The sequence below is a fragment of the Collimonas sp. genome, assembly GCF_039923675.1.
In the GTDB taxonomy this organism is placed as follows: Bacteria; Pseudomonadota; Gammaproteobacteria; order Burkholderiales; family Burkholderiaceae_D; genus Collimonas.
Window position 1 is genome coordinate 1 of the sequence record NZ_JBDTCG010000090.1, and the last position, 57,671, is coordinate 57,671.

General features: G+C 55.9%; 52 protein-coding genes (1 of these 52 running past the window's edge). 36 read left to right on the top strand and 16 right to left on the bottom strand.

The annotated features are described in order from the left end of the window. Positions 1-901, bottom strand: a 901-nt coding sequence (locus ABI171_RS19460; protein WP_348094191.1) for a type VI secretion system Vgr family protein, incomplete at its 3' end; no start/stop codon positions are given. A 633-nt stretch (positions 902-1,534) separates the two neighbouring features. Here ABI171_RS19460 and ABI171_RS19465 point away from each other — a divergent pair. Together ABI171_RS19465 and ABI171_RS19470 are read left to right on the top strand one after the other, a co-directional pair. Next, positions 1,535-3,853: an ABC transporter ATP-binding protein gene (locus tag ABI171_RS19465; RefSeq protein WP_348094192.1), complete on the top strand. Its 2,319-nt coding sequence runs from the start codon at positions 1,535-1,537 to the stop codon at positions 3,851-3,853. 3 nt (positions 3,854-3,856) lie between these two features. Beyond that, positions 3,857-4,327, top strand: coding sequence for a DUF1854 domain-containing protein (locus tag ABI171_RS19470; protein ID WP_348094193.1), 471 nt, complete (start codon positions 3,857-3,859; stop codon positions 4,325-4,327). Between the two features lie 48 nt (positions 4,328-4,375). On the opposite strand, the gene ABI171_RS19475 is transcribed toward ABI171_RS19470, so the two are convergent. The 3 genes from ABI171_RS19475 to map all read right to left on the bottom strand — a co-directional run bounded on the left by ABI171_RS19475 (position 4,376) and on the right by map (position 8,658). Further along, positions 4,376-5,122 (bottom strand): pseudouridine synthase, encoded by a 747-nt coding sequence (locus ABI171_RS19475; protein ID WP_348094194.1) that lies wholly within the window; start codon positions 5,120-5,122, stop codon positions 4,376-4,378. A gap of 132 nt (positions 5,123-5,254) precedes the next feature. Then, a complete protein-coding gene (locus ABI171_RS19480; RefSeq protein ID WP_348094195.1) occupies positions 5,255-7,807 on the bottom strand; it encodes a [protein-PII] uridylyltransferase in 2,553 nt (850 codons plus the stop codon). Between the two features lie 29 nt (positions 7,808-7,836). Continuing rightward, a complete protein-coding gene (gene map, locus ABI171_RS19485; RefSeq protein ID WP_348094196.1) occupies positions 7,837-8,658 on the bottom strand; it encodes a type I methionyl aminopeptidase in 822 nt (273 codons plus the stop codon). Between the two features lie 347 nt (positions 8,659-9,005). Here map and rpsB point away from each other — a divergent pair, with 347 nt between their 5' ends. The 16 genes from rpsB (at position 9,006) to ABI171_RS19565 (ending at position 24,921) form a co-directional block, all read left to right on the top strand. Continuing rightward, the gene (rpsB, locus tag ABI171_RS19490) at positions 9,006-9,758 is read left to right on the top strand and encodes a 30S ribosomal protein S2 (RefSeq protein WP_348094197.1); all 753 of its coding nucleotides are present in this window, start codon (positions 9,006-9,008) and stop codon (positions 9,756-9,758) included. Positions 9,759-9,957: 199 nt separating this feature from the next. Next, a complete protein-coding gene (gene tsf / locus ABI171_RS19495; RefSeq protein ID WP_348094198.1) occupies positions 9,958-10,839 on the top strand; it encodes a translation elongation factor Ts in 882 nt (293 codons plus the stop codon). A gap of 250 nt (positions 10,840-11,089) precedes the next feature. Next, positions 11,090-11,806 carry a UMP kinase gene (gene pyrH / locus ABI171_RS19500; protein ID WP_348094199.1) on the top strand — a complete coding sequence of 239 codons (717 nt, stop codon included), beginning with the start codon at positions 11,090-11,092 and terminating at the stop codon, positions 11,804-11,806. A 109-nt stretch (positions 11,807-11,915) separates the two neighbouring features. Then, positions 11,916-12,476 carry a ribosome recycling factor gene (frr, locus tag ABI171_RS19505; RefSeq protein ID WP_348094200.1) on the top strand — a complete coding sequence of 187 codons (561 nt, stop codon included), beginning with the start codon at positions 11,916-11,918 and terminating at the stop codon, positions 12,474-12,476. 126 nt (positions 12,477-12,602) lie between these two features. After that, complete coding sequence (gene uppS / locus ABI171_RS19510; protein ID WP_348094201.1) at positions 12,603-13,385, top strand: polyprenyl diphosphate synthase; 783 nt, start codon at positions 12,603-12,605, stop codon at positions 13,383-13,385. Next, positions 13,385-14,209 (top strand): phosphatidate cytidylyltransferase, encoded by an 825-nt coding sequence (locus ABI171_RS19515; RefSeq protein WP_348094202.1) that lies wholly within the window; start codon positions 13,385-13,387, stop codon positions 14,207-14,209. The genes uppS and ABI171_RS19515 overlap by 1 nt, the downstream gene beginning before the upstream one ends. 7 nt (positions 14,210-14,216) lie before the next feature. Next, positions 14,217-15,386 carry a 1-deoxy-D-xylulose-5-phosphate reductoisomerase gene (gene ispC / locus ABI171_RS19520; RefSeq protein ID WP_348094203.1) on the top strand — a complete coding sequence of 390 codons (1,170 nt, stop codon included), beginning with the start codon at positions 14,217-14,219 and terminating at the stop codon, positions 15,384-15,386. A gap of 47 nt (positions 15,387-15,433) precedes the next feature. Next, on the top strand, positions 15,434-16,801 hold the full coding sequence (rseP, locus tag ABI171_RS19525) for an RIP metalloprotease RseP (RefSeq protein ID WP_348094204.1): 1,368 nt from the start codon (positions 15,434-15,436) through the stop codon (positions 16,799-16,801). A 70-nt stretch (positions 16,802-16,871) separates the two neighbouring features. Beyond that, positions 16,872-19,268 (top strand): outer membrane protein assembly factor BamA, encoded by a 2,397-nt coding sequence (bamA, locus tag ABI171_RS19530; protein ID WP_348094205.1) that lies wholly within the window; start codon positions 16,872-16,874, stop codon positions 19,266-19,268. An 83-nt stretch (positions 19,269-19,351) separates the two neighbouring features. Beyond that, positions 19,352-19,885 (top strand): OmpH family outer membrane protein, encoded by a 534-nt coding sequence (locus ABI171_RS19535; protein ID WP_348094206.1) that lies wholly within the window; start codon positions 19,352-19,354, stop codon positions 19,883-19,885. A 21-nt stretch (positions 19,886-19,906) separates the two neighbouring features. Beyond that, on the top strand, positions 19,907-20,974 hold the full coding sequence (lpxD, locus tag ABI171_RS19540) for a UDP-3-O-(3-hydroxymyristoyl)glucosamine N-acyltransferase (RefSeq protein WP_348094207.1): 1,068 nt from the start codon (positions 19,907-19,909) through the stop codon (positions 20,972-20,974). Then, entirely contained in the window at positions 20,967-21,482 is a 516-nt protein-coding gene (fabZ, locus tag ABI171_RS19545) for a 3-hydroxyacyl-ACP dehydratase FabZ (protein WP_348094208.1), read from the top strand. The genes lpxD and fabZ overlap by 8 nt, the downstream gene beginning before the upstream one ends. 4 nt (positions 21,483-21,486) lie before the next feature. Next, entirely contained in the window at positions 21,487-22,275 is a 789-nt protein-coding gene (gene lpxA, locus ABI171_RS19550; protein WP_348094306.1) for an acyl-ACP--UDP-N-acetylglucosamine O-acyltransferase, read from the top strand. 1 nt (position 22,276) lies between these two features. Next, entirely contained in the window at positions 22,277-23,464 is a 1,188-nt protein-coding gene (gene lpxB, locus ABI171_RS19555; RefSeq protein ID WP_348094307.1) for a lipid-A-disaccharide synthase, read from the top strand. A gap of 36 nt (positions 23,465-23,500) precedes the next feature. Continuing rightward, the gene (gene rnhB / locus ABI171_RS19560; RefSeq protein WP_348094209.1) at positions 23,501-24,130 is read left to right on the top strand and encodes a ribonuclease HII; all 630 of its coding nucleotides are present in this window, start codon (positions 23,501-23,503) and stop codon (positions 24,128-24,130) included. A 5-nt stretch (positions 24,131-24,135) separates the two neighbouring features. Continuing rightward, positions 24,136-24,921 carry an RNA methyltransferase gene (locus ABI171_RS19565; RefSeq protein ID WP_348094308.1) on the top strand — a complete coding sequence of 262 codons (786 nt, stop codon included), beginning with the start codon at positions 24,136-24,138 and terminating at the stop codon, positions 24,919-24,921. 30 nt (positions 24,922-24,951) lie between these two features. Here the strand turns inward: ABI171_RS19565 and ABI171_RS19570 are convergent, their stop codons facing one another. Beyond that, complete coding sequence (locus tag ABI171_RS19570; protein ID WP_348094210.1) at positions 24,952-25,800, bottom strand: pyruvate, water dikinase regulatory protein; 849 nt, start codon at positions 25,798-25,800, stop codon at positions 24,952-24,954. Between the two features lie 355 nt (positions 25,801-26,155). Here ABI171_RS19570 and ppsA point away from each other — a divergent pair, with 355 nt between their 5' ends. Continuing rightward, positions 26,156-28,513 carry a phosphoenolpyruvate synthase gene (ppsA, locus tag ABI171_RS19575; RefSeq protein ID WP_348094309.1) on the top strand — a complete coding sequence of 786 codons (2,358 nt, stop codon included), beginning with the start codon at positions 26,156-26,158 and terminating at the stop codon, positions 28,511-28,513. A 195-nt stretch (positions 28,514-28,708) separates the two neighbouring features. Here the strand turns inward: ppsA and ABI171_RS19580 are convergent, their stop codons facing one another. The 3 genes from ABI171_RS19580 to ABI171_RS19590 form a co-directional block, all read right to left on the bottom strand. After that, complete coding sequence (locus ABI171_RS19580; RefSeq protein ID WP_348094211.1) at positions 28,709-28,936, bottom strand: addiction module antidote protein; 228 nt, start codon at positions 28,934-28,936, stop codon at positions 28,709-28,711. A 3-nt stretch (positions 28,937-28,939) separates the two neighbouring features. Then, positions 28,940-29,236: a type II toxin-antitoxin system RelE/ParE family toxin gene (locus ABI171_RS19585; RefSeq protein WP_348094212.1), complete on the bottom strand. Its 297-nt coding sequence runs from the start codon at positions 29,234-29,236 to the stop codon at positions 28,940-28,942. An 86-nt stretch (positions 29,237-29,322) separates the two neighbouring features. After that, the gene (locus tag ABI171_RS19590; RefSeq protein ID WP_348094213.1) at positions 29,323-31,098 is read right to left on the bottom strand and encodes a tetratricopeptide repeat protein; all 1,776 of its coding nucleotides are present in this window, start codon (positions 31,096-31,098) and stop codon (positions 29,323-29,325) included. A 182-nt stretch (positions 31,099-31,280) separates the two neighbouring features. On the opposite strand from ABI171_RS19590, the gene ABI171_RS19595 reads away from it, so the two are divergent. Then, a complete protein-coding gene (locus ABI171_RS19595) occupies positions 31,281-31,745 on the top strand; it encodes an NfeD family protein (protein WP_348094214.1) in 465 nt (154 codons plus the stop codon). A 53-nt stretch (positions 31,746-31,798) separates the two neighbouring features. Next, positions 31,799-32,716 carry an SPFH domain-containing protein gene (locus ABI171_RS19600; protein ID WP_348094215.1) on the top strand — a complete coding sequence of 306 codons (918 nt, stop codon included), beginning with the start codon at positions 31,799-31,801 and terminating at the stop codon, positions 32,714-32,716. A 95-nt stretch (positions 32,717-32,811) separates the two neighbouring features. Here ABI171_RS19600 and smpB read toward each other — a convergent pair whose 3' ends face one another. Next, positions 32,812-33,261, bottom strand: a complete 450-nt coding sequence (smpB, locus tag ABI171_RS19605; protein WP_348094216.1) for an SsrA-binding protein SmpB — start codon at positions 33,259-33,261, stop codon at positions 32,812-32,814. 67 nt (positions 33,262-33,328) lie between these two features. On the opposite strand from smpB, the gene ABI171_RS19610 reads away from it, so the two are divergent. Beyond that, positions 33,329-33,769, top strand: coding sequence for a type II toxin-antitoxin system RatA family toxin (locus tag ABI171_RS19610; RefSeq protein WP_348094217.1), 441 nt, complete (start codon positions 33,329-33,331; stop codon positions 33,767-33,769). Next, positions 33,762-34,082, top strand: a complete 321-nt coding sequence (locus ABI171_RS19615; protein ID WP_348094218.1) for an RnfH family protein — start codon at positions 33,762-33,764, stop codon at positions 34,080-34,082. Before ABI171_RS19610 ends, ABI171_RS19615 begins: the two co-directional genes overlap by 8 nt. A 31-nt stretch (positions 34,083-34,113) precedes the next feature. Here ABI171_RS19615 and ABI171_RS19620 read toward each other — a convergent pair whose 3' ends face one another. Then, the gene (locus ABI171_RS19620) at positions 34,114-34,635 is read right to left on the bottom strand and encodes a DUF4124 domain-containing protein (RefSeq protein ID WP_348094219.1); all 522 of its coding nucleotides are present in this window, start codon (positions 34,633-34,635) and stop codon (positions 34,114-34,116) included. A 196-nt stretch (positions 34,636-34,831) separates the two neighbouring features. Between ABI171_RS19620 and guaB the strand changes: the two genes are divergently transcribed. The 3 genes from guaB to ABI171_RS19635 all read left to right on the top strand — a co-directional run bounded on the left by guaB (position 34,832) and on the right by ABI171_RS19635 (position 38,800). Then, complete coding sequence (gene guaB / locus ABI171_RS19625) at positions 34,832-36,292, top strand: IMP dehydrogenase (RefSeq protein WP_348094220.1); 1,461 nt, start codon at positions 34,832-34,834, stop codon at positions 36,290-36,292. A gap of 108 nt (positions 36,293-36,400) precedes the next feature. Next, positions 36,401-37,981, top strand: coding sequence for a glutamine-hydrolyzing GMP synthase (gene guaA, locus ABI171_RS19630; RefSeq protein ID WP_348094221.1), 1,581 nt, complete (start codon positions 36,401-36,403; stop codon positions 37,979-37,981). A 318-nt stretch (positions 37,982-38,299) separates the two neighbouring features. Beyond that, positions 38,300-38,800 carry a hypothetical protein gene (locus ABI171_RS19635; RefSeq protein WP_348094222.1) on the top strand — a complete coding sequence of 167 codons (501 nt, stop codon included), beginning with the start codon at positions 38,300-38,302 and terminating at the stop codon, positions 38,798-38,800. 651 nt (positions 38,801-39,451) lie between these two features. Here the strand turns inward: ABI171_RS19635 and msrB are convergent. Both msrB and ABI171_RS19645 read right to left on the bottom strand, forming a co-directional pair. Next, positions 39,452-40,045 (bottom strand): peptide-methionine (R)-S-oxide reductase MsrB, encoded by a 594-nt coding sequence (msrB, locus tag ABI171_RS19640; protein WP_348094223.1) that lies wholly within the window; start codon positions 40,043-40,045, stop codon positions 39,452-39,454. A gap of 8 nt (positions 40,046-40,053) precedes the next feature. Then, on the bottom strand, positions 40,054-41,799 hold the full coding sequence (locus ABI171_RS19645; protein ID WP_348094224.1) for a cytochrome c biogenesis protein DipZ: 1,746 nt from the start codon (positions 41,797-41,799) through the stop codon (positions 40,054-40,056). Between the two features lie 548 nt (positions 41,800-42,347). On the opposite strand from ABI171_RS19645, the gene ABI171_RS19650 reads away from it, so the two are divergent. The 3 genes from ABI171_RS19650 (at position 42,348) to ABI171_RS19660 (ending at position 45,411) form a co-directional block, all read left to right on the top strand. Then, entirely contained in the window at positions 42,348-43,067 is a 720-nt protein-coding gene (locus tag ABI171_RS19650; RefSeq protein ID WP_348094225.1) for a Crp/Fnr family transcriptional regulator, read from the top strand. A 382-nt stretch (positions 43,068-43,449) separates the two neighbouring features. After that, positions 43,450-43,875 (top strand): Imm51 family immunity protein, encoded by a 426-nt coding sequence (locus ABI171_RS19655; RefSeq protein WP_348094226.1) that lies wholly within the window; start codon positions 43,450-43,452, stop codon positions 43,873-43,875. Between the two features lie 846 nt (positions 43,876-44,721). Then, positions 44,722-45,411, top strand: coding sequence for a Crp/Fnr family transcriptional regulator (locus ABI171_RS19660; protein ID WP_348094227.1), 690 nt, complete (start codon positions 44,722-44,724; stop codon positions 45,409-45,411). A gap of 87 nt (positions 45,412-45,498) precedes the next feature. On the opposite strand, the gene ABI171_RS19665 is transcribed toward ABI171_RS19660, so the two are convergent. After that, complete coding sequence (locus ABI171_RS19665) at positions 45,499-45,759, bottom strand: hypothetical protein (RefSeq protein ID WP_348094228.1); 261 nt, start codon at positions 45,757-45,759, stop codon at positions 45,499-45,501. Between the two features lie 649 nt (positions 45,760-46,408). Between ABI171_RS19665 and ABI171_RS19670 the strand changes: the two genes are divergently transcribed. Next, on the top strand, positions 46,409-47,203 hold the full coding sequence (locus tag ABI171_RS19670; protein ID WP_348094229.1) for a PRC-barrel domain-containing protein: 795 nt from the start codon (positions 46,409-46,411) through the stop codon (positions 47,201-47,203). Positions 47,204-47,293: 90 nt separating this feature from the next. Here ABI171_RS19670 and ABI171_RS19675 read toward each other — a convergent pair whose 3' ends face one another. Both ABI171_RS19675 and ABI171_RS19680 read right to left on the bottom strand, forming a co-directional pair. Next, positions 47,294-49,129: an alkaline phosphatase family protein gene (locus tag ABI171_RS19675; protein ID WP_348094230.1), complete on the bottom strand. Its 1,836-nt coding sequence runs from the start codon at positions 49,127-49,129 to the stop codon at positions 47,294-47,296. A gap of 133 nt (positions 49,130-49,262) precedes the next feature. After that, complete coding sequence (locus tag ABI171_RS19680; RefSeq protein ID WP_348094231.1) at positions 49,263-51,104, bottom strand: alkaline phosphatase family protein; 1,842 nt, start codon at positions 51,102-51,104, stop codon at positions 49,263-49,265. 328 nt (positions 51,105-51,432) lie between these two features. Here ABI171_RS19680 and ABI171_RS19685 point away from each other — a divergent pair, with 328 nt between their 5' ends. The 3 genes from ABI171_RS19685 (at position 51,433) to ABI171_RS19695 (ending at position 54,770) form a co-directional block, all read left to right on the top strand. Next, complete coding sequence (locus ABI171_RS19685) at positions 51,433-52,869, top strand: cytochrome c peroxidase (RefSeq protein ID WP_348094232.1); 1,437 nt, start codon at positions 51,433-51,435, stop codon at positions 52,867-52,869. Positions 52,870-53,008: 139 nt separating this feature from the next. Next, positions 53,009-53,335: a metalloregulator ArsR/SmtB family transcription factor gene (locus ABI171_RS19690; protein WP_348094233.1), complete on the top strand. Its 327-nt coding sequence runs from the start codon at positions 53,009-53,011 to the stop codon at positions 53,333-53,335. A gap of 109 nt (positions 53,336-53,444) precedes the next feature. After that, on the top strand, positions 53,445-54,770 hold the full coding sequence (locus ABI171_RS19695) for a DUF2867 domain-containing protein (protein WP_348094234.1): 1,326 nt from the start codon (positions 53,445-53,447) through the stop codon (positions 54,768-54,770). Between the two features lie 74 nt (positions 54,771-54,844). Here ABI171_RS19695 and ABI171_RS19700 read toward each other — a convergent pair whose 3' ends face one another. Next, complete coding sequence (locus ABI171_RS19700) at positions 54,845-55,384, bottom strand: hypothetical protein (protein ID WP_348094235.1); 540 nt, start codon at positions 55,382-55,384, stop codon at positions 54,845-54,847. A 778-nt stretch (positions 55,385-56,162) separates the two neighbouring features. On the opposite strand from ABI171_RS19700, the gene queE reads away from it, so the two are divergent. From queE to tadA, 3 genes are all read left to right on the top strand, one after another. Next, the gene (queE, locus tag ABI171_RS19705) at positions 56,163-56,798 is read left to right on the top strand and encodes a 7-carboxy-7-deazaguanine synthase (RefSeq protein ID WP_348094236.1); all 636 of its coding nucleotides are present in this window, start codon (positions 56,163-56,165) and stop codon (positions 56,796-56,798) included. A 64-nt stretch (positions 56,799-56,862) separates the two neighbouring features. Next, positions 56,863-57,312, top strand: a complete 450-nt coding sequence (gene queD / locus ABI171_RS19710) for a 6-carboxytetrahydropterin synthase QueD (RefSeq protein WP_038490933.1) — start codon at positions 56,863-56,865, stop codon at positions 57,310-57,312. A 39-nt stretch (positions 57,313-57,351) separates the two neighbouring features. After that, a protein-coding gene (gene tadA / locus ABI171_RS19715) for a tRNA adenosine(34) deaminase TadA (RefSeq protein WP_348094237.1) crosses the window boundary here: on the top strand, positions 57,352-57,671 show its 5' portion. It continues 148 nt past the right edge of the window; 320 of the gene's 468 nt are visible here — the first part of the coding sequence; its start codon is at positions 57,352-57,354; its stop codon lies off the right edge, out of view.

Below are 57,671 nucleotides of genomic sequence, written 5' to 3' on the forward strand. Positions count from 1 at the left end.
GCTTGGCCTGTGACTCCCAGGCTTCGACCTTGATCTTGGCCAGCTTGTCGCCCCTGTCTCGTGCCAGGTAGGTATAAGGGCCGGTATATTCGTAGACTTCGAGCTGGTTCGACACGGCCCCATGACCATCGAGCGTGTAGGTGTTGGTGGCTTTATTGTTGCTGGGAGATTTGTAATCGTAAGTGACAGTCGATAACTGCCGGCTGAGCAGTTTACGCTGACCGCCCCAACGGGTGATTTTGTCGACTTCATCGTTACCGCCGGCGCGATGAAAACGGATATCTTGTGGCGCCAGCGGCTTCAACTGATGCACCGAATCGGTGATCACCAGCGTATGGCCTGAGCCATCCTGCTTCTGTTCGTGATAGCTATACCAGCCTTCTTCTTCCATCAATCGCGCCACGAAATTCCACGAACTCTCGTATTGCGTGCAATAGGAGCGCGACGGCGCGGCCTCTCTCAGATCGAATCGGTAATTGCCGCGTGCCTCGGTGTGCTGGTCAAATACGTCGCTGAGGATATCTTCCGTGGCCTTATCTTGCCAGGTGCGGGCATCCTGCCGGTACTGAAGAAAATGCAGCCAGGAAGAAAACGCCAACTGATAAACCGTGAATTGTCCATCATGGCCGAGCATGCCGGCTTGGTGCACATAGCCATGGATCGGCAGGTAGCTGCGCTTATCGGCTTGCAGAATCCACAACGTGACCGGCTTAGCGATCAGCTCCTTGAGTTCGATATCGCTCTGCAAGGACAGCACATCAAGGGTGTAGGTATAGCCGCGACCCAAGCGGTCATGCGCAACAACGCGATGAGGAAGTAAAACGTCAGCACCGAGCGGCGTATCAAGTTTAAGCAAACGGCCTTGCTGCCTCACGCCGAGCAGTGCCTGTACATTTTCCATTCATGACCCCAGCGATGTGTATTTGATGTAACTTATTTTGCCACAGTAAATTGTTGCTCCCAAGTTAACTGCGCAAAAAAGCGTCATTTATGGGGCGATTTCACCTTATTTCACGTTTGTTGCTAAATTGAAACTAAATGACGTAAAGTAAGAATGGCTATGCAGCAGGAACGGCTGATGCGCCTTGGGTGGAAAACGTGGGCGGAATTTGGGCGAAAAAAATGCTGTCATTATGTTGTCATTCTGGAGCCCAATCACCCCCAAAAACTCCAATGAATGACAGCACTATATTTTTGAGTAATTGATTTAAACGAATTAGTGGTGGGGCAGCGGGAATGGAATCTGCGGCCGCGATGTGTGGCAACGCGCAACTAGATCAGCCGAAAACTAACTCTTGGTTTGGTACGGAGGGACGAAAAATAGGAGGAATCACAAGGTTGCGGAGACGATAATAGCAAGTTGCGGAGAATGTAGATAAATTCGCATATAAATCAACGTTTTACGAAGATTGTCAATAGGATATAATACTTGCGGCAGACGATGTGCGCCATTTGTCCTATATTCTGGCGATTCCACACAAAATTCCATCCGGTCCGCAAGCCATTGTGCAGGCGGACACACCATGCCGTTTAGATGAAAAGCAACCATTTATCCCCTGTTTCCAGCACCGGTAATTATTTACCCGATAATCTGCCCGCCGCTTTGCATGCCGAAGTGATAACTCAGCTAGCCCCCGCCGAGGAAATTCTCGCGTCCCTGATAATCGATCTTAACGCCTCGCTGCACTTCGCGCATGGGTTGGTGCTAGTCACCAACCAGCGTGTGCTGGCCAAGATGGCCGACGACAGCAACTGGCGCGCGTGGCCTTACCAAGCTGGCCTCAAGCTGGGTCACCACGATCACGCCGGCGTCGGCAGCCTCGAATTGCAGAACGAACAACAGCAGTTGGCCAGCTGGCGTTACACGCTTGGCCTCAATCTGGAAGCGCTGCGCCTGATCAAGGTATTCGAGCTGCAGCGCGACGATCATTTAGCAGGCCGCACGGCGCTGCGGGAAGAGCAGGCGCTTTGCCCACAGTGCAAAGCGCCGCTGCCGGCCGGCAGCGATGAATGCCTGATCTGCCCTGAAAAGGGCGAAGCACCATCCTCGACTTGGGCCTTGTTCCGGCTGGGGCGTTTCGCCACGCCCTACAAGGGCATGCTGGCGCTGGGCTTCGTGCTGATGCTGATTTCCACCGCTGCCACCTTGGTGCCGCCTTATCTGATGGGGCCATTGATGGACAATGTGCTGATTCCTTATCAGAACGGCAAGCCGATCAATATCGACCTGGTCAAGCTTTATCTTTCAGGATTGCTGGCGTCAGCGTTAGTCGCATGGAGCCTCGGCTGGGCCCGCACCTATATATTGGCGCTGGTCAGCGAACGCATCGGCGCCAATCTGCGCACCACCACCTATGAACATCTACTGCGCCTGTCACAAGAATATTTCGGCGGCAAGCGCACCGGCGACCTGATGGCGCGCATCGGCTCGGAAAGCGATCGCATCTGCGTGTTTCTGTCCTTGCACCTGCTGGACTTCGCCATCGATGTCCTGATGATCATCATGACCGCGGTGATCCTGTTCTCGATCAATCCGTGGCTGGCGCTGGTGACCCTGGTGCCGCTGCCGTTCATTGCCTGGATGATCCATCTGGTGCGTGATCGTCTCAAGCACGGTTTCGAAAAGATCGACCGCATCTGGGCCGAAGTCACCAACGTCCTGGCCGACACCATTCCCGGCATCCGCGTGGTCAAGGCCTTCGCCCAGGAAAAGCGCGAAGCCACGCGCTTCCGCGACGCCAACCAGCACAACCTGCTGGTCAACGACAAGGTCAACAAGATATGGTCTTTGTTTTCGCCTACGGTGACCTTGCTGACGGAAATCGGTTTGCTCGTGGTCTGGGTGTTCGGTATCTGGCAAGTGTCCAAGAACGAGATTTCGGTCGGTGTGCTGGTGTCGTTCCTGGCGTATATCAGCCGCTTTTATACCCGCCTCGATTCGATGAGCCGGATCGTTTCGGTGACGCAAAAAGCCGCGGTCGGCGCCAAGCGTATCTTTGAAATTCTCGATCATGTATCCAGCGTTCCGGAACCGGCCAATCCGGTCCATCTGGAAAAAGTGGCAGGCGCCATCGAGTTACGCGACATCGGTTTCCGCTATGGCAACCGAGCTGTGATGCGTGGCGTCAATCTGCAGATTGCACCGGGCGAGATGATCGGCCTGGTGGGCCATAGCGGCTCCGGCAAGAGCACGCTGGTCAACCTGATTTGCCGCTTCTACGACGTCTCGGAAGGATCGATACGCCTCGATGGCGTCGATATCCGTTCGATGCCGATTTCGGAATATCGCCGCAATATCGGCCTGGTATTGCAGGAGCCGTTCCTGTTCTTCGGCACGATTGCCGAGAATATCTGCTACGGCAAACCGGAAGCGACCAGAGAAGAAATCGTCGCCGCCGCACGCGCCGCCCACGCCCATGAATTCATCCTGCGCCTGCCGCAGGGCTACGATTCCCTGGTAGGCGAACGCGGCCAGGCATTGTCCGGCGGTGAGCGCCAGCGTATTTCGATCGCCCGCGCGTTGCTGATCGACCCGCGCATCCTGATCATGGATGAGGCTACTTCATCAGTGGATACCACCACTGAAAAAGAAATCCAGAAAGCACTCGACAATCTGGTGCAAGGTCGCACCACGATTGCGATTGCCCACCGCCTGTCGACCTTGCGCAAGGCTGACCGTCTGGTGGTGCTGGACCGAGGCCAGATCGTTGAAGTCGGCAGCCATGACGAATTAATGCTGGCCGAGGGCGCTTACTATCGCCTGTACCAGGCGCAGCTGCGCAATGCAGATGGTGAGGGCGAGCCGCAACTGGTCGATGAAGATAGTGAAGAGAACGACGAAAGCGTGGCCTAAGCGATGACAACACATGATTTCAAACTAAGCCGCAACGCCTTTGACCGCCTGGTCTACACCGGCGCCAATGGCGAGGTGCATGAAGGCGTAGTGCCGGTACGCGCCTTTCCGATCGGCGCACCGGACGACGGACTATCGCTGGTGAATGCCGACGGCCACGAACTGGCCTGGATCAGCCGCTTGTCGGATTTGCCGGATGACACTCGGGCCATTGTCGAAAAGGAACTGGCCAGCCGCGAATTCATGCCGGAAATCAAGCGCATACAAAGGGTTTCCAGCTATAACGCGCCGAGCACCTGGTATGTGGAAACCAATCGCGGCGATGCGTCTTTTACGCTGAAAGGCGAAGAGGATATCCGCCGTATCGTTTCGACCAGTTTGTTGATCGCCGATAGCCATGGCGTGCAGTTTTTGATTCGGGATACGTTGGCGCTGGATAAGGCCAGCCGCAAGATTCTGGACCGGTTTTTGTAGGAGTAGTGCAACTCGGGTTGGCGCCGCCTGACCCGAGATACCATCAAATCAGAACTGCTCGTCGGCACTCAGATAACGCCATTGCCCCTCAGGCAGATTTCCTAGCTTCACGCCGCCAATCCGCACCCGTTTCAAGCCCAGCACCTTCAATCCCACCATGTCGCACATGCGGCGGATCTGGCGCTTTTTGCCTTCGCGCAAAGTAAAGCTCAACTGATCTTCGTTTTGCCATTTGACGATAGCCGGTTTGAGTTTTTTGCCGTCCAGGGTCAGGCCGAAATTGAGGCGGCGCAGTTCGTTGTCGGGCAGCTTGTCGCCCTTGGTGTAGCGCACCCGCACCAGGTATTCCTTGTCGACGCTGGTCTCTTCGCCGATCAGGTGCTTGGCGATGCGGCCGTCCTGGGTCAGCACCAGCAAACCGACCGAATCGATGTCGAGGCGGCCGGCCGGGACCAGGCTGCGCAGCTGGGTCGGGTGGAACAGGGTTGGCGAGCGGTCTTCGCTCCAGCGATTGGCTTCCTTGATCAGCGCTACCGCCGGCTGATAGCCGTCTTCGGCCTGGCCGCTGACGAAGCCGACCGGTTTATTGATCAGGATGGTGACGCGCTTCGATTGCTCGGCTGCCGCCTGGCGTTCTACGCTGATGCGCTGGCTGGGCAGGACTTTGCTGCCGAGTTCGGAGACGACGATGCCGTCGACCCTTACCCAGCCGCGCGCGATCCATTCGTCGGCCTCGCGGCGCGAGCATAGCCCGAGTTCTGACATGCGTTTGGAAAGGCGTAGTGGTTCAGTCATGGCGTGCTAAAAAGAAAAATGTATCAAAATCTGCAGAATCGAATAATTCCTGCGCGTCATTCCCGCGTGCGCGGGAATTTATTTTAATCAGTAAATTGGATCCCCGCGTACGCGGGGATGACGGAGAGTATATTAAATATGCAGTGCATCCAGCAAATCTGTCTCCAGCTGGATTTGCAGGCGCGCATGGTTGAGCGCGTTGCCGTCGACCAGGAATACGTCTTCGACGCGCTCGCCAAGGGTCATGATCTTGGCGGTGTGCAGGTTGATCTTGTGTTTGGCCAGTACACTGGCGACGGAATATAGCAGGCCGGTGCGGTCATTCGCGGTAATCGACAACAGGTAATACTGGCCGCGGTCGTCCGGCCGCAGGTCGACCGTCGGCGTCAGCGGGAAGGTGCGCGAGAGGCGCGACAGGCGTCCGCGCGAGGCGCCGGGCAATGTGGTTTCGGCTTGCAGCAGGGCGGTCAGTTCGTGCTCGATCAGGTTGATGATGTCGCGATAGTGCTTGGCGAACAGCGGTGCGCTGATGAGGAAAGAGTCAAGCGCATAGCCGTGCCGCGTAGTCTGGATTTTTGCATCCAGAATGCTGAAATTCTTGCTATCGAAATAACCGCAGATGCGGATGAACAGATCGCTGCGGTCCTTGGTGTAGACCGCAACCTGCAAGCCTTCGCCGATCGGCGCCAGGCGGCATTTGACGATCGGCAGCGGGCTGTCGATCTGGTTGTAGAAGGAGCGGGTTTGCCAGGCGATATCGGAAGAGTCGTGGCGCAGGAAATAGGCGACGTCGAGCTGCTTCCACAACGCTTCATGCGCGTCTTGCGGCAAACCGTACAGGCGCAGGGTTTTCAGCGCTTCTTCCTGGCGGTTCTTGAGCTCGCGGTCGGCCGACGGCGTCTCGCCGCCCAGCACCCGCAAGGTCATGCGGTACAGGTCTTCCAGCAGCTTGCCTTTCCAGGCATTCCAGACTTTGGGGCTGGTGCCGCGGATGTCGGCCACGGTCAGCAGATACAAGGCCGTCAGGTGGCGTTCATCCTTGACCGTGCCGGCGAAGTGCAGGATCACATCGGGGTCCGACAGATCCTGCTTTTGCGCCACTTGCGACATGGTCAGGTGATGCTCGACCAGGAACACCACCAGCGCGGTGTCCTCGGCGGCAAGTCCATGATGCTGGCAGAAGTGCAGGGCGTCGGTCATGCCCAGTTTGGAATGATCGCCGCCGCGGCCCTTGGCGATATCGTGAAACAGGGCCGCAACGTACAATAGCCACGGGCGCGGAAAATTGGCGATCAGCTGGCTGCAAAACGGATATTCATGGGCGTGTTCGCTCATTGTGAAGCGGCGCACATTGCGCACCACCATCAGGATGTGCTGGTCGACGGTGTAGACGTGGAACAGGTCGTGCTGCATCTGGCCGACGATGCGCCGGAAATTCGGCAGGTAGCGGCCCAGGATGCTGGTCTCATTCATGCCGCGCAGCGCGTGGGTAATGCCTTGCGGCGCCTGGATGATCTGGATGAACAGCGAACGGTTGACCGGATCACGGCGAAAACTGTTGTCGATCTTGACCCGCGCATGCCACAGCGCACGCCGGGTGCGTGCGGTCATGTCGCGCAATTCGCTGTGCTGGGCCAGCAGCAGGAACAGCTCCAGCATGGCCGACGGCGTGGTCTTGAACAGATCATCGTAGGCGATGTCGATCAGGCGGTTCAAATGATTGAAGCGGTCGTTGATACGCTGCGGCACCATCGGTTGCGGGAACAGTTGCACTTCGATGTTCTGCAACAGAATCGTGTTCAACTGGGTCACCGCCTTGGCGGCCCAATAGTAGCGCTGCATCAGGTATTCGCTGGCGCGCCGCGTTTCGGTGGTCTGGAAGCCCAGCGCTTCCGCGATCGGGGTCTGGACGTCGAACACCAGTCGGTCTTCGCGCCGGTTGGTGTAGATGTGAAGGCGGATCCGGATATCCTTGAAGGCGCGCTCCTGGCGTGATAACTGCCGCGCTTCGGCGGCCGTAATCAGGCCGCGCTTGGCCAGCTTGGGCCAGGATTCGCCGAGGCCGGCAGCCTTGGCCACCCACAAGATCACTTGCAAGTCACGCAGGCCGCCCGGGCTTTCCTTGCAGTTCGGCTCCAGGCTGTATGGCGTGTCTTCATACTTGACATGGCGCTGGCGCATTTCCAGGATTTTTTCCTGGAAAAACGCACAGGGATCCATCGCCGCATTGCAATGTTCCTGCAGTTGATGGAAGAGGGGGTTATTGCCAGTCACCAGCCGCGCTTCCAGCAGGCTGGTTTGTACGGTGATGTCTGCGGCGGATTCGCTCAAGCACTCGTCGACGGTACGGATGCTGTGGCCGATTTCCAGGCCGATATCCCAGAACAGCTGAACCAGCTGCTCTAGCCGCGCCTTCAATTCGGCATCGGGGGGGGCGCCTAGCAGGATCAATACATCGACGTCGGAATGGGGAAATAATTCGCCGCGTCCGTAGCCGCCAACCGCCACCAGCGCCGCTGAAGACGGCAAGCCCAGCATTTTCCAGGCCTGGGTAAGGGCGATGTCGACGCTGCGGCGCAGCGTGGTGAGCAATTCGCCGGGTTTACCGTCGGCGAGAAATGCAGAGATGATGACTTGCCGCTCGGTTCTAAGCTGGTGTTTCAGGGTCGCGGCAAGTGTCGTCATGTACGGCTTTTAAGTTCTGCTGAGTGTGATCAGGCGGCCGCAGTCGCTTGCGTGACGAAGGCAGGCGGTGGCGGCGTGCCTGCGGATACGGTCAGCACTTCGTAGCCGGTTTCGGTCACCAGCACGGTGTGTTCCCATTGTGCGGACAGGCTGCGATCCTTGGTCTTGATGGTCCAGCCGTCGCCCATTTCGCGGATGTCGCGGCGACCGGCGTTGATCATCGGCTCCACCGTGAAAATCATGCCGGCTTCCAGCCGTTCCAGTGTGCCCGGACGGCCGTAATGCAAGACTTGCGGCTCTTCGTGGAACACCTTGCCGATGCCGTGGCCGCAGAATTCGCGCACCACACTGTAGCCGGCTTTTTCGGCGTGTTGCTGGATGACATAGCCGATATCGCCTAGGTGCGCGCCCGGTTTGATCTTGGCGATGCCCAGCCACATGCATTCATAAGTGATGTCGCCCAGGCGCTTGGCCATGATCGACGGTTCGCCGACATAGAACATGCGGCTGGTGTCGCCGTGGTAGCCGTTCTTGATGATGGTGATGTCGAGATTCACGACGTCGCCAGTCTTCAATACCTTGTCGCCCGGGATGCCGTGACAGATGACATCGTTGACCGAGGTGCAGATGGCTTTCGGGTACGGTGTGTAACCGGGTGGGCAGTAATTGAGCGGGGCAGGGATCGAATCTTGCACGTTTGTCATGAATTCGTGACACAAACGGTCCAGTTCACCGGTAGTTACGCCGACTTTGACGAATGGCGTGATGTAGTCGAGCACCTCGGAGGCAAGTTTGCCTGCGATGCGCATGCCGGCGATATCCTCGGCGGTTTTAATGGAAATTGAGGTCATAGTAATAAAGTTCTAAGAAATTAGGGCAAATCCGCTTGCGGAGGCGCGAAGCGACCATATTGCGACCATAAAACGACCGCAAAACGGGCGAAAAGAGCCGGATTCATTCAGGTAACGATTATAAACGAGCATCACGAGATGCGCTTAAAGTTATCCCTTCGGGTACTTGAAGAAGTCTATGGTTTTGGGTTATAATCTTGGGTTAGCTCGAATTGCTATCGGGCTAAATGGTAGTTCTTGAAGTAAATTTTATGTTTTTGAATCGCGAATCCGCTCGAAAAGGGTGCTGTTTTGTCTATGATAAAACGGTGACTGAGCTGGTTCCAGACCCAACCCTGGAGAAAATTATGTCCGTAACAATGCGTGAAATGCTGGAAGCCGGTGTCCATTTCGGTCACCAAACCCGTTTCTGGAATCCAAAGATGGCTCCGTTCATCTTCGGTCACCGCAACAAGATTCATATCGTCAACCTGGAAAAGACCCTGGGCATGTACCAAGAGGCGATGAAGTACATCCGCCAATTGTCGTCCAATCGCGGCAACATCCTGTTTGTCGGCACCAAGCGTCAAGCGCGCGAAATCGTTGCTGCTGAAGCGGCACGTTCGGGTTCGCCTTTCGTCGACCAGCGCTGGTTGGGCGGCATGCTGACCAACTTCAAGACCATCAAGACTTCTATCAAGCGCCTGAAGGAAATGGAAGCTTCGATCGAAGACGGTTCGGTTGAAAAGCTGAGCAAAAAAGAAGGCCTGATGTTCCAGCGTGAGCTGATCAAGCTGCAAAAAGCCATCGGTGGCATCAAGGACATGGGCGGTATTCCTGACGCAATTTTCGTGATCGACGTCGGCTACCACAAAGGCGCCATCACTGAAGCAGCCAAGCTGGGCATTCCGGTTATCGGCGTGGTTGATACCAACCACTCGCCAGACGGCGTGACTTACGTCATTCCAGGCAACGATGACTCGTCCAAGGCAATCGCTTTGTATGCGCGTGGCGTTGCTGATGCAATCCTCGAAGGCCGCGCCAATGCGGTGAACGACGTAGTTGAAGCCATCAAGGGCGCAGCTGGCGACGAATTCGTTGAAGTTAGCGACCAAGCTTAAGTCTTCCAAGCTTGAATTCTGATACGTCAGAATAAAAAAGGGGGCGTGGTTGCTCCCTTTTTTGTATCACCTGCATTTGTATTTACCCGATTTTTACCCGAATATATTTTGAATGATGGCGCTGGAGTTCCGGTTGCTGAGCGCACTGCAAGGCAGTGATCAGACCGGGGAATCAGGGTCAGAGAGCTAGGAGAATAGTATGGCGGCAATTACAGCAGCAATGGTAGGCGAACTGCGCGCAAAGACTGACGCGCCAATGATGGAATGCAAGAAGGCGTTGACGGAAGCCGACGGCGACATGGACCGCGCAGAAGAAATCCTGCGCGTCAAACTGGGCGGCAAGGCTTCCAAGGCTGCTTCCCGTGTGACAGCTGAAGGCGTTGTTGCCGCGTACATCGCCGGCGGCGTTGGCGCCCTGATCGAAGTCAACTGCGAAACCGACTTCGTCACCAAGAACGACGCTTTCCTGGCCCTGGCCAATGATTGCGCCAAGCTGGTTGCAGAAAAGAACCCGGCTGACGTCGCTGCCTTGTCTGCTCTGCCGCTGGGCGACAGCACCGTTGAAGCAACGCGCGCTGCCCTGATCGGCCTGATCGGCGAAAACATGTCGATCCGCCGTTTTACCCGTTTCGACACTACAGCCAAGCTGGTTTCTTACCTGCACGGCACACGTATTGGCGTGATGGTTGAATTCGACGGCGCTGACGACCAAGTCGGCAAAGACGTGGCGATGCATATCGCTGCGATGAAGCCGGTATCCCTGTCTGCGGACCAGGTGCCAGCTGAACTGATCGAAAAAGAGCGTTCGGTAGCAACCCTGAAGGCCGCCGAATCCGGCAAGCCGGCAGAAATCGCTGCCAAGATGATCGACGGTTCCGTACAGAAATTCCTGAAGGAAGTTTCCTTGCTGAACCAGACTTTCGTCAAGAACGACAAGCAAACTGTTGAACAAATGCTGAAGGCAACCAATTCCAGCATCAAAGCGTTCACCATGTTTGTGGTCGGTGAAGGCATCGAGAAGAAACAGGATGACTTCGCTGCAGAAGTTGCAGCGATGACTGCTGCGGCCAAGCAGGCGTAAGCAAGAATACGGGCCGAAAGGCCCGTTTTTTTGGCTCTGAGGAATTTTCTTCCCAGGCCATGGACTAAGGATTGCCTTGCTGGATCGCTGCTCCCCAAATGGAGCGGGAAACACAGGAAACGGCTCCGATTATCCTAAAAAGAGCCTGATAGTGGATTTTGCTGCAGTTTGGCCTGACAATGGCGCTGCAGTGCTTCAGCCAGGCATGACCACATACAACTCAATCGGAAAGCCACAAGGGGCCCAGACCATGACAAAACCAGCTTACAAGCGTGTTCTCCTGAAACTCTCCGGTGAAGCCCTGATGGGCGATGACGCCTACGGCATCAACCGTGCAACTATCGAACGCATGGTGGCGGACGTCGCCGAAATCGCTAAATTGGGCGTTGAACTTGCCATCGTCATCGGCGGCGGCAATATTTTCCGCGGTGTGGCGCCAGGCGCGCAAGGCATGGACCGCGCTACCGCAGACTACATGGGAATGCTGGCGACGGTGATGAATTCACTGGCGCTGGCGGACGCAATGCGTCAGATCGGCCTTACCGCACGGGTGATGTCGGCCATCAGCATCGAACAGGTAGTAGAACCCTATGTACGGCCTAAGGCGCTGCAATACCTGGAAGAAGACAAGGTTGTCATTTTCGCAGCAGGTACCGGCAATCCGTTTTTCACCACCGACACTGCAGCGGCATTGCGCGGTTCGGAAATCGGTGCGGAAATCGTCTTGAAGGCGACCAAGGTTGACGGCGTCTACAGCGCGGATCCAAACAAGGATCCAACGGCAACCCGCTATTCGCACATCACGTTTGACGAGGCCATCACCAAGCATCTGCAAGTCATGGATGCGACTGCGTTTGCCCTGTGCCGCGACCAGAAACTGCCGATCAAGGTATTTTCCATCATCAAACCGGGTGCGCTCAAGCGCGTCATCATGGGCGAAGATGAAGGTACGCTGGTGCACGTATAAAATACTTGCCTGATTTGCGGCAATCGTGCAAATGTGCGCCCAAACAAGTTAAGTAGCGTAATAAGTTTAGTCAATTCAAAGATAATTCGTTTTCGTAGAGGAGAGCAGCATGAGCATTGCTGACGTGAAGAAAAATACTGATGAAAGAATGAAAAAGTCGATCGAGACTTTGCGCGCCGATCTGGCCAAGGTACGCACTGGCCGTGCCCATACCGGCATTCTCGACCATATCATGGTGGATTACTACGGTAGTCCTGCCAATTTGACCCAGGTCGCCAACGTGACCCTGATCGATGCGCGCACTATCGGTGTGCAGCCGTTTGAAAAGAAAATGATCGCGGTGGTTGAAAAGGCCATTCGTGAAGCCGATCTGGGTCTGAACCCATCGACTCAGGGCGAGCTGGTCCGGGTGCCGACGCCGGCGCTGACGGAAGAACGCCGCAAGGAAATGGTCAAGCTGGTCAAGAATGAAGCGGAGGATGCTAAAATTGCAATCCGCAATATCCGCCGCGACGCCAATGAAGGCTTGAAAAAACTGGTCAAGGACAAGGAATGTTCGGAAGACGACGAGCGCCGCGCGCAAGACGACATCCAGAAGCTGACTGACAAGTTCGTTGCCGAAATTGACAAGCAAGTGGTCGACAAAGAAAAAGAGATCCTGACAGTTTAACTTTATGCGGGACAGTGCTGGATCGCCGCCAGGCCAACTCTGGCGGCGATTTACTCTATACGAGCGGCCTTTCCCCGGTTGACTAGAGATACTGTCTTTTATCTCTATTTTCTCATTTCATTATTTATGGCCCATACAAGTTCCACGCAATCGCTGCCAGCCAGCCCGACGGTGCCAAAACACGTCGCCATCATCATGGACGGCAATGGCCGCTGGGCGACCAGCCGCTTTTTGCCGCGTGTTGCCGGCCACGGCAAGGGCGTTGAAGCAGTGCGCGCCGCGGTGGAAGCCTGCGCCGCGCGTGGCGTCGAATACCTGACGTTGTTTGCCTTCAGTTCCGAGAACTGGCGCCGGCCGGCCGATGAAGTATCGCTGCTGATGCGTTTGTTCATGGTGGCGCTGGAGCGTGAAGTCGGCAAGATGCACGCCAACGGCATTCGCCTGAAAGTGGTTGGCGACCTGAACCGTTTCGACGACAAGCTGCAGCAGATGATCGATAACGCCGAGCGTAAAACCGCTGGCAATACAGCCATGACGGTCACCATCTGCGCCAACTACGGCGGCCGCTGGGATGTGATGCAGGCCGTGCAAAAGATGCTGGCCGCGCGTGCAGCGTCCGGCGTTGCCGCCATTGCGGGACAAGATGCCAACGTGTTTTCCGAAGATGAACTGGCGCAGCATTTGGCGATGGCCTACGCACCGGAACCCGACCTGTTCATTCGCACCGGCGGCGAGCAGCGCATTTCCAATTTCCTGCTTTGGCAACTGGCCTATAGCGAACTCTACTTTACCGATACCTACTGGCCCGATTTCGGCGCTGACGAGCTGGATAAGGCGATTGCCTCCTATCAGCAACGGGAGCGGCGTTTCGGACGCACCAGCGCGCAACTGCTCGAACAGGCTTCCTGATGCTAAGAACACGTGTTATTACGGCGTTACTGTTGTTGGCAGTCTTGCTGCCAATTTTATATTTCAATTATTTCCCGGCGTTTGCAGTGGTTTCGGGGCTGTTCTTCGCTGCCGCGATCTGGGAGAGCGCCAGGCTATTCGGCGGCTCCGCCAAAGTTGCCTTGGGCTGGGGGCTGGCAGCACTGGCGTTGTTTGCGACTGTGATGTATTTCGACGGCGGTCCTAATATACGTCTGCTGTTCACGTTGTGCGTGGCGATCTGGTGTTTCCGTTTTGTGCCGTCCCTGGCGCTCGGGCTGCCGTCCTTGTCCAGCCTTGGCAACCGCTTGATTGCAGCAACCTACGCCATCGCCATTTTTGGCTGTTTCCTGGCGATTGTTGTATTGTTCCATTATTCGCCGCTGTATTTGCTGTCGGTGCTGGTGATCGTCTGGGCCGCCGATATCGGCGCTTATTTTTCCGGCAAGGCCTTTGGCCGTCACAAACTGGCGCCGTCTATCTCTCCCGGCAAGTCCTGGGAAGGCGCGGTAGGCGGCTGGATCCTGGTGTTGCTGATGACAGCGGGCTTCAGCCTGACCCCGGCGTTGGCGAATACCTTCCCGATGCGTCTGCTGGCAACCTGGGGCTGGGCTGGATTACTGGCAGTCATGACGGTCATCGTGGCCGCCAGCGTCGCCGGCGATTTGTTCGAGTCGATGCTCAAGCGCCGCGCCGGCATCAAGGACAGCAGCAATCTGCTGCCTGGCCATGGCGGCGTGCTGGATCGCGTCGATGCGCTGATCCCGGTGCTGCCGTTGGCCGCTTTGTTGAGTTTCTGGTTCTAGGTCGGGTATGCAAAATATTACTATTCTTGGCTCCACCGGTTCGATCGGCATGTCGACGCTGGATGTGCTGGCGCGCCATCCCGAACGCTATTCCGTGTATGCCCTGACCGCCCACAGCCGGGTGGAGCAGTTGGCGGAACAATGCCTCAAATTCATGCCCAAGGTCGCCGTAGTCGGCAACGCCGCAGCGGCGCAACAGCTGAGCGGCCTGTTGCATGCCAAAGCCCCGCATATCGAAGTGCTGCATGGCGCGGCCGCCCTATGCCAGGTCGCCAGCGCAGACGCTTGCGATGCGGTGATGGCGGCGATCGTAGGCGCCGCGGGCCTGGAGTCCACATTGGCGGCGGCCAAAGCCGGCAAAAAGATACTGCTGGCGAACAAGGAAGCCTTGGTCATGTCGGGCCAGTTGTTCATCGACGCCATCAAGCAAAGCGGTGCGGTGCTGTTGCCTATCGACAGCGAGCACAATGCAATTTTCCAGTGCCTGCCGCATAACTATCAGCGCCGGCCGGCCGCGCTCGGGGTCGAGAAGATCCTGCTGACTGCATCCGGCGGTCCGTTTTTGAACCGGGCGGTGGAAACGCTGACCACCGTGACGCCGGCGGAAGCGGTTGCTCATCCGAAGTGGGTCATGGGCCGCAAGATCTCTGTCGATTCTGCCACCATGATGAACAAGGGCCTGGAAGTGATCGAGGCGCACTGGCTGTTCGGCGCTTCAGCCAGCCAGATCGAAGTGGTGATTCACCCGCAAAGCGTGATGCATTCCATGGTTTCCTATGTCGACGGTTCGGTGCTGGCGCAACTGGGCAATCCCGACATGCGTACCCCGATCGCCCATGCGCTGGCCTATCCCGAACGCATGGCGTCAGGTGTCAGCCCGCTCGATCTGACCGTGATCGGGCAATTGCAGTTCAGCCGGCCCGACCTGCAGCGCTTTCCCTGCCTTAAACTCGCGTATGATGCATTGAGAGCCGGTGGTTCGGCTGCAACCATATTGAACGCCGCGAACGAAGTCGCGGTCCAAGCTTTCCTGGATGAGAAAATCGGATTTCGCATGATCGACCAACTGATAGCTCGTACCTTGGATAGTCTGCCGCTGTGCGCCGTGACCGATATTGACATGCTGCTGGAGCAAGACCAGCTGGCGCGCCGGACCGTCAACTCCCTGATTTCCTGACCATACTGATCGTCCTCCCCACCCTCATCGGATAAACACATACGGCAATGGGCTTCCTGCACACTATCCTCGCATTTGTCGTCGCACTTGGCTCCCTGGTGATCATCCACGAGCTTGGCCACTATTGGGTCGCGCGTTTGTGCGGCGTCAAAGTGCTGCGTTTTTCGGTCGGCATGGGCAAGATCATCTATTCGCGCCGCTTTGGCCCCGATCAGACCGAATGGGCTGTTTCCATCCTGCCATTGGGCGGCTATGTCAAGATGCTCGATGCCCGTGAGCAAGACGTATCGGCCATATCGCCGCAAGACATGAAGCGGGAATTCACCAGCCAGTCAGTATGGCGGCGGATAGCGATTGTCGCCGCCGGTCCGTTGGCGAATTTTCTTCTTGCCATTTTGTTATTCGCCGGCCTGTACAGCTATGGCGAGATGGAGCCGACGCCAAGGGTGCGCGAGGTGGCTGAGCAAACTGCGGCCTATCAGGCCGGTTTGCGCGGCGATGAATTGATCACGGCGGTGAATGGCGAGCCGGTCCAGACATGGAATGAATTGCGCTGGAAAGTGATGCAGGCAGTGGTCGACAAGGCGCCGGCCAAGCTTGACGTACGGCGCTCGAATCCAGGCCCGTCGGGAGGCAATTTGCTGGATACCGTTACCATGTCGACCGATGGCGTGGCGACCAAGGATCTGGAAGGGGATTATCTCGGCAAGCTCGGCATCAAGCTGGCGCCGGGCAAGGCCGTTCTGGGCCGGGTCTTGCCGGACGGTCCGGGAATGAAGGCTGGCTTGCGCGATGGCGACATAATTACCAGCATCGACGGCGAGCCGGTGGCCGATGGCCTTGCCTTCATTGCCAAGGTAAGCGCCGCGCCGGGCAAGTCGTTAAGTCTTGCCGGATTACGAAATGGCAATAATTTCACAGTCAATGTCACACCGGAAGCGCAGTCATCCAAAGGCAGTACTATCGGCGTGATCAGAGTTGAATTGCCGATGATGCCGGAAATGGTGCTGTCCAGCAGCCCGCCGCTGCAAGCGCTTGTCAAAGGTGCAAAACGCACCTGGGACAGCAGCATTCTGACCCTGAAAATGCTGGGTAAAATGATCGTCGGCGAGGTTTCCTGGAAGAATATCACCGGTCCGATCACCATCGCGGACTACGCTGGCAAGACTGCAAGTATCGGCGCATTCAGCTATTTGAGCTTTATTGCCTTTATCAGTATCAGCCTGGGCGTCATGAATTTGCTCCCCATTCCGGTTCTAGATGGTGGTCTTTTGCTGTATTATTCGCTGGAAGTTTTGACCGGACGTCCCATTCCTGAACGGGTTGGTGCAATTGCACAACGGGCAGGTATCGGTATTTTGATGACGTTGATGATGGTCGCCATGTTTAACGACATCGTTCGACTCATATTTTAAACTCCTGTAAGTTAGTCTCTCTTGTCTGACAATCGTGGCGGACAAGGACATTGATAAAAAACGATCGCTAATGAAATTACATTCCGAGCACTTCCCTTTGTCGATTCTTCCCCGTCGTTTGATTGCTGCCGCTGCCTTTGCCCTGTGCTCAGGCCAGGTCATGGCGGTGCAACCGTTTGTGGTCAAGGACATTCGCATTGAAGGTATTCAACGCACCGAGGCTGGTACTGTCTTCAGTTATCTGCCGGTGCGCGTCGGTGAAACATTCACCGACGAAAAAGGTACCGACGCGATCAAGGCCTTGTACGCCACCGGCTTTTTCAAGGATGTCCGGATCGAGGCTGAAGGCAATGTGCTGGTGGTGATGGTGGAAGAGCGGCCGTCGATTGCCGGCGTCGACTTTTCCGGCATCAAGGAATTCGATAAAGACCAGCTGACCAAGGCGCTGAAAGAAATCGGCGTGGGCGAATCGCGCATTTTCGACAAGGCCCAGGTCGACCGCGCCGAGCAGGAGCTGAAGAAGCAATACCTGTCGCGCGGCCTGTATGGCATGAAAGTGACGACCACCGTTACACCTATCGAACGTAACCGCGTCAATGTGACGTTTGCGGTGGATGAGGGCGAAGTCTCGCGCATCAAGGAAATCCGCTTTGTCGGCAATAAGGCATTCTCCGACGGCGACCTGCGCGACCAGATCAAGCTGCGTTCGCCGGGCTGGTTCACTTGGTACACCAAGGCTGACCAGTACGCGAAAGAAAAATTGTCGGGCGATATCGAAACCCTGCGTTCGTACTACCTGAATCGCGGCTATATCGAGATGCAGGTCGAATCGACCCAGGTCTCGATCACACCGGACAAGAAGGATATCTACATCACCGTCAATATCAACGAAGGTGAGAAGTACAAGGTTTCCGACGTCAAGTTTGAAGGAGAGATGTTCGGCCGTGAAGATGAGCTCAAGGCATTGCTGGAATTGAAAAAAGGCGATGTGTTCAACGGCGAGAAGCTCAATAACAGCACCAAGAAGATGTCCGAGCGCCTGGGCAATTTCGGCTATGCGTTTGCCAGCGTCAACGCCAATCCGGACCTGAACCGTGAAGCCAAGGAAGTCGCATTTACCATCATGGTCGATCCGGGCAAGCGCGTCTATGTGCGTCATATCAACGTGGTCGGCAATACCAAGACCCGCGATGAAGTGGTGCGCCGTGAATTCCGCCAGTTTGAAGACTCCTGGTACGACGGTTCGAAGATCAAGCTGTCGCGCGACCGCGTCGACCGCCTGGGCTACTTCAAGGATGTCGCCATCGAAACGCCGGAAGTGGCGAACACTGCCGACCAGGTCGACATCAACATGTCGGTCACTGAAAAACCGACCGGTAACATCCAGGTCGGGGCCGGTTTCTCGCAGACAGATAAACTGAGTTTGTCCGGTTCGATCCAGCAGCAGAATGCTTTCGGTAGCGGCAACACCATCGGTCTCGATATCAATACCAGCAGCTACTCGCGGGTGATCGCGCTGTCCCAGACCAATCCTTACTTTACCGACGACGGTATCAGCCGTACCTATGACCTGTACTATCGCACTGTACGTCCGTCACCGTACACCACTGGTGACTACAAGGTGCGAACCATCGGTAGCGACATCAAGTTCGGCGTGCCGTTCTCGGAGCTGGATACGGTATTTTTCGGCGTAGGCGTGGAAAACACCAACGTCCAGGCCGACGCGTCCAGTCCGTTGCTGTACCAGCAATATGTCAGAGATTTCGGTAACGGTGTCCTGGTGCCAAGCGGCCAGACCCTGCCTAACGGCGCCAGCTATAACATATTGGAAAACCCCGCGACGGCAACCACCAACAGCTTCCCGCTGACGGCTGCCTGGCAGCGCGATAGCCGCGACAGCGCACTGGTGCCTACCAAGGGACGCTACCAGCGCGCCAGCCTCGAAGTGTCGGCAGTCGGCACCTTGCGCTATTACCGCGCAAGCTACCAGCATCAGTACTTCCAGCCATTCTGGGGCAATGCTGCAACGCTGGCCTTGAACGGTGAAATCGATTATGGCCGCGGTATCGGCGGCAAGCCGTTCCCGGTGTTCAAGAACTACTATGCGGGTGGTATCGGCACCGTGCGCGGCTTTGAGGGTTCGACCCTGGGCGTCGGCACCAACGTCGACCAGTACGGCGATTCGATGGGTGGCGCGTCACGCGTGTTCGGCAACATGGAATTGCAATTCCCGTTCCCTGGTTCCGGCAGCGATCGTACCTTGCGCTGGTTTACCTTCCTGGATAGCGGCCAGGTATATGCCGACAAGGCGCCGATGCAGTTGAGCGAGTTGCGCTACTCTACCGGTCTCGGTTTGAGCTGGGTTTCGCCTATCGGCCCTTTGAAGATCAGCTACGGCCATCCTTTGAATGCCAAGCCGACCGACAAAGTCCAGGCATTCCAGTTCCAGTTGGGCACAGGCTTCTAAGCTCGCGGGAGTCTGCTCCGTGCAGATTCCCGCAAGAGTGGCATAATGCACAAGTTGCATCATTTGAACTCCGGAGAATAGTGTTGAAATCTCTAATTAAATCATTTACGTCATTGCCGTCGGCCGGAGTGCTGGCGGCGTGCTTTTTATCGGCATTGTCGGTAGCGCCGGCGCATGCGGATGAAGGTTCGAAAATCGCCTTCGTCAGCAGCGAGCGCATTTTGCGCGAAGCCAATCCGGCCAAGGTGGCGCAAGCCAAGATCGAAGCCGAATTTTCCAAGCGCGACAAGGATCTGCAGGATCAGGCTGCCGCCTTGAAAGTGAAGGCGGACAAACTGGACAAGGATTCCGCAGTCATTTCCGAATCCGAGCGTACCAAGCGTCAACGCGAATTGAGCGACCTGGACAAGGATTTCCAGCGCAAGCAGCGCGAATTCCGCGAGGATTTGAACCAGCGCCGCAACGAAGAGCTGGCGATTGTCCTGGAGCGCTCCACCAAGGCGATCAAGCAGATTGCTGAAGCGGAAAAGTACGATATGGTGTTTCAGGAAGGCGGCGTGTATGTCAGCCCGCGTATTGATATCACCGATAAAGTACTGAAAATTCTCAATAAATAAATACATTCTGTTAAGGCCACTATGAGCATTCGGCTAAAGGAATTGGTCGAGAGCTTAGGTGGCCAATTGATCGGTGATGCGGATACGGAGGTATCTGGTATTGCTCCACTGAGCGATGCAAGCGCATCACAAATCACTTTCCTCTCGAATCCAAAATTTCGCCCTCAGGTGTCGCAAACGCAAGCGGCAGCGGTCATTCTGTCTGCTGCAGACGATGCGGCGATCGGTGCCGATTATCACGGCGCTCGTATTGTCGCCGCCAATCCCTATGCGTACTTTGCCCGCGCGGCGCAGTTTTTCGCTGCCAAAAATGCAACTCCTGTGATTCCCGGTATTCACCCATCGGCTAGCGTCGATTCAACTGCAGTCGTCCCCGCCGGTGCATGCATCGGCCCAAATGTAGTTATCGGCAGCGGCGCGGTGATCGGCGAGAATGTTCGCATAGACGCGGGTTGCGTGATTGGCGCGGGCGCCCGGATTGGCGCGGCAAGTCACCTCTACCCCAATGTCACCGTCTATCACGCCTGTGAAATCGGCCGGCGCGCGATCATTCATTCCGGAGTAGTCATCGGCGCCGATGGTTTCGGTTTTGCCAACGATGGCGGGACATGGGTCAAGATCCCGCAAACCGGCCGGGTGCTGATTGGCGATGATGTTGAAATCGGCGCCAATACCACGATAGACCGTGGCGCTCTGGCCGATACCGTGATTGAAGAGGGAGTCAAGCTGGACAATCAGATCCAGATCGCCCATAACTGTCATATTGGCGCGCATACTGCGATTGCAGCGTGCGCAGGGATCGCCGGCAGTGCCAGAATCGGCAAATATTGCTCGATTGGCGGGGCTGCCATGATCCATGGCCACATTACAATAGTCGATCATGTGCATGTGTCCGCAGGGACGCTGGCCTTGCGCTCGATTTCCGAACCGGGGCAATATACCGGCTTTTATCCGATTGCCAAGCATGGCGACTGGGAAAAATCTGCCGCCCTGGTACGCAATCTGAATACAATGCGTGAGAAAATCCGGTCTCTGGAAAAATCCGTCAAACAGCTTAACGAACAAGATAGTCAAAAAGATAATGAATAGTCCAAACCAAACGCTAGATATCAATCAGATCAAAACCTACCTGCCGCACCGTTATCCGCTGTTGCTGGTTGATCGCGTATTGAATTGGGAAAGTGGCAAGTCGATCACGGCGATCAAGAATGTCACGATCAATGAAGAGTTTTTCAACGGACATTTCCCCAACAAGCCGGTCATGCCGGGCGTGTTGACGATCGAGGCGCTGGCGCAAACCGCTGCATTGCTGTCGTTTTTGACCGAGGGCCGCAAGCCGGACGAAAATACCGTGGTGTATTTCCTCGGCATCGACAAGGCGCGTTTCCGCCGTCCGGTCGAACCGGGCGACCAGATCAAGCTGCAAGTCGAGATCGTGCGCGTGGTACGCGGCATCTGGAAGTACAAGGCCGTCGCCAGCGTTGATGGCGAACTGGCAGTGGAAGCTGAATTCATGTGTACCATGCGCAGCGCCGTCACTCCTGGTGCTCCTGCGACGCCAGCCGCGGCTGTTGCGGATGCCAGCCCATCTGCGTGATCCGATGACGCGCATTCATCCTACGGCCATCATTGATCCCAAGGCGGCCCTCGATAGTTCGGTGGAAGTCGGCGCTTACACCGTGATCGGCCCGAACGTGGCAATCGACGCCGGCAGCAAGATCGGTCCGCATGTCGTGCTCGAAGGCCACACCACGATCGGCCGCGACAATACGATTTTCCAGTTCGGCTCTATCGGCGCTGCACCCCAGGACAAAAAGTACGGCGGTGAACCGACGCGCCTGGAGATTGGCGACCGCAACACCATCCGTGAATTCGTGACGTTCAATCTGGGCACCGTACAAGATGGCGGCGTCACGCGCATCGGTGGTGATAACCTGGTCATGGCCTACGTCCATGTGGCCCACGACTGCCAGATCGGTAGCAACACCGTCATCGCCAACAATGCCACGCTGGCCGGCCACGTCCACATCGGCGATTGGGTGCTGCTTGGCGGCTTTACCACCGTGCACCAGTTTTGCCGTATCGGCGCTCATGCGATGACCGCGTTCACCGCTGCCGTCAGCCAGGATATTCCGCCATTCGTGACCGCAGCCGGCAATCGCGCCGTACCCGCCGGCATCAACAGCGAAGGCCTGCGCCGCCGTGGCTTCAGCGGCGAACAGATCATGGCGATCAAGCGCGCTTACCGGATCATTTATCGCTCTAGCTTGCCGCTGGAAGATGCCTTGGCCGCTTTGGCGCTGGAAGAAGGCAAGGAGCCGGATTCCGCCGGGTATCTGAAACTGATGCGTGATTTCATCGCCTCTTCGGCGCGTGGCATCATCCGCTGACATGGCGGGCATCAATGCCGATATATCAATTGCCATGGTCGCCGGAGAGTCCTCCGGCGATTTGCTGGCGAGCCGTCTTTTGTCGGGATTGCGTCCGCATCTACCCGATGCGCACATGTACGGCATCGGCGGTCCCAAGATGGCGGAGTACGGTTTTGTCAGCGACTGGCCGATGGAAAAATTATCGGTCAACGGCTTGTTCGAAGTACTTGCTCACTATCGCGAACTCAAGGGCATACAGAACTCCCTGCGTGATCGTTTGCTGGCGCAAAAACCGAGTGTTTTTATCGGCGTCGATGCGCCCGATTTCAATTTCGGCCTGGAAGAGCAGTTGCGCCGGGGCGGCATTCCCACCGTCCATTTTATCGGCCCCTCGATCTGGGCCTGGCGCGGTGGCCGTATCAAGAAAATCGCACGTGCAGCCTCGCACATGCTGGTCATTTTTCCATTTGAAGCAGAGATTTATCGCAAGGCCGGGATTCCTGTCACCTATGTCGGCCATCCGCTGGCGCAAGTGATTCCGATGGTGCCCGATATCGCCGCGGCGCGCAGCGCGCTTGGCTTGCCAGCCGACGGCAGGGTAGTGGCGATCATGCCCGGCAGCCGCATGGGCGAGCTCAAGCACAACACTATCGCCTTTGTGCAAGCAGCCCGAATACTGGCGCAGCGGGATCCAGGCATGCGCTTCATTGCGCCGATGGCGGGAGAAAAGCAGCGCAAGTTCTTTAGCGAGTTGATCGCGCAGGCAGATTTGCAGGATCTGCCTATCCAGATCCTGGACGGCCAGTCGCATACGGCGATGGCCGCCGCCGATGTGGTGCTGGTTGCCTCCGGCACGGCTTCGCTGGAAGTCGCCTTATACAAGAAACCCATGGTGATCGCTTATAAAATGATGCGCGCCAGTTGGGAAGTCATGCGGCATATGAGTTACCAGCCATGGATCGGCTTGCCGAACATCCTGGCGCGGGAATTCCTGGTGCCCGAGCTGTTGCAGCACAATGCAACGCCGCAGGCGCTGGCCGATGCACTCTGGAAACAGTTGGAGGATCCGGCGCACCAGGCGATGCTGCGCCAGCGCTTTACCGACATGCATCACACTTTGCTGCGCGACACCGCCAACGAAAGCGCGCAAGCCGTGTTGCAAGTGATCGAGCAGCATAAACGTGTGCCCGGATTTTCGCCGGCCTGAGCCTGGTTTGCCAACCTTATTTTGAATTGCCTTGCCGTGACCTTATCCGATCCTGATCTCTCTCTCTTTTCCTACGATGGCGAAACCATTTGCGGCGTCGATGAAGCCGGCCGCGGCCCGTTGGCAGGGCCAGTGTTTGCAGCTGCCGTCATACTCGATCCGGCGCGGCCGATTACCGGCCTGCGGGATTCCAAGAAGCTGACGGCAGAGCGCCGCGAGCTGCTCGCGGAGCAAATCAAGGCCAACGCGCTGGCGTGGGCGATTGCAGAATGTTCCGAAGCAGAGATCGACAGTCTCAATATTTTGCAGGCAACCATGCTGGCCATGAAGCGCGCAGTGGAAGGCCTGGCGATGTTGCCGACGCTGGCGCTGATCGACGGCAATCGCTGCCCCGTACTGAGCATTCGCTCCGAAGCCATCATCAAGGGTGACGATAAGGTACAAGCCATATCGGCCGCCTCGATTCTGGCAAAGACCGCGCGCGACGCTGCGCTGCAGGTATTGCATGAACAATATCCGCATTATGCTTTCGATCAACATAAAGGCTATCCGACGGCGTTGCATATGGAGCGCTTGCGCCTGCACGGCGTCTCGCCGGTACACCGCAAATCGTATGCGCCGGTGCGGGCTTTGCTGGTTGCCGGCTCTGGCGCAATGAAAGCATGATCCAGATGAAAAGCATCACCTCCGCCGCCAATCCTTTGTACAAGGAATTAAAGCTGCTTGCAACCAGCGCGCAGGCGCGCCGTAAGGCCGGCCGTACCTTGCTGGACGGGATCCATCTGGCGGAAGCGTATTTGCAGCATGCCGGCAAGCCGGTGTTGTGCGTCGCCAGTGAAGCTGCGCTGGCGCACGACGAGGCGGCGGCGCTGATCAGGCAATGCCAGGCCGACGGCGTGCAATGCATCGTATTGCCGGACGCGCAGTATCGGGCCCTGAGCCAGGTCGAACACGGAGTCGGCCTGCTGTTTGTGATTGAAACGCCGAAGACCGCCGTGCCGGCGACGCTGGCGCAGTCTGCGGTGTTGCTCGACAATCTACAGGATCCGGGAAATCTGGGTTCGGTCTTGCGCAGCGCCGCAGCCGCCGGCATCAAGCAAATCTATTGTTCGGAAGGCAGCGCATCCGCCTGGTCGCCCAAGGTCTTGCGCGCCGGTATGGGCGCCCATTTCATCCTGGATATTTTTGAGGGCGTCGATCTGGCGGCCTTGATTTCGACAGCGCGGATACCGGTGCTGGCCACCAGTTCGTATGCGACGCAAAGCATCTACCAGGCCGACCTCAGCGGATCGCTGGCTTGGCTGTTCGGCCATGAAGGGCAGGGGGTTGCCGAGGACTTGCTGCAGCTGGCAAGCCGGCAACTGGTGATTCCGCATCGCGGCCAAATGGAGTCGTTAAACGTTGCAGCGGCAGCGGCGGTGTGTTTCTTTGAACAGTTGCGCCAGGCAAGCCGGTAAGCTTGCCTGGCTGCGCCGCAGCTCCGATGCTTAGAACGTCCTTATATCCGGCTTGATATCCTGCAAGATCGTCGCCGCGATTTCTTCAATCGACTTGGTGGTCGACGACATCCAGCGGATGCCCTCGCGCCGCATGATCTTTTCCGCTTCATTCACTTCATAACGGCAGTTTGTCAGCGCAGCGTATTTGCTGCCCGGACGGCGTTCATTGCGAATTTCCGACAAACGATCCGCCGCAATGGTCAGGCCGAAAATCTTTTGCTTGAACGGCAACAGGCCGCTTGGCAATTTGTCACGTTCGAAATCTTCCGGAATCAGTGGGTAGTTTGCCGCTTTGACGCCAAACTGCATCGCCAGGTAGAGACTGGTCGGCGTTTTTCCCGAGCGCGAGACGCCTACCAGGATCACATCCGCATCCGCCAGGTTCTTGTGCGACTGGCCATCATCGTGCGCCAGCGAGAAGTTGATGGCTTCGATCCGGTTCTTGTATTCGTCGGTGTTGGCAGTGTTGTGGCTACGGCCGATGGTGTGGGTCGACTTGACGCCCAGCTCTCTTTCCAATGGCTCGACAAAGGTCTGGATCAGGTCCATATGCATGGCTTTGGCGTGCTGGATCACTTTTGAGAGATCGGCTTTCACCAGCGTCGAAAAAACGATAGGCAGCTTGCCGTCCGCCGCAAACGCTTCGTTGATCTTGCGCGTTGCTTCGTAAGCCTTGTCCAGTGTGTCGATGAATGGCAGGCGCACCTGCTTGAAGCGCAGCTCGAACTGGGTCAGCACCGAATGGCCGAACGTCTCGGCGGTAATGCCGGTGCCATCGGAGACAAAGAATACGGTGCGATTGGCGGGGACCAATGGGGCAGGAGCAGCATCATGCATAATATTATTAACAATAAAATAAGAGAAACGAAACCCGCAAAGGGTGCCGCGAAGCCCGAAAGCACGCTAACGCTCAGAATGGTCCAGAAACTTTTAACAGAGCGAGGACTCTAGCTTACAGTGTGTTGCTTGCAGCCTTGTGCGCCTTTCGGCGTTAAATTGGCATAAAATGGCAGCCAACTGCATATTTAACTAACTGACTAAATCCACCTGACGAAGAATAACAAAAAGCCAAGGGTGGCGAAGGCAATTGTGAAGATTTCTTATCATCAAACTAGAGGTTGTTATGTCCAATGCAATACAGATGGGTGCTACCCAGGGGGCGGCTTACGTCATCTCCTTTGAAAATCTGCGGATGACGGATGTCGAATCCGTCGGCGGCAAAAACGCATCGCTGGGTGAAATGATCAGCCAGCTGGCCGGCGCCGGAGTCCGGGTGCCGGGCGGCTTTGCTACTACAGCACAGGCATTCCGCGACTTCTTGTCGCATAGTGTAGATGGCGGTCCGGCTTTGGCCGACCGTATTGCCGAGCGCCTGGTCACGCTGAATATTGAAGACGTACGGGCTCTGGCGCAAGCCGGCGCCGAGATCCGCCAATGGATCGTCGAAACCCCGTTCCAGCCGCGCCTGGAACAGGAAATCAACGAGTTCTACAAGCGCCTGGTGGCAGATTCCGCCAGCGAGATGTCGTTCGCCGTGCGTTCTTCGGCGACCGCTGAAGATTTGCCGGATGCGTCATTTGCCGGTCAACAGGAAACCTTCCTCAACGTGGTCGGCATCGACAACGTGCTGGAAGCGATGAAACACGTGTTCGCGTCCTTGTATAACGACCGCGCTATTTCCTATCGCGTGCATAAAGGCTTCACCCACGCCGAAGTGGCGTTGTCGGCCGGCGTGCAGCGCATGGTGCGTTCCGATGTCGGCGCCGCCGGCGTCATGTTCACCCTGGATACCGAATCCGGCTTCAAGGATGTGGTCTTCATCACCTCCAGCTACGGCCTGGGTGAAACAGTGGTGCAGGGCGCAGTCAATCCGGATGAATTCTATGTCCACAAGCCGATGCTGGAACAAGGCAAGCTGCCGATCATCCGCCGCAATATCGGCTCCAAGCTGATCAAGATGGAGTTCACCGGTGAAGCAAAGGCTGGCCGCTCCGTCAAGACAGTCGATGTGCCGATCGAACTGCGCAATCGCTATTCGTTGAACGATACCGAAATCGTCGAACTGGCCAAATACGCCACCATCATCGAGAAGCACTATGAGCGGCCGATGGATATCGAATGGGGCAAGGATGGCCGCGACGGCAAGCTATACATTTTGCAAGCGCGTCCGGAAACCGTGAAGTCGCAGGAAAAAGCCAGCGATGCACAGCAGCGTTTCAAACTCAAGGGTACCGGCAACTTGCTGACGCATGGTCGTGCCATCGGCCAGAAAATCGGCGCCGGCCGGGTACGCGTGATTCACGATGCCTCCGAAATGGAAAGAGTGCAGCCGGGCGACGTGCTGGTAGCCGACATGACCGATCCTAACTGGGAGCCGGTGATGAAGCGCGCTTCGGCCATCGTCACCAACCGTGGCGGCCGTACCTGCCATGCGGCGATTATCGCGCGTGAGCTGGGCGTACCTGCGGTGGTCGGTTGCGGCGACGCTACCGACGTGCTGAAAGACGGCACGCTGGTGACAGTGTCTTGCGCCGAAGGCGACGAGGGCAAGATCTACGACGGCCTGCTGGAAACCGAAGTCTCCGAAGTGGCGCGCGGCGAACTGCCTGCGTTGCCGTTGAAAATCATGATGAACGTCGGTAACCCGCAACTGGCTTTCGACTTCCAGTCGATTCCGAACGGCGGCGTTGGCCTGGCGCGCCTGGAATTCATCATCAACAACAACATCGGCGTTCATCCGCGCGCGATCCTGGAATATCCGAACATCGATGCCGACCTGAAAAAGGCGGTCGAATCGGTCGCCCGCGGCCATGCATCGCCGAAGGCATTCTATGTCGACAAGCTGGCTGAAGGGATCGCCACCATCGCTGCCGCGTTCTGGCCGAAGAAAGTCATCGTGCGCCTGTCCGACTTCAAGTCGAACGAGTACAAGAAACTGATCGGCGGTTCGCGTTACGAGCCGGACGAAGAAAATCCGATGCTCGGTTTCCGTGGCGCAGCCCGTTACCTGGCTAGCGATTTCGCCGAAGCGTTCGAAATGGAATGCCAGGCCATGAAGCGGGTGCGTAACGACATGGGCCTGACCAACGTCGAGATCATGGTGCCTTTCGTGCGGACCCTGGGACAAGCGGAGAAGGTCATCGATTTGCTGGGCAAGAACGGCCTGGTGCGCGGCGAGAACGATTTACGCGTGATCATGATGTGCGAAGTGCCGTCGAATGCAATCCTGGCCGAGCAGTTTCTGGAGTTTTTCGACGGCTTCTCGATCGGCTCCAACGACCTGACCCAGTTGACTTTGGGCCTGGACCGCGATTCCGGCATGGAATTGCTGGCAGCTGATTTCGACGAGCGCGATCCGGCCATCCTGGCCTTGCTCGAAAAAGTCATTGCGACGTGTATCGCCAAGGGCAAGTACGTCGGCATTTGTGGCCAGGGCCCTTCAGACCATCCGGATTTTGCCGAATGGCTGATGAAGCAGGGGATTGAATCGATTTCCCTGAATCCTGATTCGGTGATCGATACCTGGCAGAAGCTGGCGGCAGCGCAGTAAGTCTTGCGCCGGTTGCAGCATCCCGGTGTTGCAACCAGAATAAAAAACCTCCCTACTTGAATCCAAGCAGGGAGGTTTTTTTATGTGAGAAGCCGGATGCGTTTTATGGCTTATGACAGCGTGCTTGCCTCTGCATTGACATTGGGCACGATAGCGATCTTGACGCCGAGCGAGTTGATCAGTTTGGCGATGGTTTCAAAACGCGGCTTGGCGCCGGGGGGCGAGCGCCTTGTACAAGCTTTCGCGGCCAAGCTTGGCATCCTTGGCGATCTGCGACATGCCGCGCGCCTTCGCGACATCGCCAAGCGCGGCGATAAACACGTCGGGATTATCGTCGGCCAGCGCCTCGGTAAGATAGGCCGCGATGACTTCGTCGTTATCAAGAAAGTCTGCCGCGTCGAATGGGGAAAATGCTGTTTTCATGCTTCATTCCTTCAGTGATCTCGCCATTTTCTTGGCTAATTCGATGTCTTTTTTCTGCGTGGATTTGTCGCCACCCACCAGAAGAAGTATCAAGGTTTTGCCGCGCCGGATGAAATAGACGCGGTAGCCGGGACCGGTATGTATGCGTAGTTCGCTGATGCCTTCGTCCACCGCTTCAACGTCGCCAAGATTGCCGAAGCCGGCAGATCTGATACGGCTCAGAATCCTGGCCTTTGCTTGTTGGTCGCGTAAATCATGAAGCCAGTCTTTGAATATATCGAAGAGCGAAATCTCGAACACGGAGTGCTGTATCCAATTGGATACTTAAGTCAAGTATTCTTCACTCTCATGTAATATTGATGAATTGTCAAATGAACACTTTATCTTTAGCTGGTTTTGGGTAATACATTTATAAAATCATTCAACGCCTCAGTGACCCGTTTAATAACGTCTTGCCAGTTTCCGGCCTCGTCTTGCCTGAACAATCTGGCGCTGGGATACCAGGGACTGTCTTCCCGATCCAGCAGCCAGCGCCACTCCGGCACCCACGGCAAGAGAATCCATACAGGAACGCCGAGCGCGCCGCTCAGGTGCGCGATGGAAGTATCCACGCTGATCACCAAGTCGAGATTGGCAATGATGGCGGCGGTATCGTCAAAGCCGTCGATGTCGGTCGCAGGCAACCGCAGGTTCGGAGTTCGTTGCAGGAATTCGAGATCGCTTTCCCTGACCTCTTTTTGTATGAGGAAAAAATCGGCGGCCTTGGATTGCAGTATCGGTGCGAGATCCTGTAACGGCATGGAGCGTCTTTGATCGTTGGTGTTGCTCGGATTACCGGAACAAACCAGGCCGATTTTCAATTTGCCGTTGCTGGAATCCTGCCTATCCCTCCAGCTTGATTTCTTCCTGCTGTCCGCACGGAAGTAGGCGGAAGGGGCCGGAATATTGGTAAGATCGGTTTTGAAGACTAACGGCAGACTCATCAACGGCGTCTGATAGTCCGCTAGCGGCGCGTTCTCGCCGATGGCGATGACCTGGAATTCGCCCATGGTTTGAGCGATGGTTTTCAGGCTGGGGTCGACTTCAAGAATGACCTCGGCCCCGAGCGCCGCGACCAGCGGCGCATAGCGGCAAAATTGTATGGTGTCGCCCAAGCCCTGTTCCGACCACAGTAAAATCCGCTTGCCGCGGATCGACTGCAACCCCAGCCACAGTGGGATTTCAGCATGACGCGGCACATCGGCATTGCCCTTTTTCCAGCGGTACTCATAACTTTGCCAGCCGGCGTCGAATTGCCCCAGCACCAGTTGCGACAGCGACTGGTTGGAGAGTACGTCGGCGTAGCCGCTCTGCAGATCAAGTGCACGGTTGTAGCTGGCGAGCGCCTGCTCATGACGCTTCATCCGGCTCAGGGTCAGGCCGTGGTCGCCCCAGGCTTCAGCATTATCCGGCGCCAGCGACAGGCCCTTTTCATGGTCGCTCAGGGCTTCGGCATAGCGCCCCAGTTTATGCAGGATGACAGCACGATCCATCCGATACACCGGGTTGTCCGGCGTCAGGGATATGGCGCGATCGGCGCAAGCCAGTGCATCGGAATAGCGCTCCAGCTTGTCCAGCGCCAAGCTTTTCTTGTACCAGCCGTCCGCCATCGACGGCTGCAGCGCTAGCGCTTTGGACCAGCAAGCCAGCGCTTCTTCATAGTGCTGCAACTGATACCAGAGCGCCCCCTTGTGAGCCCAGCCTTCGGCATAATCCGGCCATTGCACCAACGCCTGGTCAAGGCAATCCGAAGCGTCCTGATAACGCTGCAGATTGATCAGGACCACCGTCTTGGCCAGCAGGATCTCAGGTTTGATATAGCCCAGGGAAAGGATGCGTTCATAAGCGCGCAGAGCGGCGTCGAATTCACCCGACTCGAACTGTACCCGGGCCAGTTTGTAGTGCAGCGAGACATTGTCCGGGGCCAGCGTCAGGGCTTTCTGGAACAGGTCAATCGCCTGCGGACGCTGGCCGGTGGCGGCGTAAATCACGCCCAGGATATGCAAGGCGTCAAAGTTCGCCGGCTGGTTTTGCAGGATGTTTTTCAGGGAACGTTCGGCACGTGCGGGATCTCCATTTTGGAAATCCTTGTAGGCTTGCTGAATGAGATTAATCGTGTTCATGTTTTTTGAATGAAAGCGGCCCGGATGAAGCGCTGTGCCAGTGGGCGAGATCGGAGCATAGCATTTCGCTAAACGAAAGACAGTGTTGCCGCTGCAAATCCGCGTAAGATTAATCCCAAGTAATTACGTGTTTATTTATCAATTGGATTACACTATGTGTTCTACATAACGGAAAGCGACCTATGTCTGGATGGGTGATGTGGATGTTGGCGGCAGGCGTGTTGATCGTGGCGGAGCTGGCCACTACCACTTTATATCTTTTGATGGTGGCGATTGGCCTGGCCGTTGGCGGCGTCGCCGCGCTGATCGGCCTGGACGTTGAGTGGCAGCTGTTGGTCGCTGCCGTGGTGGCACTGGTGGCTACCTACCTGTTGCGGCGCAGCCGCTTCGGCAAGCAGTCGAAGGTCAAGGCTGAACGCGATCCCAACGTCAACCTGGATATCGGCCAGTCGATCACGGTCGATCAGTGGCAGCATAACAGTGCTACCGATGGCGCAGGCGGCGAGTTCACCGCGCGCGTCAAATATCGCGGGGCGCTGTGGGACGTTGAACTGGCGCCGGCAGCAACGGCCCAGGCTGGCTTGTTTTTTATCCAGGAAATACGCGGCAGCCGCCTGATTCTCGGCAATAGCCCCGATCTGCACTAGAACGCCTTTCGCCTCCGGCGACTGACTCTGTTCTTAATTCAAAAGGAAAAATCATGTTTGGAAGCGTCTCGTTAGTCTTGCTGGTGATCGTCATCATATTTATCGCCAAGACGATCAAAGTGGTACCGCAGCAGCATGCGTGGGTGGTCGAGCGCCTGGGCAAATATCATGCGACTCTTGGGCCGGGCCTGAGCATTGTGGTGCCGTTCATCGACCGCGTCGCCTACAAGCACGTCCTGAAAGAAATCCCGCTGGATGTGCCGCCGCAGGTTTGCATTACCCGCGATAACACGCAATTGCAGGTCGATGGTATTTTGTATTTCCAAATTACTGATGCGAAACTGGCTTCCTACGGCTCTTCCAACTATATCTCTGCAATCTCGCAATTGGCGCAAACTACTTTACGCTCGGTCATCGGCAAGATGGAACTGGATAAGACTTTTGAAGAGCGCGATCATATCAATACCGCGATCGTCAACGCTATTGACGAGTCGGCCTCGAACTGGGGCGTCAAGGTTCTGCGTTATGAAATCAAGGATTTGACGCCGCCGAAGGAAATCTTGCATGCGATGCAGGCGCAGATTACCGCGGAGCGTGAGAAGCGGGCGCTGATCGCTGCTTCGGAAGGGCGCAAACAGGAACAGATCAATATCGCTACCGGTGAACGCGAAGCCTCGATCGCCAAGTCGGAAGGTGAAAAACAGGCTTCCATCAACCGTGCCCAGGGTCAGGCTGCTGCGATCCTGTCGATTGCCGAAGCCAGCGCTGAAGCGATCCGCAAGACGGCCGCGGCGATCCAGTCGCCAGGTGGTTCGGACGCGGTGAATCTGAAAGTGGCCGAGCAGTATGTCGCGGCGTTCGGTCAATTGGCAAAAACAAATAACTCGATCATCGTGCCGGCCAATATGGGTGATATCAGCGGTTTGATTGCTACTGCCATGCAAGTTGTGAAGTCTCAACCCAAGTCTTAAGCGCATAGCCAGAAAGCTGCACAAAAGAACTGCGCCCCGGCGGAATACATTTCCGCCGGGGCGCAGTTCTTTTTGCCGACGATTTTCGCGCGTGTTTAGCGCCGATGCTGTTTCATTGCCGCCTGCACCTCGCGCTCTCCATCGCGCTGGCGCTCGGTATCGCGCTTGTCGTGTTGCTTCTTACCCTTGGCCAAGCCGATCTCGCATTTGATGCGGCCGCGCAGATAGTGCAGGTTGATCGGCACCAGCGTGTAGCCGGAACGCTCTACCTTGACGATTAGTTTCTTGATTTCCTCGGCGTGCAGCAGCAGCTTGCGGGTGCGCACCGCTTCCGGATGGACGTGGCTGGAGGCGCTGAGGAGGGCGCTGATGTGGGCGCCGAACAGGTAGATTTCGCCGTTGCGGACAATGACGTAGGCCTCTTTCAAGTTGGCGCGGCCGGCGCGGATGGCTTTTACTTCCCAGCCGTGCAGTTCCATGCCTGCTTCGAAACGCTCTTCAATGAAGTAGTCGTGGAAGACTTTTTTGTTGTCAATAATGCTCATGTATTAGGAAAATCGCGCAGGTCGGTTAAAATTTCAAGTTGTGATTCTATCAAACGGTTGATATTCAATGGCAGTAGTGCATAAAACGGTACTTTTGGGGTACAGCGCAGAGCAGATGTTTGCGCTGGTCGATCGGGTCGAAGACTACCCGCAATTCCTGCCGTGGTGCGGCGGGGTGGACGTGCATGAACGCGATGCCGACAAGCTGGTGGCGACACTCAACATACATTACCACGGTATCAAGCAATCGTTCACTACTGAAAACACCAACACGCCGCCCGGCGCGATGCAGATGCGCCTGGTCGAAGGGCCGTTCAAGCAACTCGACGGCAATTGGAGTTTCAAGGCGTTGCGCGCCGACGCCTGCAAGATCGAATTCGACTTGCACTACGAGTTTTCCAATCGGATCCTGGAAAAGCTGATTGGCCCGGTATTCGGCATGATCGCCAACAGCTTCGTCGATTCCTTCTGCAAGCGCGCCGACGCGGTGTATGGCCACCATGAGTGAGAACGTGGCCAAGGCGGACGTAGCGGACGGGCAGATGATACAGATACAGGTCTGTTACGCAACCCCCGCAATCCAGGCTCTGAAAAAGTTGTCAGTGCCGGCGGGAACCTTGCTGCACGATGGCATCAAGCGCAGCGGCCTGCTGGAGCAAATGCGTGAAATCGACCTCAGTTGCTGGCGCGTCGGTATCTACGGCAAGCTGAAGACATTGGATACGGTGCTGCGCGACCAAGACCGGATCGAAATTTATCGCCCGCTGATCGCCGATCCGATGGAATCAAGGCGCAAGCGCGCCGACAAAAAAGCCCGCTAGGGCAGCGGGCTTTCTATTCTCATTTGCTGGCTTATTGACAGTCGTTCAGCACTTGCCGGTTGTCCGCATTTTGTTTCGCGCGCTGATCATCATTCATGTAGGAACGTTGGCCACTGGCGTCGGTCTGGGCGATACGGGTGCCTGAATCCAGGGTGCGCTGATTGGCGCGGGCACGGGCGCAATTTTCCGCCTTGTCCGATGCTTGCTTGGCCTCCTGGGCAGCTTTCTTGCTCTTTTCCGCCTGCTCGGCCTTGCGCTTTTGATATGCGGCATCCTGCTCCGCGATCGTCGGCGGCGCCGCCGGCGCCGCTTTCGCATCTGGCGCACCGTCAGTGGTGCTATCGCTGGCTTCAGCGACGCCGCGCGGCAGACTCTGGCCCGGCGTCTTGAGAATCCGCTTGCTCGGCACCGAGGCCGGCGGCGGCATGTCTGAGTATTGTTTCACCCCCTTTTCGTCCAGCCACACAAATTGCGCCAGGGCAGAGGTGGCCAGGCTCAGCAAGACCAAAGCTGCAGCGGTGGAAAAAACGTGTTTCGGACGAATTGCATTCATTGCTATTCCTTGAGGCGGTAAACCGGATTGGTGTTTGTCGGATCGAAGCGCAGATTTCGCCATGATTCGCACAGCGTGTCAATAAAACGATGGTGCCTTGTGGAAATATTTTATCTGTTGCTGCGTAAAATCATGCAGCGTTAGGCGACTTGCGCGGATTTCTGTATAATTCGGTTTTGCGCCTATAGGAAAAACTATGCGTCTACTTCAAAAAGCACTCACGTTCGATGATGTGCTGTTGGTTCCGGCTTACTCGGACGTCCTCCCCAAAGACACCACCCTCAAAACACGTCTGTCCCGCAATATCGATATCAACATTCCGTTGTTGTCGGCTGCGATGGATACCGTGACCGAAGCGCGTTTGGCTATCGCCATGGCGCAAGAGGGTGGCATCGGTATTATTCACAAGAACCTGACCGCGCAAGAACAGGCGCGCGAAGTCTCTCGCGTCAAGCGTTTCGAGTCTGGTGTGGTACGTGATCCGATCACGATTCCGCCCAACATGCGGATCCGCGAAGTGATGGCCTTGTCAGAATTGCACGGCATCAGCGGCTTCCCGGTGGTCGAGGGTAACCGCCTGGTCGGCATCATCACCAATCGCGACCTGCGCTTCGAAGAAGAGCTGGATGCGGAAGTCAGCGCCAAGATGACGCCGCGCGACAAGCTGGTCTATGTCAAGGACGGCGCCGACCTGTCGGAAGCCAAGCGCCTGATGAACAAGCACCGTTTGGAACGTGTGATGGTGGTCAATGACGCGTTTGAATTGCGCGGCCTGATCACGGTCAAGGATATCCAGAAATCGACATCGCACCCGCTGGCCTCCAAGGACAGCCAGGGCAAGCTGCGCGTAGGCGCTGCGGTCGGCGTCGGCGCCGATAACGAAGAACGCATCGAGCTGTTGGTCAAAGCCGGCGTCGACGTCATCGTGGTCGATACCGCACACGGTCATTCCAAGGGCGTGCTGGATCGCGTCAAGTGGGTCAAGCAGAATTTCCCGCAAGTGGAAGTCATCGGCGGCAATATCGCTACAGCCGCCGCCGCCAAGGCGCTGGCTGATCATGGCGCCGACGGCGTCAAGGTCGGCATCGGTCCTGGTTCTATCTGCACCACGCGCATCGTGGCCGGCGTCGGCGTGCCGCAGATTTCCGCCATCGCTAATGTGGCGCAAGCGCTCAAGGGCACGGGCATTCCATGTATCGCCGACGGCGGTATCCGCTTCTCTGGCGACATCGCCAAGGCCTTGGCCGCCGGCGCTTCGACCGTGATGATGGGCAGCATGTTCGCCGGCACCGAAGAAGCGCCGGGCGAAGTGATCCTGTTCCAGGGCCGCAGCTACAAGTCGTATCGCGGCATGGGTAGCCTTGGCGCGATGTCGGACGGTTCCGCTGACCGCTATTTCCAGGATTCCGCCAACAAGGCTGACAAGTTCGTTCCTGAAGGTATCGAAGGCCGCGTCCCCTACAAGGGCAGCGTCCTGACGATCCTGTATCAACTGGTCGGCGGCGTGCGTTCTTCCATGGGTTATTGCGGTTGCGCGACGATCGACGAGTTGCGCGAAAAAGCGGAATTCGTGGAAATCACTTCAGCCGGCATGCGCGAATCGCATGTCCATGACGTCCAGATTACCAAGGAAGCGCCGAACTATCGCACCGACTGATAGGGTTTGATTCTGTCACGGGAACGCGCCACCGATGGTCATGCTATCGGTGGCGCGCGCACTTTAAAGATTCTTATTTTTTGCTAAATCCGCTACCAGGCATCCATCATGCACTCAAAAATCCTCATCCTCGATTTCGGCTCCCAGGTTACCCAATTGATCGCACGGCGCGTGCGCGACGCTGGCGTGTTTTCCGAAGTGTATCCTTACGATGTGTCCGATGAATTCATCCGCGGCTACGGCGCTTCCGGTGTGATCCTGTCGGGCGGCCCGAACAGCGTCACCGACGGCGACACCCCGCGTGCCCCGCAAGCGGTGTTCGAGCTGGGCGTGCCGGTATTCGGCATCTGCTACGGCATGCAAACCATGGCCGAACAACTGGGCGGCAAGGTTGAGATGGGCAAGGTCCGCGAGTTCGGTTACGCTGAAGTGCGCGCCCGTGGCCACACTGCGCTGCTGGAAGGCATCAGCGATTTCGTCACGCCGGAATCGCATGCCATGCTGAAGGTCTGGATGAGCCACGGCGACAAGGTCGAGCACATGCCGCCAGGCTTCAAACTGATGGCATCCACCCCGAACTGTCCGATCGCCGGCATGGCCGACGACGAACGCAAATTCTATGCGGTGCAATTCCATCCGGAAGTCACTCATACCGTCAAAGGCGAAGCGATCCTGAGCCGTTTCGTGCTCGATATCTGCGGTTGCAAACCGGACTGGAACATGCCGGACTACATCGCCGAAGCAGTGGAGTCTATCCGCAAGCAGGTCGGTAGCGACGAAGTGATCCTGGGCCTCTCCGGCGGCGTTGACAGCAGTGTTGCCGCCGCCCTGATCCACCGCGCCATCGGCGACCAGCTGACTTGCGTATTCGTCGACCACGGGCTGCTGCGCCTCGACGAAGGCAAGATGGTCATGGAAATGTTTGCAGAAAACCTCGGCGTCAAGGTGATCCGCGTCGACGCCGAGGCGCAGTTCATGGGCCACCTGGCAGGCGTCACCGATCCCGAAGCCAAGCGCAAGATCATCGGCCGCGAATTCGTCGAAGTATTCCAGGCCGAATCCGCCAAGCTGCAGAATGCAAAATGGCTGGCGCAAGGGACGATTTACCCGGACGTCATCGAAAGCGCCGGTAAAGGCAAGAACGCCGCGCACACCATCAAGAGCCACCACAACGTCGGCGGCTTGCCGGAAACCCTGAACCTGAAGCTGCTGGAACCGCTGCGCGAACTGTTCAAGGATGAAGTCCGCAAGCTGGGCGTAGCGCTCGGCCTGCCGCATTCGATGGTATATCGCCATCCGTTCCCGGGCCCGGGCCTCGGCGTGCGCATCCTCGGCGAAGTAAAAAAAGAATTCGCCGATCTGCTGCGCCGCGCCGACGCCATCTTCATCGAAGAGCTGCGCAACACCAAGGACGACGCCGACGAATCCTGGTACGACAAGACCAGCCAGGCGTTTGCGGTTTTCCTGCCGGTGAAATCGGTCGGCGTGATGGGCGATGGCCGCACTTACGAATATGTAGTGGCCTTGCGTGCCGTGCAGACGCAGGATTTCATGACAGCGCATTGGGCGCATCTGCCGCATGAATTGCTGGGGCGCGTATCAAACAGGATCATTAATGAAGTGCGCGGGATTAATCGGGTGGTTTACGATATCTCGGGCAAGCCGCCTGCGACTATTGAGTGGGAGTGACCTGAGGTCCGGCACTCGCTAGCACTTAAAATAGAGAATGCTTGAAAGCCCGCGCAAATGCGGGCTTTTTTGCTTTTTCGATTCGGCGTTGACTGGCACGCTAACGTATGCGAAATACCAATTTCAGATGGTATATCTGATGGTGTTGTCCAGTCAGATGCCATGAGTTATCCTTGATACCATGCCATGTGATCTTCTGTGTTCATGGTACTGATTGTAATTGCATCTTTGATTTATAAGAGATTATTCAAGTCGGAATTGGCTAGGGTGGCGCGACAATTTACGGCAAAAAAATATAAAAGAGATCAGGGGTGAATAATGAAGTGGCGACGGTTTTTCTTTTCCTCTGAGGCGCCCAATAATATTGGCGATGATGAGCGTCTGCGTATTTGGTATTTTTGGGTCATTGGTATTTTCGCTGCCTGGAGTTTGCTTTTATTGTTTGGACCGAAGTTAGGTGCGGATAAAGCAGTTCGGGAAGAAATTCTGTCCGAATTTCATAGGATTCAACCTTTTCCGGAAGGCTATTCCTATGACCTAAAGATAACTGACAAAATCGGTGTACTGTCAATGGCTACGAAATATCTTGCGCGCGTGCCGCAAGAAAAGGTTTTATATCATTACAGAGAACAACTTTTAAAAAATGGCTGGATTTACCACAGTGATATTAGATCTATCTACGATAACGACTTTCATGGCGAAGATTATTGCAAAAGAGGAGTCCTCGGGAGTATCGAATTCATGTCCGATGAAAATCGGAACGAAAGTTACTATGTGTTTTCTTTAGCGCTAAGAGACGGAATGTCTGGATGTAAGTGACATATTTGTGCATGGCTGTTTTTGGCATCAACATTCAGTATGTAGATACGCGACTATGCCTGGAGCAAATCGGGAGAAATGGGTTAGGAAATTTGAGGGGAACGCCATTCGAGACGACAAACACATGCAAGCTCTTACCGAGAGTGGATGGAACATCATCGTGATCTAGGAGTGTGGAATTTGAACAAAACAATACGAATCAAATTTGGAATGGCTGGCCAACGCTATATACCAGCTCTTGGAATCCCCGTTCTATTAGCCACTTAATTGATCGTGCCCATTGAAGATTTGAGGTTTTCCGAACTAGCAGGATAATACTTGCTGCACGGATGTAGCTGTCTTTTTGGGGAATGGTATTTTTCATGGTATTCACCAAAATACTCACCTGAAATGCAGCGGGAATGCTGGCTGTTACAGCCTAATTGATGATTGAGTGGGAATGATTAGACGTCTAGCACTGGTAAGCATACAGAAGTAGAAAATGCCTCAAAGCCCGCGTAAATGCGGGCTTTTTTGCTTTTTCATTCTACGTTGCCCAGCAGGTTTATGTATAGCGTCGGTATCACCTTCCAGGTACATAGTCCTCATTCGATTTTTTTTATATTCTTCTCAGCCTTTGCGCTGAACGCGCGTCATTCGGTGCTGACTTCGCTATGCACGCGCTACAAACCGCATCGAGGCTGAATTCATGCAATAGCGCAGCCCGGTTGGTTTTGGGCCGTCGTCGAACACATGGCCCAGATGCGCATCGCACAGGCGGCACGCAATCGCCGTGCGCGTCATGCCGAAGCTGCTGTCGGCATCGGTAATGATATTGGTCGCCGAAATCGGCTGCCAGAAACTGGGCCAGCCTGTGCCAGACTCAAACTTGGTCTTCGAATCGAACACTGCGGTACCGCAGCAGATGCAGCGATACAGGCCATCCTTGTGATTGTTCCAATCCTTGCCGGTGTAGGGCCGTTCGGTTCCGGCCTTGCGCGCGACCTGATAGGCTATCTCGGACAATTGCTGGCGCCAGACGGCATCCGTTTTGACCAGCTTGGGCAGCCTCACGGTCTTGTCGATTTTGCCGGACGGCAGGAACAGGTCGATCGTGACTTCCGCGCTTTGATTGGGGCCGGACAGGCTGCCAGCCGCGACCCGGCCGAGTACGCCGCTCAGCGCCAGCATGCCCAGGCCATACTTGATTACGGTGCGACGCGGCAGTGCGGCGCCGGTTTTCGATTTGATGGATGAGATTGACATGATGGCTCCTAGCCGAAAGTAAAGGCGAACGCCTGCGCGCCGCTGTCGAGAAATTCGATGGAGAAGGTGTGCACTCGCACATCCTTCGATTGCCGGATCAATTGATACAGGCGTTGTTCATGCACGGTGCCGTTGCCATTCGCATCGGTATCGACGCCGTGCGCCTCCGCCGGAGCCTGGCCATCCAGCAAAACGCGGAATCGCACCGGCTTGCCATCCGCGCCCGGTCCGATCACCAGATGCAGATCGCGTGCATAAAAGCGGAAGTCGATCTTGCCCGTCGCACCGGCCAGCATCGCCTTTTCCTTGTCCGCCTGCCAGTTTCCTTGCAGGCCCCACTGGTTAAGCGCCAGAGTTGCCGGTAGCGTATAGCCGGTCGCCTTGTCGGCTTGCAGGTTCGGCGTTGCTGCAAAATTCTCGGCACGCGCATAACCTACGTAGGTCTCCGGCGACTGCATGTCAGCGTTGTCGGCCGCAACCTGGATGCCGCTGGCCTTGACCGGGGTATCGGCAGCAGGCAAATTCTTGGCGCCGGCTTCCACCAGCAGCTTGCGGATCAGTTGCTCCGATTCGTCATAATTTCCTTCGCCGAAATGATGGCCGCGAATCTTGCCCTGGGCGTCGACGAAATAGTGTGCCGGCCAGTATTGGTTATTGAAGGCTTGCCAGATGCTGAAGTTGTTGTCCAGAGCGACCGGATAAGATACCCCCAATTCATGCACGGCGTTCAGTACGTTTTTCAATTGTTTCTCAAAAGCGAACTCGGGTGCATGCACGCCGATCACTACCAGGCCCGCATCTTTGTACTTGTCGTTCCAGGTTTTGACATACGGCAGCGTGCGCAGACAATTAATGCAAGAGTAGGTCCAGAAATCGATTAGCACGACCTTGCCGCGCAAGGCCTGCGGGGTCAACGGTTCCGAATTCAACCAGGCCGTCGCGCCCGCGAGGTTCGGCAAATTACCTTCCGGTGCAGCATCGTCTTTGGCTCCTGCGGCGTGCATTGCCAGCGGCGCATTTTCTGTCTGTTCCGGTTTGATGCGCGCGATCAAGGATTGCTCCAGGCGATTGGTGCTATTGAGTGATAGCCGCGTGAGTACGTCGGTATCCCATCCGGCGGCGATAACCACCACTGCCAACAAGATCGCCATGCCGAAACCACGGCGAATCCATTCGCCGGCGCCAAGGGATTTCTTCATCAACGTGAACAGCCGTCCGCCGATCAGCAGCGCCGCGGCGAGCGACGTGGCGGCGCCTGCCGCGTAGGCAAACAGCAAGAGTGAAGTATGTGTATTCGGACCGGAGATGGCGGCGCTTGTCAGTACCAGGCCAAGAATAGGGCCGGCGCAAGGAGCCCATAGCAGGCCGGTAGCGATGCCCAGCAAAAACGAACGTGACGGGCTGGCTTCGCTTCCGCCGCCGGAAGCGCCATCGACCAGCCGGTTTCCAACGGAAACAAAAGGCCTGGCGATGAAATCAGCCAGCCGCTTGGACAGCAACGTCAGTGCAAATGCCGAAAGAAGAATCAACGCCAGGACGCGCCCGTATTGGTTGACGTGTACGGCCCATGCTCCCCCTACTGCCGCCAATGAGGCGACTGCGGCGAAGGTCACCGCCATACCCGCCAGCATCGGTAAGCCGGCGCGCAGGAACGGCTGTTCCGCGCGAGCGAAAACAAAAGGGAGCACCGGCAAGATGCATGGACTGAGTATGGTCAGTACGCCGCCGAGAAAAACCAATAGAAGCAGGATCATGTTTTACCCATCAAGGTTGCGTTCAGATATTTAGTCGTTCCTGAGTGCCAAATCTTACAAAGAGACACTCAGTTTTTTTGCGCTGCAGAATCCGTTCTTTAGAAATGCAGGTTGCTACAGCACAGAGTGACATGACGAGGACGAATGTACGCCATGGCGGACAGCATTCACATGACAAAAAAATGACAATGGTGTCACCAAATGTATGTCGGCTCGAGAACCTGGGCAGCCGTCGACGAGATGGCAAGAGCGCCACGCGTATGTCTTCACAAGGTGACGAACTGGTTATCGCGTTTGGACTGCTCCCTGATTGATCTTTCTTCACGCAGTCCGTTAAAATCTTCACTTCTCGCAGTTGACTTGATCGGAAAATTGGCGTTCGATAGCGACATTTTGGTATCGAATCGATAACGCTATTTCTTTGTTCGTTTAAGTACATAGATTAGAGCGGTAACGTACACAGAAAAGGTGATCGCAGCATATACTGGTGAGCATGGTGCAACAGTCGCACAGTGCAATTTCAGTGGTCCCACCGTTCTGAACTCTCCATGACCATTTCTCCTGCCCCCCAGAAAAACCTCCTGCTAGCCGCGTTGCCAGACGCCGCATGGCAGCGCTGGTTGCCGCAGCTCGAGGCAATTGAGTTGCCGCTCGGGCAGGTGCTTTACGAATCAGGCAGTACATTGAAATACGTGTACTTTCCGACTACCGCGATCGTGTCGCTGCTATACCTGCTGGAGAATGGCGCCTCGGCGGAAATTGCGATTGTCGGTAACGAGGGGATTGTCGGTATTTCCCTGTTCATGGGGGGCGAATCCACGTCAAGCCGCGCAGTGGTGCAGAGCGCAGGCCAGGGTTATCGCTTGAATGCGCGCGCGATGAAAGAAGAATTTTGCCGTGCAGGACCGGTGCTGCACCTGCTGCTGCGTTATACCCAGGCACTGATAACGCAAATGACCCAAACCGCGGTGTGCAACCGCCATCACACTCTTGATCAGCAACTCTGTCGCTGGTTGCTGTTGAGCCTGGACCGGCTGCAGGGCAACGACCTCGTCATGACGCAGGAACTGATCGCCAACATGCTCGGCGTGCGCCGCGAGGGCGTCACCGAAGCCGCAGTCAAGTTACAGACCGCCGGCATCATTCGCTATTCGCGCGGCCACATAACGGTATTGGATCGGCCTGGGCTGGAAAAACGGACATGCGAATGCTATGCAGTGGTCAAAAGGGAGTGTGACCGCCTGTTGCCAAATAAAATGGCAACCTGATCCATCCTGCCTGGCGAAAATCTCCCTTCGGAAGCATGTGGCAGACTGCCGCTGGAATCCGCTGCGGTTCCACGGCGGGAATCTCCTTCCCCTTTGGCCCGTCGCATTTGGGCGGGTCGCCCGTCTGAACAGGATTTCTGCAGATGTTCCCAGATGACTTCTGCGCGCATCAGCGCAGTGTGTTCCCGCGAGTTAAATGTATGGTTCTCCCGGTTTTTTCCCCACTTTTTCATATGTACGGTAACGAACAGACCACGTTTCGTATCGTGCCCATGATCGTCAAATGAGTCATCCTGGCACCGAATACGAGCCGCATCGGCAATAGGCTGTCTTGTTACAACCTGCCATTGCGCGGGATTTCCCTTCGAGAAAGAAGCAACGCATGGAACCCGCCTTGGAAACACCCTTCAACCAAATCAGCCACATGGCGATAAAGGTAGGCGAAAAGGTAGAAGTAAATTTGGTGACCGACAGCACGACATTTATGCCGTTCATCCTGATTGACGGCCATTGCAGAGCGCTGGTCATGTTCGACCACTATATGGCTGAAAAAATGCATGTTTTCGCGGAACGAGCAGGGGAAGGATGGTCCGGGAACGGCGATGACTGGACCTCGTTTGCTCAAATACTTGTTGTTGAAAAATTATTTTTGTCGACGGAGCAGGTTACTTATGATTCCGACGCTGATATGTTCTCGGCGCGAGGTACCCGATCCATTTTGGAAAAACTGGGCTTCGAGTTGCAGGCGATTTTCAAGAATGACGATGCGATTCGCAATTTGATGTCACGCGTCAAAGTCAATTTATAGCACCTGGTTAAGGGGCATGACGGAATGAAAGCGGGGCCGATCTTCGAATTGCGTTGGCGACCAGAAGTGACGCAGGCAGGTATTTTTATTCAGCGCTTTGGAGTTTTTGCATATGCGCTTTTCTCTTTCTAACTGTATTGTTTTTCTTTTCTTTGCTGCGGTATGCTGTAGTGCCATACCTCAGCAGAAGGCTATGCCTGTCCCAGAATACAGGGCCGCCATTGTCCAGCCCGGTACGCATCCCAAGACACGTAATTGTTTGAGTGCGGAATCTCGCGCGAGTGAAGTATTTTCAAACAACCCGGCTAGTCCGAACGGGTCTACGACTACCTACACGATGAAATATGCGCCTCACTTCACAAACAGTGTGCGTTCCAGGACTTTCCAGTGCATTCAAGAGGATCCGGTCACGTAGTGTGTAGCCTGGGGGATTTTTTGATGGCGGGATAGTCTTGACGATTGAATCGATTTGAACCTGAACCTGCCACACCATACCCTGCGGTATCTCCCGGCGCCAAGCAAAATTCTGCAGTAGATATACTTGGAAAAAAACTTCCATTGAGCGATTAAATCACGTCGACCCGGCACGACGCCAGATGGCGGCAGCGCGAGATAAAAGCACCGCGCAGGGGAAAGTGTGCGATAAGGAGGGAGGCGGCGACACTATTGACGGCCAGATTGGCGTTTTGATATGAGAAAAAATGAATCGCCGCAATGCTCTAAGGAACACTCGCTTAGAGATGTTTTGTGCAAACTCGATGTCTGGTCGACATTGCCTGCGCCAAAAATGCGATCTTCATCCGACCCATGCGCTTGGGCCGGCAAGCAACATATCGGAGAACCAAATTGGCCCCTGTCGAAAATTACCTCATGGCGCGGCTTCCGCGCAAAGATCGCTTGTGCCTGCTCGCCATCTCCGAGCCGATCAACTTGCATTCGGCAGAAGTGCTGTGCGAGCCCGGGCAGTCGATTCACTATGTCTATTTTCCTCTGAACAGCACCATTTCGTTGCAGGTACTGGTGCAAGGCAGTTCCGGTGTGGAAGTCGGCATGGTTGGACGTGAAGGCATGCTGGGTTCACAGGTCGCATTGGGAGTCACTACGGCGCCGATACATGCACATGTACAGGCGGCTGGTCCTGCATATCGCATAAAAACCAGTACCTTTTGCAAAGAGCTGACGCGCAGCGTGGCGCTTCAGCGCAGCATGAATCACTATCTTTATGTACGGATGGTGCAGATGACGACGTCAGCCGGTTGCCTCCGGTTTCATCCGGTCGGCCAGCGCCTGGCGCGTTGGCTGCTGATGAGTCAAGACCGTGCCGGTTCAGATAGTTTTCACATGACGCATGAATTGCTGGCCTACATGCTGGGAATACGACGCGAAGGCGTCACTGCCGCAGCCGGCATTTTGCAGCGTCTCGGGCTGATCGAATACAACCGCGGCTATCTCACCGTGCTCGACAGGAAGGGATTGGAAGTTGCCGCATGTGGCTGCTATGCGATCGACCAGAGAAATTATGCGGATTTGATGTAACGCCACTGCGTTTGTTTGATGGCTGGCGGCTCACCGGCCGCCTCGTTTGACGAGCATTTTTTACCATCATGTCCAGGCAATTTAAGCCTAGACGCTTTGGGCATCCAGATCAACCAGCGACGCTGGGACGTAGACCCTGTTTTCCGCATCCAGGCCTTTGATTTTGTCTAAAACCCGTGCTGGCGCATTGCTGGAAAATTGGACCACATAACCACACAGCATGCCGTTATCGTCGGAATCGCCAATAATTTCATGCGAAACACCCTCTAGTTCTTCGACGGTTACCGACAAAGCATTCGCAAGCCTTTCAGTCCTGGATTGCGCATTTTTCAATTTCTGATTATTCACAATTCACCTTTTTAAATCGCTTCTTCGTGGTCGCATCGGCCAACTCTGCGCAGCACAAGTGCCGTACGTGTAGTGCTTAAAATGAAATCGAAGCTCGCACCTATGCTTAAAGTCGCCCGCTTTGATAGATATTGGGTGAGCTGGAAATGGCGATTTGAAGGAGGAAGTACTGTGATTGGCTCACCCAATGCCTAGTGTTATAGCACTTGTTTTCATATGGGTCCGTACGTTATCCCACATTGCGTATTCAACTTTTAGAATTCCCTGAAAATCGCGAGGAAATTATTTTTTTGTACCCCCGTATTGACGGATTAATAGTTGCATATGTTCGATAGCGTACGGAAAAATGCCGTGCAAAAGAGCAAAGTCCAATCCATGAATTGAAATTTCCGTTGCGCTGGGAAAATCCTGGCTATGTTCAGGGATCCTGATCCAGGCGTGCATGCGAATATGAGTCGACATGGGGTGCGAGCCACGACAGGAAAAATCGCTGTATTGGCGCAGCAAAGCGATAAGAGTCGAATATAACGGCAAGCGCCTGAGAATTTCCTGAGTGCTATCGCCTCGCGAAATATCGCTTTAAGCGCAGGCCAGACGATATCGGGATAGTGCGTTTTCCCGAATGCCAGAATTTTCCAAAGGAGCGCATATGCTACGCAAAATCAACGATATCGAGGGTTACGCGATTCTTGCAACCGATGGTCCCATCGGCCACGTAAAGGACTTTTTCTTTGATGACGAAAGCTGGGTCGTTCGCTATCTGGTTGTCGATACCGGAAACTGGCTTCTGAGCAGAAAAGTATTGATCTCGCCGATCGCCATTGTCCAGCCTGACCTGGAGGGAAAGACTTTGCCGGTTTCGATCACGAAAGAACAGGTAAAAAACAGCCCTGACGTCGACACTGAAATGCCGGTTTCACGGCAACATGAAATCCGCAATCTTAGTTATTACGGCTATCCCTACTATTGGGGACAAGCCGGCATGTGGGGCGACGTAAGTACACCCGGCATGATGATGACTGGTTACGGCGGGCTGACGGCGACGGCGCACGCCGAAAACAATGAGATGCTACGCGAAGAGGCGATCCGCCAGGACCAAGGTTCCCACTTGCGCAGTTTCAAAGAAGTGATGGGATATCACATTCATGCGATAGACGGCAGCATCGGCCATATACAAGGGCTGCTGGTTGACGAAGATACTTGGGCGATTCACTACTTCATCGTGGAAACCAGCAACTGGTGGACCGGTCATCAGGTACTGATTCCGGCACAATGGATTCAGGATATTAACTGGTCTGAAGCCGAAATCTCGGTCGATTTGACGCGGCAGGCTGTGAAAGATGCACCACGGTATGACGCCGAGACAAAATTGGACCGGGAACAAGAAACCGGAATTCACGATCACTACGGCCGCGCAGGCTATTGGGTGGGTGATCGGGGTTAAGCGATAAATCTGACAATCCGATGTTAGGCTGAAACGAAAAAAGCACTCCGATTTATCGCAAGTGTTTTTTTCTGAGACTAAACGACGCGCTTACTGGCTAACCACGAACGTAGCCGGGCCAGCCAGCTTGGTATAGCCGCCATTGTATAAATACCACGCCGTATAAGTCCCCGGCGCCAGCGACGCGGTGCTAAACGATGTCACGCCGCCCTGGGCCGCCGCGTATTGCCACTGGGTGGAGCTGCCTGAGCCCGGGCTGCTGCCTGGTGCGTAGATGCCGATCCAGTTGGACGAGTTGGTGTTGGCCAGCGTGGTGCTGAAATTGAAAGCGATGTTTTCGCCTTGCTGCACATTCGGCATGGCGACGCTTAGCGAAGAGGCGGCGGCTTTTGCGTTTGGCGTGAAGGCGTCATTGATAGGCTGGGCGTAGGTGTCGTTGGCAGTCAACGGGCTCAGTCCGAGCGCGCTTTCGATGGTGCGGCCGGCGCTGTAATGGTTATAGCTTGCGGTGCTGAGAGCGCCGCTTCCCACCAGCCCTTGTGAACCGTAGACGATGCCGGCGATGTGGTTGGTGGCGCTGCCCGACGACTCATCCCAGGTCAGTATCAGCAGCGAACGCTGGCTGGTCCATGCCGGTGAGGCGAAGATCGGCTGCAAGGTTTGCTTCAGCCAGCCATCTTGCACTTGCAAGCTGTTGGCGGAACCATTGCCGGACGCTTCGCCATCGGCGTTGTCGTCGGCGGCTATCCAGGAAAAGTTCGGCGTGGTGGCTGCCGCTTGCAAGTCGGTGGTGAGTTGCGTGGTATCGAACAGATGCGCGGCGCAACGCGTCGGATTGCCGGAAATGTTGGTGTAGTTGATGAACGGTGCGTCATCCGGTTCGTAATAGCTGTCGACATTATTCTTGGTATTGCATGGCGTTCCCATGCCTTGTTCGTAGGCCTTCCAGGTTTTACCGATTGCTTCCAGCCGGTCGCCGATGTGGCTGGCGCTTACCTTGATGTTCGGATAGTAGATGGCGCCGCTGACAAATGTGTCGCCGCCTGAGACCGCCATGTAGTTCTCGTCGCTAGGATGATAGACGCCGCTATAGTTGCTCAGCAAGGTGCCGCCTTGCGCCAGCGAGTTGATGAACGGCGCGTCCGCGGTGTCGCCGATCACTTGCGCGTAATCGGTATTTTCCATCATCACAAAAAATACGTGGTCGAAGGCCGGAACTGTGGACGCAGGCGCTACCAGGGCCGGTGCAGTCACTGGTGTCGACAAGGTGAGGGACAGATTGTCGGCGTAGCCGACATTGGTGGAGCTTGAGGTATTGATGAACTGCAGCTGTACCGCAATCGAGCGGGTGCCCACCGGTACCGTGCCGCTGTTCGACTTGGCGATAAAGGCGTTGGCATTGCCGCGGGCGCTGGCGGTTACTCCGGACAGTTCGCCCGGATTTCCCAGCATCTTTCCCGAACCATCGAGGAAGGTTGCGGTAACCACGGCTTGGCCCGCATATACGGTATAGCCGCCAAGCCAGCCAGACAACGAATAAGTCACGCTGCCGGTATCGATAGCGCTGCTGGCGGAAGAGACGTTGACGGTTTGCATCAAGGCCGAGTCGCCATAAGGGCCGTCAGCGATAAACGCATTGCCGGCTGCTGGTGACGACGGCGTGGTGAAGCTGGCGACCGAATAGCAAACCAGGGTGGGGTTGCCCAATAATACCTGCCAGCCCGGTACGGTTTTAACGGCTTTCCAGTCGGTGGCGCAGAGACCTGTTTCGCCGCCACCGTTGACGATGAGATTGCCGCTGCCAGCAGCATGGGCTGCGCCCGCGGAAGCCAGCAGCGCCATGCCGGCAAGACAGCCCAGCGCGGTTTTCAAGATGCGTATGCGTCCGGTAAAACTGGCCGGGAAATTATTATTCTTTGAACTCATCACGTCTTCCTGATCTGAGTGTGAAAAAAAACCCGTTCTCCGCCGGCGTGGCGGGCAAAGAACGGGCGATCTGAGATGCCGGCTTCAGATACTACGCCGAGCCTTCATCCATGAGGTTGTTGATGCGCTTGGCTTACAGTTTTTTTGCAGTCGATGCAGCGGTTGGCTGGCCCGTCGATGGATCGAGAATCAGTTGCGAGGTACTCGGTGTGCCGCTCAGGTTCAGCATGTTGTTCAAGGTGCCGGCAATGGCGTCGTACGAACCGGCGATGCGTTGACCTGACAGCCAGTTGTCTTCGATGAAGCGCAGGATCGAAGTCTGGTCGGTCAGCGTGTGATCGACGTAGTTGGCCTTCGCATACGGCGAGATCACCAGCAACGGCAGGCGCGGACCGTAGCCGCAACGGCCTTGCGCGCCGGATTTGCCGGATGCGCCGGACAACGCGGTTGGCGTGCCTTGCAGGGAACCAGGTCCATTGGTTTTGCATTCGCCCGGGCCGTTCAGCATATCTGCCACGCCTGGCGCAGTCAGGCCGTTGCTGGCGAACGCGGCGGCGGCGGTGGTATTGGCCGACGGGTTCAGGATAGGGCTGGCCTGGTGATCGTAAAAGCCGTCCGAATCGTCATAGGCGATCACGACCAACGTATTACTCCAGCCCGGTTGCTGCTGCAGGAAGTTGACAACCTTGGTAACGAAGGCTTGTTCGTCGAGCGGATCGGAATAGCCGGCGTGGCCGTCCTGATAGCCTTGCGCTTTCAGGAAACTGACCGCAGGAAAATTGCCGGCCGATACCGCGTCGAAGAAATCATGGATGTCGTACTGATGATTGGCAGGATCCACCGTTTTGCCATCTGCCTGTAAGGTATTGCCGATCGCGGCTATGGCGCTCGGACGGGCATGCTTCAGATTTTGCGTGCTGGCGTAGTACTGGAATGGCTGATGATGAGGAATGTAATCGCTCTTGGTGACCCCGGTCACTGCCGATGTGGTGGAGCGCTTGCAGCCTGTGGTCCCGTTTGGATTGGTCACAGTCAGGTCAAACCCGCCCTGGAAAAAGCCCCAGCTGACATTCGCCGTGTTGAGCAGGTCGCCAACGTTCTTGCCGCTCAGCTGCGCCGCGTCGCGCGTCATGCAGGCATCGTTCAAAGGCTGGGCGTCGCCGGCCAGGTTGATGCCGCCCGCGCCGTCGTTGGACAGTTCGCCGAAATAGCCATCGCCGGCCGCATAGTTACCGGCCTGGCTGGCCGACAGGTTGGTGGCGATGACGCCGTTGGTCTGGCCGGAGATCAGGTTGATCGCACCCGGCGCCGACGGACCGAAGGTGGTGCCGAACGAGTTATCGTTCAGCGCATAGTGTTGCGCATAGTTCCACAGCGCCGTCACGGTATTGCCGTCGAAGTAGCCCATGGTCAAACCATTGGTGTTCAGCGGCGGCGTGAGTACTTGCCCTGCAGCCGAGTTGCCGGCGCCCAGCGAAGCAGGGAACAGGTCCATTGCGCCGCCGTTAAAGCCCATTTGTTCCGCCTGGTAATCGTGATCCTGGTCGGCGATGGCGGTTTGCGAACGGTCAAGACGGAAAGGATTGATCGCATTGACGCCGTTGCCGGTATTCAGCGTCGTCGGATTGGTGGTCAGCAAACTAGGAATTCTGAGTGCTGCGAAACTCTTGGTGACATCCAGCGGCGTTTGCAGGTTATTGACCGCCGGCGTGCTGGCTGCCGCGGTGAATGCCGGTTCGCCGGTTGGATTGGCGGCGTTCGGATAGGTGCCGAAGTAGTGATCGAATGAGACGTTTTCCTGGAAAATCACAACCACGTGCTGGATCGGCGTGGCGGCCTTCGCCGCGACTGGCGCAGATACGAGTCCCGATGACGAGCCGCCCGAATTGCATCCGCCCAGCAAGCCGGCGGTGATGGCCAGCGCCAGCGCCGGCTTTGCAAAGCGATGCTTTGCCAAATTTGAATATGCTTTCATTGATTCTCCTGAGCCTGATGGTGTTTTAGTAGTTTTTAGTGATGAATGCAGCGCGGATTTGACCGGAAATGACATCGTGTCTGTGCCAATTGGAAACATTCGGGGGTGGATTGTAGGATCGACTTATGACCGCTTGATGACGACTTGATGACATGTGGGGTAGGTCATCTGATTCGTCGATTCAGATTGCAGAAACGATAATTTCATCAAGCTGAAATAATTCGGCGTTATCGTGGCGGGTTATTGTTTCGATCCAGATGCGGATCAATGCTTGCCGGCGTTGTCACATTGCACTCGAATTTTCACAGTCGCCCATCCTTAAGCCTTTATGCATACTTGGTTTCAGCCGCACCCAGCCGTTGCAGCGCCCGCATCGCCACGCGCAGCAATTGCGGCTTTTGCAACGTTGTTGTTTTTCTTGAGCGGTTGCGATCGCCAGCAACAGGCCAGTGCTCCTGTGATGCCGACTGCTGCTGCGCCCGCGCCGGGCGTGCAAGCGGCGCTGGAACGCTTGAATGCGCCCGTTGTCCCGTTGAGCGCCGTGGCCGAGATCGGGCGCAAAATCTTTTACGACAAATCATTATCTGCGTCCGGCAAGCTGGCCTGCGCATCCTGCCACAACCCGGATAATGCCCACGCGCCAGCCAACGGCCTCGCGGTGCAGCTTGGCGGCAGCGGTCTGCAAAGCCAGGGAGGACGTGCCGTACCGTCCTTGCGCTATCACGAACACGCACCGGCATTCTCCATCGGCCCCGACGCCAAACCGGACGAAGACGACAAAGGCGCCGTGCAGCTGGTCGCAGCGGCCAAGAGCAGCGCTGCCGCCCCGGCTCCGGTGGTAGCGAAGGCAAGCTTGCAACCGGCAGCGGCTGTACAGGAAGTGGTTCCGCAAGGCGGCTTCGATTGGGACGGGCGGGCGATGAACCTTACCGATCAGGCTGGCGGCCCTTTGCTTGCAGCCAATGAGATGGCAAACAAGAACGCCGCTGAGCTGCTCGCAAAGCTGAAGACGGCGCCCTATGCCCGCGACATGCTGCAGCTGTTCGGCCCCGGCATATTCACATCGCCCAATCTGGCGCTGGGCGAAGCTTATTTTGCGCTGGCCCTGTACCAGAAAGAGGATCGCAGCTTCCACCCTTACGACAGCAAGTACGACTATTACCTGGCACAGAAAGTGCAATTGAGCGAGCAGGAAAGTCGCGGGCTGAAGCTGTTCAAAGATCCGAAAAAGGGAAACTGCGCAACCTGCCATATTGAAAAGGCATCCGGCGACGGAAGCTTCCCACCGGTGTTTACCGACTATCAGTTCGAGGCGCTGGGCGCTCCGCGCAACAAGGCAATTGCAGCCAACCGCGACCTAAAATATTTCGATCTCGGCATGTGCGGTCCTTGGCGCAAAGACGCTGCCAAACAAGTTAACTATTGCGGTTACTTTAAAACTCCGACCCTGCGCAACGTCGCCACCCGCCAGGTCTATTTCCACAACGGCGTGTTCCATTCACTGGACGAGGTCGTGCATTTTTATATGGAACGTGAAACCAAACCGGAGAAATGGTACCCGCGCGGCAAAGACGGCAAGTTGAAAAAATACAACGATTTGCCGGTTGCGTATCACGCCAATGTCGACGTGATCGATGCGCCGTTCGACAGCAAGCCAGGCGCGCCGCCAGCGCTGACGGATGACGAGATCAAGGATATGGTCGCGTTCCTGAAGACGTTGAATGACGGGTATCGGCCCGAGGCAAAGCAAATCGCCGGCAATTGATTGAATGGAAATAATCAGGCCGCTATTGTCCGCCGCTACTGAAGAGGCAATTAAATATCAAGTCGACAAAGGGCTTGCATATCTTCTGATTTACAACTAAGATAATTAACAAATAAGTTAATAGATTGGGTTGTAAAAAATGGCGGCATCTCTCGACAAGATATTCGAAGCACTGGCGTCCACGCCGAGACGTCAGATTCTGGCTTACCTGACCGAAGCTGAACTGAGCACGTCTGAACTTGCCGAGCGCTTTGCGATGAGCGCGCCGGCGATTTCGCGTCACCTGTCGGTGCTTGAACTGGCTGAGCTGGTAACCAGCGAACGCAAGGGGCAGTTTGTCTTGTACAAGCTGAACGCTGACAGCCTCGTTAATAGCCTTACAGGTTATGCGCTTGAACTTTGTCCGGTAGGTCGCCCGCTTAAACGGGAATCCCGTGCTGTTGCCAAACTTCGCAAAACTGAATAATCGAGAGACTCTGATGCCGAAGCTGACCCAGGCTGTTGAGACATTTCCGTCTGTTCGGATACCCTCTGAATCTGGCGGGTTGGCCATAGAGGTTTGTCTGATCGCTCAAATGGGGCATGGCGCGGGCAATCACTTGTACGCAAGCGTGGCGTCCAGGCAGCGGCAGCACGGGGCTTTCGTGGATGAGCTGGACGAACCGTCTGTCAAATTGGGTGGAACCAATTTCCCCAAAGACGATGCTACCTCGCTGTATTCGTTTATTGTCGGTCCCAGAGGGCATCCTTTCCATCGTCACGCGGGCCATCGCATCTTTACTGCGGTATCCGGCAGCGGTGGGGCGCAGCTGCGGTTTTCAAGCGCGTCGGCGCAGCAAGTCATGGAAGACCCGCGCAATTTTGTCAGGGCGCTACGCTTTGTCAATATTCCGCCGGACTGCATGTTTACTGTACGTATCGGCGGCGAGACCTGGCATCAGTTTTCGCCTCTTTCCCGCAACTCTTTGCATCCGGTATTCTTTGCCTTGTCTTGCCATACCAATGAACTGGGTGGCGATTTGTCGCGGAGCATGAAGGAAAAAGTTTTGGCCGATGAGGCCAGTATTCCGGCTCTGACCGAGCTGTTGCCGTCTGAAGTGACGCAACTGCTTGAGGCGAAAGAATTTGATGCAGAGACTATTCCGGTAACGACTCTGGCGCTGGACGCACCGACGGGAACCTTGCATCGCCTGGTTTGCAATGCGATGAGGAGCAGCGCAGGTTTATTGCGTGGAGCATGGAGTTCCTGGAAAGGTACATCTGGTTTTTTGTCCTATGGCGGCTCTAGCCGCACTGTCAAGGAACTCAAGGCTGCGCCGGCGGGCTGCTTGCTGAACCGGCAGCTCTCCGATGTGCCGGTGCATCATGAAGACACGTTTTCCCTGCGCGTCACCGGCGCCAATTTCAAAGACGCTAGCGCCCGGCAATTGCTGGCTTCGGTATTGGAGGGCTTTTTGCGCAACCCGCCAGGCGGCGTATCGACCCTGATGGCGTTGCGCAATGTGCTGGTGAAGCCGTTCGGGTTACGTACTTCCTCGTTGGGTTGCCCGGTTTCGTCACTTCTGTCGCCCGCTACCGATACGCTATTCGCGAATTGCTACGCGGTTCTCGACCAGGCAGTGAATGCTGCCGACACGCGGGCGCAAGTTATTCTCGGCGCAAGCGACAAGCACCTGCTGTTCAGGTCATGCGCAGGAGTGGAAATCATCGACGACCATCACATCGACATAACGCTCGGTACCCGCGTTCATTGCAAGAATCTGTTTGGCAGGTTTTACATGAAGGCGATCGACTATGTCCATCGTCGTTATGTCGCGCCCGCCATGCTGAGGCTGGCGGTGGAATTCGCGTTGGGGCAGGTGGAAGATTTCCAGATGAAAAAATCTCTGGTTCCGGCCTGATTGACTGCTCTGGTTAAACAATCGGCTTTCTTTCCTTGCAAATTCTAGGCTCTGCTTCAGAAGCGCATATCAGTTCAGTTGGAAAACGCATAAACACCGTTGATTTTCTTCGGAGTGACAAAGAGGAAATCAGGAAATATTTTCTGCCGGACGTACCATGTATAGCTCGCCAGACCGACGCCGATTGCGATGCCGACTGTAGCCGCAATCGGGGTTTCGCTAAATCCGTTGAGCTGTTGGGGAAGTTGTATTATCGTCAAAATGATGGTCGCATTGTAGAACACCACTTTATTTTTGTGATATCCCCAGGCAAACCAGAGCATCAGCGACGCTATCAGTACGCCGGTAATCCAGCTTGCGACCGGTCCGATTTGCATGCCGATGAAATAACCTACGAAAAAGCCGAGGAATGCCTGAAGGTAGGTGAGTCCCAACAGAATTCTCACGTGAACCTTGTTAGCCGCGCATAGCTCGGGATCTGCATACGACGCAATGAAATAGGCGAGGCGGCTGTCTTTGATGCCTTGGCCCGATAGTTGGCTGAACACTTCGGATTTTGTAATTCCTGTCGAAATTAACTGTGCAATTTTGTCTTTTATTTCTTTTCTGTTCATTCTGCTTGGTCTCTGAAAATACGTTACTGCTCGAAGGCTGCCCCACCGGTCCCTTAGGCCGGTAACCGGCTCTTTAAGGGATTGATTCAATCCGATTGCAAAGCAGATGGAAATATATCTTTATCTTTAGTTGCATTATTGCAAGCATTTGCCGTGCCTGGCAATAAATCCTCAACATTGCTTGTATTCTGCCGGGCGTACAGTCGTTTCTTTGCTATCCCAATGCCGACAACAGCCGCTATCTGTATAATCTTGCTCTCCGTTCAAAATGAACATTGCCGCGACGTCAGTGCCGCACGTTTGCACTTATACTGGCCTGAGGGGGAAATTTGCACCGGCATCTCCGGCTAACGTTATCCAGGCAGGCGCTGAGCATGTTATCCAAAGGACCGGAAGCGGGCAGGCCGGGGCAGACCGGCTGGCATTCGCCTCGCATGCCATGCCATCGATCAAACTGAATGGCACGAGAGCTGCGTTTATGCACCGCCACCGGGATTCATTTTCTGCCGACAAGGAGTCGTTACTTCAGCGTTTGGCCGATATCGGAGGGCGCTGGAAAATGGCTTCGCCCCCCTTGTCTTTACAAGGATTCGTAGCCAGAGGATGGCGGCCCGATTCCCATCTTCGAGTCAGCAAAACGGGCGCGTCGCGATATGCGCTGTTATTTCGCGTTGTTATTGCGCGTTGTTATTTCGATATGTACAGCAAAATGCAGCAAATATCTTGAGGCGGCCGCACGACGCGGTCCAATCGAAAAGAGAAAGTACGAGTTTACACAGTGACTTACAGCATCAAGGAAATTTTCTACACACTGCAAGGCGAAGGCACGCATGCCGGCCGCCCTGCGGTGTTTTGCCGTTTCAGCGGCTGCAATTTGTGGAGCGGGCGCGAGGAAGATCGCAGCACGGCGGTTTGCCAGTTTTGCGATACCGATTTTGTCGGCACCGACGGTGAGGGCGGCGGCAAGTTCAAGACTAGCGAGGCGCTGGCCGATACCATCAATGCGCTGTGGCCGACCACCTACACCGGCAGCAAATTCGTGGTGTTCACCGGCGGCGAGCCTCTGCTGCAACTGGACGCGACGCTGGTCGAGAGCATGCATGCGGCGGGTTTTGAAATCGCCATCGAAACCAATGGTACGCTGGAACCGCCTGTGGGCATCGACTGGATTTGCGTCAGTCCGAAGATGGGTTCGGTGCTGAAGCTGCGCAAGGGAAATGAGCTGAAAGTGGTGATCCCGCAGCTCGGCCAATCGCTGGCGGCATATGAATCGCTTGATTTCGACCATTTCTATGTACAGGCCATGGATGGCCCGCAACAGGCGCAGAATATCCAGTTGGCGATTGAGACCTGCAAGCGCAACCCGAAATGGAAGCTGAGCTTGCAAACGCACAAGCTGCTGCAGATTCCGTAACCGTCCGAATGCTGACAGCCGATAACTGATCACTGATCACTGATTTTACCGAGAACCACCACCTATGCTTACCATTACCCGCAAACTCGAATTCGATGCCGGACACCGGATCCCTGACCACAAGAGCCAGTGCCGCAATCTGCACGGCCATCGCTATACCCTGGAAATCACCCTGGTGGGCGCCGTCATCGAAGTCGAAGGCAGCTCCGATAACGGCATGATCATGGATTTCTCCGACATCAAGACGCTGGCCAAACAGCATCTGGTGGATGTATGGGACCATGCTTTCCTGGTCTACGAAAAAGACACGGCAGTACGCGACTTCCTGGCCACGCTGCCGGATCACAAGACCGTCATCATCGACCGCATCCCGACTGTCGAAAACCTGGCGCGGACCGCTTTCGATATCCTCAAGGCCGCCTACAAGGATCATTTCGGCACCGGCCTGCATCTGCAAAAACTGGTGTTGCATGAAACGCCGAATTGCTGGGCCGAGATTTCCGAAGACCGCTGATCGCTGTTTTTCCGATTCAAGTTTATCTGCTGACTACCTATGCGTGACGCAATTTACATGCAACAAGCCATTTCCCAGGCGCGCAATGCCTGGGCGCTGGGCGAAGTACCGGTTGGCGCGCTGGTGGTGAAAGACGGGCAGATCATCGCCTCCGGCTTCAACCAGCCGATCGGCAACCACGATCCGACCGCCCATGCGGAAATCATGGCCTTGCGCGCCGCCGCAACCATCCTCGGCAATTACCGTCTGCCCGGCTGCGAAATGTATGTGACGCTGGAGCCGTGCGCGATGTGCGCGGGCGCCATGTTGCACGCCCGTCTGGCGCGCGTGGTGTATGGCGCCAGCGATCCCAAGACCGG

Coding starts and splice junctions, on each gene's coding strand:
- ABI171_RS19580 (WP_348094211.1), bottom strand. CDS start 28,936: ATGAAAACAGCATTTTCCCCATTCGACGCGGCAGACTTTCTTGATAAC.
- lpxB (WP_348094307.1), top strand. CDS start 22,277: ATGGCGGGCATCAATGCCGATATATCAATTGCCATGGTCGCCGGAGAG.
- ABI171_RS19570 (WP_348094210.1), bottom strand. CDS start 25,800: ATGCATGATGCTGCTCCTGCCCCATTGGTCCCCGCCAATCGCACCGTA.
- ABI171_RS19610 (WP_348094217.1), top strand. CDS start 33,329: ATGGCAGTAGTGCATAAAACGGTACTTTTGGGGTACAGCGCAGAGCAG.
- ispC (WP_348094203.1), top strand. CDS start 14,217: ATGCAAAATATTACTATTCTTGGCTCCACCGGTTCGATCGGCATGTCG.
- ABI171_RS19655 (WP_348094226.1), top strand. CDS start 43,450: ATGGAACCCGCCTTGGAAACACCCTTCAACCAAATCAGCCACATGGCG.
- uppS (WP_348094201.1), top strand. CDS start 12,603: ATGGCCCATACAAGTTCCACGCAATCGCTGCCAGCCAGCCCGACGGTG.
- frr (WP_348094200.1), top strand. CDS start 11,916: ATGAGCATTGCTGACGTGAAGAAAAATACTGATGAAAGAATGAAAAAG.
- ABI171_RS19645 (WP_348094224.1), bottom strand. CDS start 41,799: ATGATCCTGCTTCTATTGGTTTTTCTCGGCGGCGTACTGACCATACTC.
- map (WP_348094196.1), bottom strand. CDS start 8,658: ATGACCTCAATTTCCATTAAAACCGCCGAGGATATCGCCGGCATGCGC.
- ABI171_RS19695 (WP_348094234.1), top strand. CDS start 53,445: ATGGGGCATGGCGCGGGCAATCACTTGTACGCAAGCGTGGCGTCCAGG.
- guaA (WP_348094221.1), top strand. CDS start 36,401: ATGCACTCAAAAATCCTCATCCTCGATTTCGGCTCCCAGGTTACCCAA.
- ABI171_RS19615 (WP_348094218.1), top strand. CDS start 33,762: ATGAGTGAGAACGTGGCCAAGGCGGACGTAGCGGACGGGCAGATGATA.
- ABI171_RS19465 (WP_348094192.1), top strand. CDS start 1,535: ATGAAAAGCAACCATTTATCCCCTGTTTCCAGCACCGGTAATTATTTA.
- ABI171_RS19650 (WP_348094225.1), top strand. CDS start 42,348: ATGACCATTTCTCCTGCCCCCCAGAAAAACCTCCTGCTAGCCGCGTTG.
- guaB (WP_348094220.1), top strand. CDS start 34,832: ATGCGTCTACTTCAAAAAGCACTCACGTTCGATGATGTGCTGTTGGTT.
- ABI171_RS19595 (WP_348094214.1), top strand. CDS start 31,281: ATGTCTGGATGGGTGATGTGGATGTTGGCGGCAGGCGTGTTGATCGTG.
- ABI171_RS19680 (WP_348094231.1), bottom strand. CDS start 51,104: ATGAAAGCATATTCAAATTTGGCAAAGCATCGCTTTGCAAAGCCGGCG.
- ABI171_RS19670 (WP_348094229.1), top strand. CDS start 46,409: ATGCTACGCAAAATCAACGATATCGAGGGTTACGCGATTCTTGCAACC.
- ABI171_RS19600 (WP_348094215.1), top strand. CDS start 31,799: ATGTTTGGAAGCGTCTCGTTAGTCTTGCTGGTGATCGTCATCATATTT.
- fabZ (WP_348094208.1), top strand. CDS start 20,967: ATGAATAGTCCAAACCAAACGCTAGATATCAATCAGATCAAAACCTAC.
- ABI171_RS19565 (WP_348094308.1), top strand. CDS start 24,136: ATGAAAAGCATCACCTCCGCCGCCAATCCTTTGTACAAGGAATTAAAG.
- lpxD (WP_348094207.1), top strand. CDS start 19,907: ATGAGCATTCGGCTAAAGGAATTGGTCGAGAGCTTAGGTGGCCAATTG.
- rseP (WP_348094204.1), top strand. CDS start 15,434: ATGGGCTTCCTGCACACTATCCTCGCATTTGTCGTCGCACTTGGCTCC.
- ABI171_RS19475 (WP_348094194.1), bottom strand. CDS start 5,122: ATGACTGAACCACTACGCCTTTCCAAACGCATGTCAGAACTCGGGCTA.
- tsf (WP_348094198.1), top strand. CDS start 9,958: ATGGCGGCAATTACAGCAGCAATGGTAGGCGAACTGCGCGCAAAGACT.
- ABI171_RS19675 (WP_348094230.1), bottom strand. CDS start 49,129: ATGAGTTCAAAGAATAATAATTTCCCGGCCAGTTTTACCGGACGCATA.
- pyrH (WP_348094199.1), top strand. CDS start 11,090: ATGACAAAACCAGCTTACAAGCGTGTTCTCCTGAAACTCTCCGGTGAA.
- ABI171_RS19590 (WP_348094213.1), bottom strand. CDS start 31,098: ATGAACACGATTAATCTCATTCAGCAAGCCTACAAGGATTTCCAAAAT.
- ABI171_RS19480 (WP_348094195.1), bottom strand. CDS start 7,807: ATGACGACACTTGCCGCGACCCTGAAACACCAGCTTAGAACCGAGCGG.
- ABI171_RS19620 (WP_348094219.1), bottom strand. CDS start 34,635: ATGAATGCAATTCGTCCGAAACACGTTTTTTCCACCGCTGCAGCTTTG.
- smpB (WP_348094216.1), bottom strand. CDS start 33,261: ATGAGCATTATTGACAACAAAAAAGTCTTCCACGACTACTTCATTGAA.
- ABI171_RS19690 (WP_348094233.1), top strand. CDS start 53,009: ATGGCGGCATCTCTCGACAAGATATTCGAAGCACTGGCGTCCACGCCG.
- ABI171_RS19700 (WP_348094235.1), bottom strand. CDS start 55,384: ATGAACAGAAAAGAAATAAAAGACAAAATTGCACAGTTAATTTCGACA.
- rpsB (WP_348094197.1), top strand. CDS start 9,006: ATGTCCGTAACAATGCGTGAAATGCTGGAAGCCGGTGTCCATTTCGGT.
- queD (WP_038490933.1), top strand. CDS start 56,863: ATGCTTACCATTACCCGCAAACTCGAATTCGATGCCGGACACCGGATC.
- ABI171_RS19470 (WP_348094193.1), top strand. CDS start 3,857: ATGACAACACATGATTTCAAACTAAGCCGCAACGCCTTTGACCGCCTG.
- bamA (WP_348094205.1), top strand. CDS start 16,872: ATGAAATTACATTCCGAGCACTTCCCTTTGTCGATTCTTCCCCGTCGT.
- ABI171_RS19685 (WP_348094232.1), top strand. CDS start 51,433: ATGCATACTTGGTTTCAGCCGCACCCAGCCGTTGCAGCGCCCGCATCG.
- msrB (WP_348094223.1), bottom strand. CDS start 40,045: ATGTCAATCTCATCCATCAAATCGAAAACCGGCGCCGCACTGCCGCGT.
- ABI171_RS19515 (WP_348094202.1), top strand. CDS start 13,385: ATGCTAAGAACACGTGTTATTACGGCGTTACTGTTGTTGGCAGTCTTG.
- ppsA (WP_348094309.1), top strand. CDS start 26,156: ATGACGGATGTCGAATCCGTCGGCGGCAAAAACGCATCGCTGGGTGAA.
- ABI171_RS19635 (WP_348094222.1), top strand. CDS start 38,300: ATGAAGTGGCGACGGTTTTTCTTTTCCTCTGAGGCGCCCAATAATATT.
- lpxA (WP_348094306.1), top strand. CDS start 21,487: ATGACGCGCATTCATCCTACGGCCATCATTGATCCCAAGGCGGCCCTC.